The organism is Streptomyces sp. NPDC001450 (genome assembly GCF_053597295.1).
Genome location: NZ_JBSFHY010000022.1, coordinates 112,100 through 160,431, shown reverse-complemented (window position 1 = coordinate 160,431; position 48,332 = coordinate 112,100). Strand labels below are relative to the sequence as shown.

Here is a 48,332-nt window from a genome sequence, read left to right as displayed (position 1 = left end):
GACACCGTGAAGGAGAGTGCGTGAGATGAGACGCGCGTACGCGATCCTGCTCGCCCTGTGCTGTGCGCTCGCCGCGGCCCTGGCGACCGCCGGACTCCTCAGGGCGCCACCGCGACACGAGAAGCCACCTCGACAGGCAGGAAGAGTGCTGTGCAAGTCCCTCTTTACCAAGCCAAGGCAGAGTTCTTCCGTATGCTCGGACACCCGGCGCGAATCAGGGTCCTGGAACTGCTGCAGCACGGCCCGGTCCCGGTGCGGGACTTGCTCGCCGATATCGAAATCGAGCCTTCGAGTCTCTCGCAGCAGCTGGCGGTCCTGCGCCGTGCGGGCATCGTCGTGTCCACACGAGAGGGATCGACCGTCAAGTACGAACTCGCCGGCGGCGATGTAGCCGAACTCCTGCGCTCAGCCCGCCGCATCCTGACTGAGCTTCTGGCCGGGCGGAACCAGCTCCTGGCGGAACTCCAGCAGACCGACATAGCCCCGCTGCAGGCAACAGCGCCAGTCAGAACTTCAGCCAGGTCTGCGCAAGGAGTGGTGTAAAACCGATCAAGGAAGTTGCACATGACGACAGACGCGACAGCGCCGCCCAACGTGCTCGCCGACTCAGTGCGGTCGGGATCGTCGTCCGTGCCCAGGGATCCGGTGATGCCGTCGATGCTCGAACAGTGACCGTCACAGACTTCTTGCCGCTGGTGCCGAGGGTGATGTCCTTGCCACCGTTGATGACCGCGTGCGAGAGGAACTGAAGAGGCCCGCCGAAAGTCTTCTGGCCGGGCCTGTTTGTCTTCGTGTCAGACGCCGCGCCATGCATGGGCGAGGACCCTGGACATCCGGCACTGAGCCCGCTCTGCCCTGTTCGCGCCGCTTCATCCGCACGCTCGCCGTCCTTTCCGTGGTTGCTGCATAACCGGGCCTCCATCGAACTCGCAATCTCTGTTGCAGGGTTGATTCGTGCTGCCCGGAATCGAAATATCCCTCTGCCCGAGCGGGCGCCGTGTCGTCGGTGTTGTGGCGGTCGCGCTTGCCGTGGCCGTGTCGGCCGGCTGTTCGGCGCAGGACGGCGAGCGGAGGCCGGCGGGTCGGCGCACTTCTTCGAAGCCGGCGCAGGCGGGATCCGAGCCGAAGGCCACACCGCAGGCGAGGCCGGAGCCGAAGACCGCCGCGCAGTTCGCCGCTCGCGCCCGGGAGGCCATGGGCGCCGAGAGGGGTGGACGTTCGCCCTGCGGGGCAGTGAGTGCCGTTCCAGGGGGGGACATCACGGTGAGTCAGGAGGTACGGGCTGACGACCGCGGCGTGTTCAGCGGGCGTGTGGCTCTGCCGTCCGGGGTGAAGTGACCTGCGCGACGGCGGGCGAGATGCGTGCCACCGCCCGCACCCGGCTGCCACCGGACTACTGCGAGCGCAGCCTGCGGGGCGTGGACTTCCTGATCGACGGGCTGCGCAAGGGCGGCGCCGACCGGGAGCGGGCGCGCCGCGAAGCAGGCTGACCGGCGCGCACTCCAGCGGTCGGGACGGCGGTTTGCGCGCAGAGTCCGGTTCGCCGCCTCGGTCGTCCCGACGCTCCCCCTCGGCCTCGGGCTCGGCCTCCGCCTCGACGAAGGCCAAGGGCAAGGCCACGGCCAAGGGCAACGCCTCCGCCTCGCCGAGTGCCGTCCCGGGTACGGCCGCCACCGCGCGACGCGCCACCGCCCCGCCCGCCGCCCTCGCCACCCCGAACTTCCCCGTTCCCGCATCCCCGGGTGACGCCACCCAGCTCATCACCGTGAAGGCCCGCCACGCCCGGTCGCGGTGCCGGCATCTTCCTGCGCGTCAACGGGAACGGCGCGACCGCGGGTTGTGTGTCCGTGCCACGCGCCACGATGGACCAGATCATGGGGTGGATACGGCCCGGTGCGCATCCGCGTATCGCCATTGGCCGACGGCGCCGCCGCGGGGGGTGACCGGCGAGGCCGCAGCAGGCTGTGACAAGGAGCCCGCCGCCGACTGTGACAAATCTGTGAGCTCCGGCGCTGATGACCGTGGGGCGTGGGACACGGGCGGCCGTGTCGCACGATGCGGATTCGAGGCGAGCGCGGGCACGGCCCGGGCTCGGTACGGATGAGGACGGTTCTTGGGCCACGGAAGGGAACCCCGCCGCGTACAGGCGTACGACGGGGAATTGGGCGCGGCCGTCGCACGGGCCCAGGACGGTGACGAGAACGCCTTCGCGGTGGCCTACCGGATCGTGCAGCCGGGCCTGCTCGGCTATCTGCGCGGCCTCGTCGGCGAGGACGCGGAGGACGTCGCGTCCGACGCCTGGCTGGAGATATCCCGCGACCTCGGCAGGTTCCGGGGAGACGGCGCCGGGTTCCGCGGCTGGACCGCGACCATCGCCCGGCACCGGGCCTTGGACCACCTGCGCAGGCAGCGGGTACGGCCCCGGGGGACAGCGCTCGAACAGGACGTACTGGAACTGCCGGGGCCGCACAGCACCCACGACCAGGCGCTGGAGTCCATCTCCACCGAGCGCGCCCTGGAACTGGTCCGGTCGCTGCCGCGCGACCAGGCCGAGGCCGTCCTGCTGCGGGTGGTCGTCGGCCTCGACGGCCCCTCCGTCGCGCGCGTCCTCGGCAAGCGCCAGGGCGCGGTCCGTACGGCCGCCTACCGGGGGCTGAAACGGCTCGCCCGCCAGCTGGGCGTCCAGGACCCGGCGGACTCAGGTGTGACGGATGACGGCTCCCGGACGCTGGGGGAGTCGAAATGAACGCTGACGGCCGCCAGCCGTATGGATTCTGCAGAGGCAGTGGGGCGAGGCCCCCGGCAGATCCGGGACGCCGGGCGGGCCGCACTAGGAACAGGATCGGGAACGGACATGGGTGAACGGCACAGCGGCGACGAGCCCGGCCGCCGGCGCGGGCACCCTGGCGGCACCGTCCTGGGGCCGGCGCCGGCCGACCGGGACATCGCCTTCGAGGCGCGGCTCGCCGCGGCGCTCAGCCCGGGCGGACCCCCGGGTGGCATCGACTCCGAGGCGGAGCAGCGCGCCGTGGCCGCGTTCCGCGCCGCCCGTGACTCCGGGGCGCACGCGTTGCGGACCAGGCGCCGGGACGACTGGAGGCCCCGGCAGGCGCGCGGCGCCCGGCTCTCGCTGAAGGCCACGCTCTCGGTGTTCCTCGCGAGCGTCACGCTGGGCGGCGTCGCCTTCGCCGCGATCGACTCCGTCGGATCCGGGAAGGGTGACGACGGGCAGCAGAAGGGGCCCTCGTCGAGCGCCCCGGGACAGTCGACCGCGGAGCCGCCCGCTCCCGGGTCCGCAGGCACTTCGGCGCGCCCCCACCACCCGCCCACCGCGAAGGACACCCTGGCCCACTGCCGCGCCTACGAGCAGGTCAAGGACCACGGCAAGGCCCTGGACGCGACGGCCTGGCACCGGCTCGTCGCGGCCGCGGGCGGCCAGGAGAACGTCGCCGACTACTGCGCCGAGCGGATCGCGCGCGCCGATCGTGCGAACAGCGACAAGGGCGACAAGACACGCAACAGTGGCAATGGGAACAGTAGTTCCGGCAGCGGCAACAGCGGCAACAGCAGCAATGGTGACAACAGCGGCAAGGTGGGCGAAAAGGCCGCTGACTCCGCCATCCCCGGTAGGTCCGGCGCGAAGAAGTAACGTCGTCCTCCACTGCCGGACGTGAGGATTCACTCGTCGACGTGAGGATTCACCCGCCGACGTGCGCATTCACGCGCCGTCGGACGTCAGGTCGACCGCGCCGTGAGACGTCAGGGCAACGGCCGGGGCCGCCACCCCCCACAGGAGAGGCCCCGGCCGTCGCGCTCACGGGCCGCCGTGCGGCCCGTACTTCCTTCAGCGTCGTGAGTGCGTTTTCTGTCACACCTGAGCACGTCACGAGTTAGTTGCATCTTCTACCGACCTGGACGGGAGAGGTTTCACGCCGTAACGTGCCTTTCGCGCCGACCGAAGACAGGCGTAAAGGGAGTGCGGTGCTGGGGGACGACGCGGAGCTGACCACCGCGGTGCGTGCGGCACAGGACGGGGATGAGACCGCGTTCCGTACGGTGTACCGCGCGGTGCACCCGAGGCTGCTCGGATACGTACGCACGCTGGTCGGCGACCCGGACGCCGAGGACGTGACGTCGGAGGCCTGGCTGCAGATAGCCCGGGACCTCGACCGGTTCAGCGGTGACGCGGACCGCTTCCGGGGCTGGGCCGCCCGGATCGCTCGCAACCGCGCCCTGGATCACATACGGATGCGCGGCCGCCGCCCCGCGATAGGCGGCGACGAGACGGAACTGACCGGCCGGGCCGCCGAGTCCGACACGGCCGGCGAGGCCATCGAGGCCCTGGCCACCGACAGCACCCTCTCGCTCATCGCCCGGCTTCCGCAGGACCAGGCCGAGGCGGTCGTGCTGCGCGTGGTCGTCGGCCTGGACGCCAAGTCCGCCGCCGAGACCCTCGGCAAGCGCGCGGGCGCCGTACGCACCGCCGCGCACCGCGGTCTGAAGCGGCTGGCGGAGCTGCTCGGTGACGATCCGGAATCGGCGGGCGCGCTCGACGCGCTCCCTCCCCAGCGAGAACCGCGTGGTCGTGCGGTGACGTCCGCAACTGTGACGCATACGCGTGCGAGGACGCAGAAGGACATGTGATGGCCGACGAGCACAACAAGTGGCTTACCCGTGATATGGCGGAACGTCTGCTGCGTGGTGAGTCGCTGGAAGCCGTCGACGCCTCTTCCTCTGACCAGGCGGAACGGCTCGCGAAGGCGTTGGGCGCACTCTCCGCCGAGGCGGCACCCGCGACCGGTGAACTCGCCGGTGAGCAGGCCGCGTTGGCCGCGTTCCGCAAGGCCCGCGAGGCGGCCGAGGCCGAACGCACCGCCGCCGCGCACGGCGACGGCATCCCCGCCGGGCGCTCCGGCCCGCCCGCGCGCGTCTCCGACGCGGGCCTGGTCCGCATCGGCGCCCCGACCCGTACCGGAATCCGCACCCGCCGACCGCGCTGGGCCCGCCCGGTGCGCCTCGCGCTCGCCGCGGCGGTGGCCGCGGGCATGCTCGGCGGGGTCGCCATGGCCGCAGGCAGCGGAGTGCTGCCGATCCCGTTCCACGACGACCACCCGGATCCCACCTCCTCCGTCTCCGCCGCCCAGAGCCCCGGGCAGCCGCACACCTCACCCACGCCGCAGTCCCCCGAGGGCATCCTCCCGAGCACGGACGCGCCCGACGGCGGCACGAGCGGATCCCTCGACCCGTCCGGCGGGGCCACCCACCAGGGCACGCACCCGGGCGCCACGCCCGGCTCCGGCGACGCCTCCGGGACCCCCGGCACCTGGTGGCAGGTCGCGGGCGCGGCCTGCCGCGACCTGAGGGACGGCAAGGAGCTGGGCTCCGACCGCAGGCGGGTCCTGGAGAGCCTGGCAGGCGGCTCCTCGCGGGTGACCACGTACTGCAAGACCGTCCTGGCGGGCCAGTACAGCTCCGGCGGTACGGGCAAGGGCACCGGCGGTGACGACGAGGGCGGCAAGGGCCGCGGAAGCGGCGACGGCGACAGCAAGGGCGACGGGAACGGCCAGGGCGGTGACGACGACGGTCACCCGGGCCGGGGCCACGGCCACCGCCACGACCGCCGGGGCCGCGCCGCCAGCCCCGCACCCTCGGCCTTCGCACCCCTCGGCCCGGACCGGAAGGCCGCGGGACCGGTGCCCTCGCCGAGCCCGTCCTACACCGCGCTCTGAGCTCTGCCCGCGCCTACCCCGCCTGTGACCTGCGGTTTTGTAAATCGCCAAAATTCTTTCGCGAGGGGTGTGACGTTTCCGGGCCCCGCGACGCAGTACTGAGTGAGCCGACTGGTCATCGGCCGTAGCACTGAGCCGGGGTTCCCCCCGTACCCGCGGCTCGTGCACCTGGCGCGGGCGGGACACGTTCCCCCGGTCCCGCCCGCGCCCCGCTTCCTCACCAGGAGACGACGACCTTGTCGCCGATCCTCACCTGTGCGAACAGCCGCGCGATCGCCGCCTCGTCCCGCACGTTGACGCATCCGTGCGAACCGCCCGCGTACCCGCGTGCCGCGAAGTCGTAGGAGTAGTGCACCGCCTGGCCGCCGCTGAAGAACATCGCGTACGGCATCGGGGAGTGGTACAGGGTCGACACGTGGTGCCGTGACTTCCAGTAGACGTGGAACACACCCTCGCGGGTGGGGGTGTACTGGGTGCCGAAGCGGACGGACACCGTCTCGACCGTGCGCCCGTCGATCATCCAGCGCAGCGTCCGGCTGGTCTTGCTGACGCACAGGACCCGGCCGGTCAGACAGCGCGGGTCGGGCGCGGCGGCCGGCTGCCCGCCCATCAGGTACAGCTCCCACCGCCCCGGCCGGTGCGTCATGGCCAGCAGCCGCTGCCAGGTGACGGTGTCCAGCTCACCGGTCCGCGGCAGCCCGCGCTTGCCCTGGAAGCCCCGGACGGCCTGCTCGGTCAGATCGTCGTACGTCCCCGTCGGCCCGTCGAACAGCCAGGCGACCTGGCGGAGCCGGGCCTGTAGCTCTCGCACGCCCGGGCCGCTGTCCCCGCGCGACCACAGCACCCGGGGCGCGGGCCGGGCGGGCTTGGCGGTGGGTGCCCTCTCGGCCGTCCGGGTGGGTTCTGGGGCGCGGCTGGAGGGCAGCTGGACCCGCACCGGCGGGCGGTGCTTGCCGTCGGCGTCCGGGGGCTGCACGGTGCAGCCGCAGAGCGCGGCGAGGGCGGCGGCCGAGACGAGTAGGACGGCTGGTCTCCCCGGGATCCTCATGCCGGGGATGTTTCCCCGCGTGACCGCCGCCGAACTACGGGGCATGGTGAGGAGGGACAAACCGTACTGCGGAGGCATCCATGGCGCGTGAGTCGGAGTCGGGGCTGCCGATCGAGCCGGTCTACGGGCCGGCGGACCTCACCGGCTGGGACCCGGCGGGGAAGCTGGGCGAACCGGGGTCGTACCCGTACACCCGCGGGGTGTACCCGACCATGTACACCGGCCGCCCCTGGACCATGCGCCAGTACGCCGGCTTCGGCACGGCGGTGGAGTCCAACGCGCGCTACCGGCAGCTGATCGCCCACGGCACCACGGGTCTGTCCGTCGCCTTCGACCTGCCCACCCAGATGGGCCACGACTCCGACGCGCCCCTCGCGCACGGCGAGGTCGGCAAGGTCGGCGTGGCGATCGACTCGATCGAGGACATGCGGGTGCTGTTCGACGGCATCCCGCTGGACAAGGTCTCGACGTCGATGACGATCAACGCCCCGGCGGCCCTGCTGCTCCTGCTCTACCAGCTGGTGGCCGAGGAGCAGGGCGTACCGGCGGACCGCCTGACCGGCACCATCCAGAACGACGTCCTGAAGGAGTACATCGCCCGGGGCACCTACATCTTCCCGCCGAAACCCTCCCTCCGCCTGACCGCCGACATCTTCAAGTACTGCACGGCCGAGATCCCGAAGTGGAACACCATCTCGATCTCCGGCTACCACATGGCCGAGGCGGGAGCGTCCCCCGCGCAGGAGATCGCCTTCACCCTCGCCGACGGCATCGAGTACGTGCGGACGGCGGTCGCGGCCGGTATGGACGTGGACGACTTCGCACCCCGGCTGTCCTTCTTCTTCGTGGCACGTACGACGCTGCTGGAGGAGGTCGCCAAGTTCCGTGCCGCGCGCCGGATCTGGGCCCGGGTGATGAAGGAGGACTTCGGCGCGCGGAACCCGAAGTCCTGGATGCTGCGGTTCCACACCCAGACGGCCGGGGTCCAGCTGACGGCCCAGCAGCCGGAGGTGAACCTGGTGCGGGTGGCGGTGCAGGCCCTCGGGGCCGTGCTGGGCGGCACCCAGTCGCTGCACACCAACTCCTTCGACGAGGCGATCGCCCTGCCGACGGACAAGGCGGCCCGGCTCGCCCTGCGCACCCAGCAGGTTCTGGCGTACGAGACGGACGTGACGGCGACGGTGGACCCGTTCGCGGGCTCCTACGCCGTGGAGAAGCTGACCGACGACGTCGAGGCGGCCGCGCTGGACCTGATGCGGAGGGTCGAGGATCTCGGCGGCGCGGAGGCGGCGATCGAGCGCGGCTTCCAGAAGGCCGAGATCGAGCGGAACGCGTACCGCATCGCCCAGGAGACGGACTCCGGGGAGCGGGTGGTCGTGGGCGTCAACCGCTTCCGGCTGGACGAGGAGGAGCCGTACGAGCCGCTCCGCGTCGACCCCGCCATCGAGGCACGCCAGCGGGAACGCCTGACCAGGCTGCGCTCCGAGCGGGACCAGGGGGCGGTGGACTCGGCGCTGGCCGCGCTGAAGAAGGCGGCGGAGGGGGAGGAGAACGTGCTGTATCCGATGAGGGAGGCGTTGCGGGGGCGGGCGACGGTGGGGGAGGTGTGCAACGCGCTGCGGGAGGTGTGGGGGAGTCATGTGCCGGCGGATGCTTTCTGAACCGTGTCCCCGGTAGATCTCGTGGAGGTGTTCCCGAAAGGAGGGTGCCGTGGCTGTGATGCTGCACGAGTCGTCGCTTTCCGATGCTGCCGACTGGCTCTGGGAGGAGCGAGGACTACGCGGTGCCGGACCTGGTCATTGTCGACGCCGACTCCCGAGACGCCCTCGTCGAGAAAGACTGCTACGCCCCGCACGTCTTCCGTCTGGTCTTGGGGGTGGCCTCCTCCAACTGGACCAACGGCACGGCCACCAAGGTCGATGTCTACACTGACCCGCCCCGAGCCGGAGTGTCGTACCCCCGTGCGACACTCCTCCTCATGTTCGGCGTCATCGACCTCCCCACCTACCTGGCCGGCCTCGTCCTGATCGTCCTGCTGCCCGGCCCCAACTCCCTGTACGTGCTCTCCGTGGCCGCCCGGCGCGGTGTGCGGGCCGGTTACACCGCCGCTGCCGGAGTGTGGTGCGGGGACACCGTGCTGATGACGCTGTCCGCCGCCGGAGTCGCCTCGCTGCTCCAGGGGAACGCCGTGCTGTTCGGGATCGTGAAGTACGCCGGTGCCGGATATCTGACCTGGCTCGCGATCGGGATGCTGCGGGCTGCGTGGGGGATGTGGCGGAGCCGGCGGGAGCAGGCCGTCGAGGAGGCCGCGCCGGTCGCGTCGGCCGAGGAGCGGCCCTTCCGGCGGGCCCTCGTCGTCAGCATCTTCAACCCCAAGGCGATTTTGTTCTTCGTCGCCTTCTTCGTGCAGTTCGTGGACCCGGGGTACGCCTACCCGGCGCTGTCCTTCGTGGTCCTCGGCGCCTTCGCGCAGCTCGCCAGCTTCCTGTATCTCAGCGCCCTGATATTCGGCGGCACCCGCCTGGCCGCCGCCTTCCGCCGCCGCAAGCGTCTGTCCGCGACGGCCACCTCGGCGGCGGGCGCCCTGTTCCTCGGGTTCGCGGTGAAGCTGTCGCTCGCCGGCGCGTGACGCTTCGCCGGGACTTGGCCGACGAGGCGGGGCCGTATGCCGGGTGCGGGTGGGTGGCGGCTGGTCGCGCCCCGCGGTGGAGCCGTACATCGATACAGCCCCGCGCCCCTTGGGTGGTTTCGCCTCACCGGGCGGCTGCGAAGGCTCCCGTCCGCGCCGCGTACTCCGTCAGTCCCTGGGCCGTCCTGCTCGCCCAGCCGACATAGCCGTCCGGACGGACCAGGAACAGGCCGGTCCCGTACCCTCCGGGAGCCGGGCCGCTGACGACCCGGACCTTCTCCGGTACCCCGGACGGCACCTCCGCACCCAGCGTCAGCAGCGTCCAGTGGGGCCCCCTGAACGCGTCGAAGAGGCGTACGCCGTCCACCGTGCCGTCGGGGGCCCGGTCGCCCGCCCGGACTTCGGACGGGGCGGTGCGCAGCTCCTCGGTCAGGGACGACTCCGGGTAGCCCAGCCCGAGCTGCACCGTGGCCTTCCCACGCTGGACCTCCCCGCGGTGCACGCCCGTCGACAGGCCCAGCATGGCCGCGGCGTTGGGGCGCCGTTCCTCCTCGTAGGTGTCGAGGAGGGCCTCGGGAGCCCCCTCGCGCAGCACCGCGCCCAGCTTCCAGCCCAGGTTGTACGCGTCCTGGACGCTGGTGTTCAGGCCCTGCCCGCCGGCCGGTGAGTGGACGTGGGCCGCGTCGCCCGCGAGGAACACCCGGCCCACCCGGAACCGGTCCGCCAGTCCGGTGCGCGGCCGGAACTCCGAGGCCCAGTGCAGCTCGGTGACGTCCTCGGCGTCGAGGTGCGTGTACGCGGCGACCAGCCCCCGGATGCCGTCGAGGGACAGGTCGATCTCCGTGCCCTCGGCGAGCTTCCCGGCCAGCTGGAAGACGTCCGTGCCGGCCAGCGGGCACAGCGCCACGCCGGTGCCGTCGGCCCCGGGGAAGGTGTGCCAGTACTCCCGGTCGAGCCCCTTCACCCGCACGTCCGCCACCAGGAACGGGCTCGGGTCGACCGTCTCCCCGGCCATGCCCACGCCCACCGCGCGCCGTACCGCCGAGCGCCCGCCGTCGGCCGCGACGACATACCGCGCACGGACGGCCGTACCGTCGGCGAACCGCACGCTCACGCCCTGCGCGTCCTGCTCCAGACCCGTCACCTCGCGCCCGAAGGCCACCTCGCCGCCCAGTTCCACCAGCCGCGCGTACAGGACCTCCTGGGTCCGCCACTGCGCGACCATCAGCGGCTCGGTGTACGGCGCACCCTCGTCCGCCTCCACCGGCTCGAACATCGGCTGCTCGCCGAGCCGCTCGCCGTCCTTCCAGATCATCCGCGCCGGGTAGGGGCCGCCGGCCGCGCGGATCGCGTCCAGCACGCCGAGGTCCTCGAAGACCTCCTGGGTGCGCGGCTGGATCCCCTTGCCGCGCGAGCCGGGGAAGAGCCCCTCCGCGCGCTCCACGACCAGCGCGTCCACGCCGCGCCGGGCGAGGTCGATGCCGAGGGTGAGGCCGGTCGGGCCGGCCCCCACGATCAGAACATCCATCACAATTCTCCTTAACGATGTTAAGTGCTGCCGCCCATGAGAGTGCCCTTAACGCTGTTAAGCTGTCAAGCGTGAGTACGGAACGACGCGCGCCCCTGGACCGCCGGCGGGTCGCGGACACGGCGCTGCGGCTGCTGAACGAGGTCGGCCTCGACGGGCTGACCCTGCGTGCCATCGCCAAGGAGCTGGACGTCAAGGCCCCGGCGCTGTACTGGCACTTCAAGGACAAGCAGGCGCTGCTCGACGAGATGGCGACGGAGATGTACCGGCGGATGGTCGCCGGCCTGGCGCTCGATCCCGCCGACAGTTGGCAGGAGCGGCTGCTCGGGACCAGCCGCGGGCTGCGCGCCGCCCTGCTCGGCTACCGCGACGGCGCCAAGGTCTTCAGCGGCTCACGCTTCACGGGGACGGACCACGCCCGGGAGATGGAGGCGCACCTGCGCGTCCTGACGGACGCCGGCTTCACCCTGGCGCAGGCGGTCAACGCGGCGCGGACCGCGAGCATGTTCACCATCGGGTTCGTCACCGAGGAACAGGGCGTGCAGCCCCTCCCGGGCGAGCGCCGGGAGGGGTACGACATCGAGGAACGCGCCCGGCGCATGGCCGACTTCCCGCTCGCGGCCGAGGCCGGAAAGGTGCTCTTCGACGACTACGACGAGCAGTTCGAGGAAGGGCTGGCGCTGGTGATCGCGGGCATCGAAGCCCGCTACGGGACCGGCTGAGCGAGCGGTCGGCTCCGGGCCGCGCGCGCCTTGCGGATCGCCCGCGTGACGACCGGCGGCAACAGGTCCACGGCGACCCGGCGGACCCGGCTGCCACGCCGGGGCGCGGGCCGGGCGGGCGGCGCCGCGGGAGCGGGTGCCGGTTCCGGTGCCGGCACGGACACAGCGGCCGGTGTCGGCTCCGGCGCCTTCGCCGCCACCGCGTGCTTGGAGGGCGGGAACGCCGGCGCGGCCATCCCCTTGGACTTCAGGCGGACGATCCGGTGCCCCGCGGCCTCCTGGACGCTCAGGTGACAGTCGGACCGCTCCCGCGCCATGTCCAGCAGCGCCTCCTGGACCGGCTCGGGATCGCCCCAGGTGCCGTAGAGCTTCTGCGTGCTCAGGCGGATGGGGTGCAGGCCCCGGTTGAGCACGGCCTCCCAGGTGGCTATGGACACACCGGGCGTGTGCTCGGAGCGGAAGTCGTCGAGGACGACGATGCCGTCGGGCTGCAGCAGGTCGCGGGCCGCCCCTATGTCGCCGTGCACGTGCTCGTACAGGTGCGAGGCGTCGATGTGCACGAACCGGCAGGAGCGAGCCTCGACCGCGTCGGGCACCAGGGAGCTGGGCCCCTGGAGCACCCGGGGCAGTTCGTCGTGGAAGGAGCGGTAGTTGTCCTCGAAGACGCGCCGGGTCAGCGCGCCGTAGGACTTGGTCGACTCGGCCCGGTTGGCGTCGTCCGCGGCGTCGCCCTCGAAGAGGTCGCACACGGTGTACTTCTCGCCCGGCTGCTGGTGCCGGCCGATGAAGATCGCGCTCTTGCCCATGTAGACACCGACCTCCAGGAGGTCGCCGTGGGCTCCCCCGGCCTCCTGCCGGTTCAGGAACCAGTCGAAGAGCAGCTGGTCGAGCACCGGGAACCAGCCGGGCACGTCGTCGAGACGGTGGGGCGGTCGGGTCGCTTCCTGGATGGTGGCCATGAGGCGGAGGCACTCCCTCGGTACGGCAGTCTGTGAGATCTCTGCGGGCAGCCTGTGGCGCGGGGGGCGGGGCACTACGGTGCCTGCCCCCAGGGCCGGTTCAAAACCCAAGGCGAGATGAACGGCTGCCCAACTTCCGGCCACGGAGCGCTCGCTTCAGCCGCGGACCGAGCGGCTCCTCCACGAACCGGTGCAGCAGCCACGCCAGCAGCAGCATGCCGAGCACCGTCGCCACCAGCGTCGGCCACGCGGGCAGACCGAGGCCCCGGTGCAGCACCCGGATCACGAACCAGCCCAGGTGCTCGTGGACCAGGTAGAACGGGTACGTCAGCGCGCCGGCCGTGGCCAGCCGGCGCCAGTCGGCCCGGCGGGTCCAGCCCAGCGCCACGGCCGCCACGGCGGCGAAGGCGAGGGTGACGATCAGCAGGATGACGTACGGACTGCGCACGAAGTCGCCGTGCGCGCCCGTGTGCCACAGCCCGCGCGTGGCGTTGCTCTGCCCGAGCAGCCAGGAGACGGCCACGATGCCCCACAGCAGCAGGTCGCCGCCGAAGCGGTGGATCAGGTAGAGGGCGAGACCGCCGACGAAGAACGGGGCGTAGTCCGGCATGACCAGCTGGTCGGTCAGCGCGTTGCCGGACGTGCGGCACACCACCGCCGCCAGCGTCCACACGCAGCAGAACAGCACCACCCGGCGGTAGGTGACCCCGCGCAGGACGACGAGGAGGGCGAACAGCGCGTAGAAGCGCACCTCGACCCAGAGCGTCCAGCACACCCCCAGCACGCGCGGGGCGCCCATGGGCTGTTGCAGCATCGTCAGGTTGACCAGGAACTCGTCCAGGCGGACCGGGTGCACGACGGCCGGCAGGGCGAGGGCCGCACCGGTGACGAGCGCCAGAGCGACCCAGTACGCGGGGTAGAGGCGGGCGACGCGGGAGCGGAAGAAGTCGCCGAGGGTGCGGCCCCAGCTGCTCATGCAGATGACGAAACCGCTGATGACGAAGAAGAACTGGACGCCGAGACAGCCGTAGGCGGCCACCTGGGACAGGGTCGGGAAGAGGCGGGCCGGTGTCTCGTGCCAGGACGCGGAGACCGTGCCGCCGCGTCCGGCGTAGTGGTAGAGGCAGACCATCAGCGCGGCCACGAGCCGCAGGCCGTCCAGGGCGAGCAGGCGGCCCCGGCGCGACGGGGCGGGAGCCGGTGCGGGTGCGGGGGGAGCGGGAGCGGTGGCGAGAGCGGGGGACGAAGCAGCCATGATGCTCGGCGCCTACCCGACGATCCGCTGATCATCTCGGGTTCTTTTGTGAAAGTCCCCGGCACGAGGGAGCCGTTCCACCGTCACCTGGCGGAATCACAGGAATGAAGTGATTGACGGTCTAACCATTCTCTTAACTGGCCGGATTCGTTAACCCGGTGGTCGCTTTGGCTTCCTGGTTTCTCCATCCACCCCCACGCTTTCGCAAACCCACGGCATGCCGCCGTAAACACCGTATTTGCTTGGCAAAACCAGGAGAGCGCGCGAGGCCGTCCAGGCCTACGAGCGCTACCTGGAGCTGACCGACGAGGACGGCTTCGGCGTGGCCGCCCGGATCACGGGCCTGCGCCGCGCCGCCGAACGCGAGCGCGAACTGCTCGCCCTGCTGCAGCGCCAGTGCCCGCGCGCCACCGACTTCGCCCGTGGCCCCGCCACCGACGTCAGTGGATCAGCCTCGGCGAGTTCCGTAACCAGATCGCCGGCAAGTCGATCTGCCTGATCGCCGACTCCGGGCGCGTGGGCGAGAGTTCGATGCGTGCCCGGATCGACGGCTTACCTAGGGCCTGGCCCTGCACACCCTCGGCGACTGGGGCCACCCGGCTCGTCTTCGGCGGGGTCTCCGGCGACTGGAAGCACTCGCTGCGCAACCGCCTGGTGCCCGGCGCCCAGCGACGAGATCCGCGAGACGTACGCAAAGACCCGCCTGGTCATCGGCATGCGCGGGCGCGCCGGGATGATCCCCTTCGGGGTCGGCACGCCCATCATCAGCCTGATCTCGCACCCGAAGACGGCGTACTTCCTCAGCGACATCGAGCGCCCCGAGTGGGATGTCTCCGTCCACGAGAAGAACCTGGGCGCGGTGCTCACCGAGCGGGCGCTGGACATCCTGGACCACCACGGCCGGACCGTCGCCGACGTGCACGACCGGCAGGAGCTGCTGTGGAAGGTCACGCAGGAGAACGCGGCCCGGATCCGCCCGATCCTGGGCCGCTGAGCAGCCGAAAGGGCGGGCCCGTGACAGGCCCGCCCTGGGCGGCCGGCGAGCGGGGGGTGGGGTTCAGCGGCGTACGACCCGGCGCAGGTTGCGTGCCTTGCGCGCCACCCGGCGGACCGTGGCGTTGCGAGGGATGAACGACAGCTGGGCGGGTACCCCGCCGGGCAGCGCCAGCGAGGTCAGACGCTTGCGCTTGAAGTAGCGCAGGGTGTGCGGGTTCAGGTTCCGGGCGAGGTACCGCTCGGTCTCCTCGCGCAGCCTCGGAAGGATCTTCGGCTGCATCGCGAAGCCCACCGCACGCACCAGCGCGCCCAGCGCCTCCACGTCCATGCCCCGGCGCTGCTCGGTGACGGCCTCGCGGTCGCCCAGCTCGGGCAGCAGCGCGTCGACCACGGTGACCGGCACCCGGTTGCTGTTCTCGAACGGCGTCAGCCGCTCCAGCAGCAGATCGGTGCCGACCCGGGCGACCGGCACGCCGTACAGCGCGGAGGCGGTGAGCAGCGCGGTGGAGAAGCAGCCGACGACCAGCGCGGGACGCATCCGCTGGTACACCACCTCGGCGAGGACCGGCGTGTCCAGCACGGTCAGCTCCACCTCGAGCTGCTCCGCCTCCTGCTCCAGGGTGCGGGTGAAGCGGGCCGGGGCGGTGGGGTGCGGCTTGAACACCACCTTCGTGTGCCCGAGGGCGACCGCGCCCTTCAGCATCCGCACATGCAGGTTCTCCTCCTGCTCGGCGGTGAGGATGTCCAGCGCGGAGAGGTACTGCCCGAGCAGCAGCGCGGGCTCCTCGATCTCGGGCAGGTCGTCGCCGAGCGGGGCGAGTTCGGCCAGCACCTTGGTGAAGGCCTGGGTCGGCACGATCTCGCCCGGGACGCCGAACTCGGTGAGCAGCAGCGGCTTCAGGCCCGGCACCAGGTCGAGGTGGAGCACCCGGTCCACGCGGGTGCCGACCAGCGGGTCGATCTTGTTGCGGGTCGGGCCGTAGCTCATCAGACCGTCGGCGTAGACGGTGACCGGGGCGCCGGTGAAGATCTGGGCGAGCGCCAGCGACGGGTTGACCTGGATCGACTCGACGGCCAACTCCACGTCGTCGTCGCCCAGTTGCCACTCGTGGCGCAGATACCGCTCCCAGAGCGGCATGTCGTCCACCCGGGGCGCCCAGCCGCCGGGGTGGAAGGGGAAGATCGTCTCGTTGTACGAGATCACGTCGTCGAAGCGCTCGCGCAGCCGCTCGAAGCCGGGCATCTCGTCCAGGCCGGGCGTGGTCTCGGGCGTCGCGGCGTTGTTGCAGACCAGCAGGATGCGCCGGCCGGCCGGGCCGAAGCAGCCCGAGTCCAGGGCGGCGGCGATGGTCGCCGTGCCGTACAGCGTCGACGCCTGGAAGATCTGGGTGGTCACGCGGCGACCCCCGTCGGAGCGGGACGGCGGCGCAGCCGGCGCAGCCTGGTGGCGCGCTGCAGGTCCATGGAGTCCAGGGCTTCGTCCAGCACGTCCTGCGGCATGCGCCGCAGCGCCCCGGCGCTCAGGGATTTCAGTTTCTTCGCCACCGCGGGCTCGAACCTTTCGATGGATCCCAGGTGATGGGAAATGATGGCGCAATAGGTACGCACGGCCTTCGGCAGGAGCACGTCGGCATCCGGGTCGGCGGCGGTTTCCGCGATCACCTGATCGAACGCGCGAATGAAATCGAGCTGCCGGACATCACCGATCTGGGTGAGTGACGAGGCCACGCCGCGCCGGTAGAACACGCCGAGCATGCTCACCGCGGCGAAGGACTCCGCCTCCCGGTGCAGCTTCCAGATCCACGGCCGGTCCTCGGCCGTGCGCAGCCCGTCGGTGAAGTGCAGCAGCCCCTTGTCCACCAGCCGGCGGTGGTAGACGCCCGCCCAGGCGTATGCGTAGTCCACGGAGGTGGAGCGGTCCGCGGGCAGGATCGCCTCGCGCGGGTTCAGCACCACGTTCCGCCGGCCGACCGGCACCCGGTGCACGGTGCGCGCCCGCGCCGTGCACTGCACGTGATCGGTGCGCACGAAGTCGCAGCCCAGCCCCTCGACGGCGTCGACCAGCTTCGGGAAGTAGCCCGGGGCGAGCCAGTCGTCGCCGTCCAGGAAGGTCAGGTACTCGCCGCGCGCCCGGTCGATGCCGGTGTTGCGGGCGGTCGCCAGCCCTCCGTTCTTCTCGTGCCGGACCAAGACCGCGCCTGGCAGCTCGCGCTCCGCGCGCGCGAGAATCTCTGGTGTCCCGTCGCGGGAACAGTCGTCGACGAGAATGAATTCGAAGTCCTCACGCGCGTTCGCACTGAGGCTCCTCAGGGTGTCGGGCGCGTATTGCTGCACGTTGTAGAACGGCACGATGACGGAGAGCTTGACCACGTGGGGGACGTTAGGACGAAGCCCGTCATTCGTCTTGACCGTCGGCTTGATGCCAGGTGAACGACGCGTGGCGAAGCTGTGAACTGGGCTTTTTTCCGGCCGGATCACGGCCTGATTCGCCATTCGGCGATGTGCTGTTAACCGTTTGTTGCATTCAGGTTGGGCGGAACCTCGGAATGCCTTCCTAGCGTCTTCGACGTGCCAGCCAGTGCAACGAAGTCCCTGCGGGTCGCCGTCCTCGCGGATTCCGACACCCGGTGGAAGTGGGGCGCGCTCACCGCGCAGCGCGTCACCCCCACCGGCGCCGAGATCCGGCTCGACGGCTACCTCCTGCGGGGACGAGCCACCCCCACCGCCCGCCAGCTCGAGGAAGTCGGCGTCCGAGCGGACTCACTCCGCGAGGTGACCGGCGTCGAGTTCCTGCGCGCCATGAGCGAGCAGTCGTACGACGTCCTCGTCCTCGCCCTGGTCGGCGGCGGTGTGCAGGCGATGCTGCACGGGCTGCGAGGCGCCTGGGGCTCGGGGAAGCGTCCCGTCGTCGTCACCGGCTATGTCGGCGTCGTCTACGAGAAGCTCGCCGACGGGCTGCTGCTGCGGCACGGCGCGGACCTCGTCCTCGCCAACTCCCGCCACGACGCGGACCGTTTCCGCGCCGTCTATGAGGGAGTCGGCGCCGACGCCTCCGCGGTGACCGAGGTCGCGCTGCCCTTCCTCGGCGGAGAGCCGTACACCGGTGAACACGAGCCCTACACGGTCGTGTTCGCGGCCCAGCCCTCCGTCCCGGACAGCCGCAAGGACCGTACCTACCTGCTCAACCGGCTGATCGAGCACGCCCGCAGGCACCCCGAGCGCGAGGTGCTGCTGAAGCTGCGCTCCAAGCCGGGTGAACACACCACCCACATCGAGGAGTTGCCGTACCAGAAGCTGGTCCAGGGCAAGGACGTGCCCGCCAACTTCCGTCTGGTGTACGGCCACATGGGCGAGGTGCTCGACCGCACCGACCTGCTGGTCACGGTCAGCTCCACGGCCGCCCTGGAGGCCCTGCACCGCCGCATCCCGACGGTCGTCCTGACCGACCTCGGCGTGCGCGAGGTGCTCGGCAACCACCACTTCACCGGCTCCGGGTGCCTCGCCTCCTGGGACCAGCTCGACGCCGGACACCGCCCGGCGCCGAACGAGGAGTGGGTGGCCCGGCAGGGCGTCGCTGCCGGGGGTAACCCCTCCGGTGGAGGCTCCTACGACTCCCATTTCGCTGCGGCCCGCGAGCGCATCGCGAAGCTGCTGGACCGGCCAGGGGGGCTGCCGCCCCTCACGCCCTACTACACACCCGAGACCGCGCCGGGCTATCTGCCCGGCATCCTCGCCCGCCACCACCTCGGCCCCGACGGCGCCCCGCTGCCCGGCGCACCCGCCGTCGACAAGGAGCCAGGACCCGTCCGCCAGATCGTGCGCCGGGCCGCGCGCGGCGCCTACCGCCACGGCGTGCAGCGCGTGGCCCCCGTGATCCGACGAATGGGAGAGCTGTGAGCGACCGGATCCCACGGCAAGGAGTGGAGCACATGACCGACGCCAACCCCGACGCACCCGCGGTGCGCCGCGTGCTCGCAGTGATCCCGGCGCGCGGCGGCTCCAAGGGCGTCCCCGCCAAGAACCTCGCCTCCGTCGGCGGTGTCCCGCTGGTGGCCCGCGCGGTGCGCGAGTGCCGCGCCGCCCGGCTGGTGACCGACGTGGTCGTCTCCACCGACGACCAGGCCATCGCGGCCGCCGCCCGCCAGGCCGGCGCCGAGGTCGTGCTGCGCCCCGCCGCCATCGCCGGCGACACCGCCACCTCCGAGGCCGCCGTCCTGCACGCCATGGACACCCACGAGGCCCTGCACGGCGCGGCCGTCGACGTCGTCCTGCTCGTGCAGTGCACCAGCCCGTTCATCGTCCGTGAGGACATCGACGGGGTGGCCGGCGCCATCGTCGAGAACGGCGCCGACACGGCCGTGACCGTGGCCCCCTTCCACGGCTTCATCTGGCGGGACGAGGCGGACGCGCCGGTGCCGGTACCGGCGCCGGTCGCCACCGGCTCGGTCGCCGAGGACACCGACTCGGCCTCCGTGGGCGGCGGTTACGGCGTCAACCACGACAAGTCCTTCCGCCCGCGCCGTCAGGACCGCCCCCAGGACCTGCTGGAGACCGGCGCCGCCTACGCGATGGACGCGGCCGGCTTCCGCGAGCACCGGCACCGCTTCTTCGGCCACACCGAGCTGGTCCGCACCGACCCGTCCCGGGTGCTGGAGATCGACGACCCGCACGACCTGGCCCGCGCCCGTGCGCTGGCCCCCCTCTTCGACGCGGACCGGCCCGGCGCCCTTCCCACCTACGACGACATCGACGCCGTAGTCCTCGACTTCGACGGCACCCAGACCGATGACCGGGTGCTGATCGACTCCGACGGACGGGAGTTCGTCTCCGTGCACCGCGGAGACGGACTCGGCATCGCCGCCCTGCGCAGGAGCGGTCTGAAGATGCTGATCCTGTCCACGGAACAGAACCCGGTGGTCGCCGCCCGCGCCCGGAAGCTCAAGCTCCCGGTGCTGCACGGCATCGACCGCAAGGACCTCGCCCTCAAGCAGTGGTGCGAGGAGCAGGGCATCGCGCCGGAGCGCGTGCTCTACGTCGGCAACGACGTCAACGACCTCCCGTGCTTCGCCCTCGTCGGCTGGCCCGTGGCGGTCGCGAGCGCCCACGACGTCGTACGCGGCGCCGCACGCGCGGTCACCGCCATCCCCGGCGGTGACGGCGCGATCCGAGAGATCGCCAGCTGGATCCTCGGCCCCTCTCTCGATTCCCTCCCCAAGTAAGGACATCCCCCGATGAGCACCAACTCCCGTATCCGCACCTTCGGTACGCGCGAGGCCGGCCCGGGCCGCCCCGTCTACATCTGCGGCGAGATCGGCATCAACCACAACGGTGAGCTGGAGAACGCGTTCAAGCTGATCGACGTGGCCGCCGAGGCCGGCTGCGACGCCGTGAAGTTCCAGAAGCGCACGCCGGAGATCTGCACCCCGCGCGACCAGTGGGACATCGAGCGCGACACCCCCTGGGGCCGGATGACCTACATCGACTACCGCCACCGCGTGGAGTTCGGCGAGGACGAGTACCGCCAGATCGACGAGTACTGCAAGGAGAAGGGGATCGACTGGTTCGCCTCCCCGTGGGACACCGAGGCGGTCGCCTTCCTGGAGAAGTTCGACGTGCCCGCCCACAAGGTGGCCTCCGCCTCCCTGACGGACGACGAGCTGCTCCGCGCCCTGCGCTCCACGGGCCGCACGATCATCCTGTCCTCCGGCATGTCGACCCCGAAGCAGATCCGTCACGCGGTCGAGGTCCTGGGCAGCGACAACATCCTGCTCTGCCACGCCACTTCGACGTACCCGGCGAAGGCCGAGGAGCTCAACCTCCGCGTCATCAACACCTTGCAGGACGAGTACCCGAACGTCCCGATCGGCTACTCCGGCCACGAGACGGGCCTGCAGACCACGCTGGCCGCCGTCGCCCTCGGCGCCGCCTTCGTCGAGCGTCACATCACCCTCGACCGCGCCATGTGGGGCTCGGACCAGGCTGCCTCCGTCGAGCCGCAGGGCCTCACGCGCCTCGTCCGTGACATCCGCACCATCGAGGCCTCCCTCGGTGACGGCGTCAAGAAGGTCTACGACTCCGAGCTGGGCCCGATGAAGAAGCTGCGCCGCGTCGCCGGTGTCGTCGCCGAGGCGGAGATCGCGGCGGCGGCGGGCGAGCCGGTCGCGGTCTGAGTGCCCTGATCGCCTTACATGCCCTACGACGGGACGGTCGTACGACGATGAGCCCCCGCGCCGGTCAGGCCGGCCACCCCGCCCACACGCTCGCCTTCGTGGAGAGCCCGGTACAGCTGCTGAACGTACTGGAGTGGGCTCACCTCCACGGCCTGCGCGGCGCTCCCGAGCCGGTCCGGCTGTCCGTGCCCGCACAGGCACGGCGGTCGCCGGACGGTGCCCAGGCGCACGCCGGCGCGGAGCTCACCGTCGTCGTCCTGTCCCCGACCGACCCCATGACCCGGGGCCAGCTGCGCCGCATGGCGGACCTGGCCCGGGACGAGGGGTACCGGGTGCGCTGGGAGGAGGCGCGGGGCGGTACGACCGCGCCCTTCCACACGATCGGCGGCCTGGCGGGTTCCCTCCGCCGGGCCGACCGCATCGTCATGGGAGACCCGTTCTCCCGCTATGTACAACTGCTGCTGACGATCACCCGGGCCCATGACCTGGTCGTCGTCGACGACGGCACGGCGACGATGGAGTTCGTCGCCCAGCTCGCCCGGGGCGAGCGCCTGGTCCGCTGGCACCGCAAGGGCGGCCGCCCCGGAGCCAGGGACCTGCTCTTCGCCCCCGTCTCCTCCTCGGCCCGCCGCCGCCTCACACCGAGCGACCGCCGCCGCGTCGAGGTCTTCTCCTCCATGCCCGTGACGGAGACCCCCGAGGGCGTCACGGTCACCACCAACGACTTCGCCTGGACCCGCGCCCGCTTCGGCCCGCCGCGCATCACCAAGGGCGCCGACATGGTGGGTACGTCGTTGGTCGAGACGGGCGTGGTGGACGGCGACCGTTACCTGGAGGCGGTGCGATCCCTCGCCAGGGCCCACGGCGCGACGCGGTATTTCGCTCACCGCCGCGAGCACACCGACAAGCTGCACCGCCTGGCCACCGAGACGGGCCTGGAGATAGTCCGCCCGGATCTGCCGTTGGAGCTGATCGCCCGCCGTGGTCCGATCGGCCGTACGATCCTCAGCTTCCCCTCGACGGTCGTGCACACCCTTCCGTTGGCGCTGGCGGGCACGGGCGTCCGTGTGGCCGTCTGCGACATCGACCCGAGCTGGCTGACGGAGAACGCCTCACCTCGGGCGCAGGGGTTCCTGTCGGGGGTTACGGGGACGGCGAAGGATGTGCATCGGCTGGCGGCTGTGGGGTTGGCCTAGCTTGATGCTTTCAGGGCCTCGATGAAGGGGGCGAAGGATTCGGCTGGGAAGGTCAGGGTGGCTCGGCTCGGGGCCTTCGTGTCGCGGACGGCGACGTGGCTGGGGGAGTTCGCGATCTCCACGCAGTCGTTGCCGTCGCCCTCGCCGGAGTAGGACGACTTCCGCCAGTTTTCCATGCGGTGCCTCACAGTTCCTCTGTCAGCCGGTGGATGAAGTCACGGGACTGGTCCGGTTCGAGTGATACGGCCTCCACCCTACGGAAGCGCGTTCGATAAGTCTTGAGCTGAGCCTCGGAGTCGATGAGAACTGAGCCATGAGGCGCGTCCCGCACCACTGTGTCCAGCTTGGGCAGGGGGCCGCCCACGTACCTCATTGTGCTGGAGGCCACGGCGAAGCCGTCCAGGTCAAAGGGAATGACGCGCAAGGTGATGTGGTCCGCTTCGGAGAGTTCGAGGAGCCGCGCGAGTTGGGCCCTTGAGGTGGCGCGGTCGCTGACTCTGATCCGAAGTGCAGCCTCATGGATCACCGCCTCGTACGGGATGGTGATCTCCTGGCGTGCCTTTCGATGCTGGATGCGCAACTCAAGCTCATCCCGGGTGAGTTCAGGCAGCCTGGACGAGAAGACGGCACGCGCGTAATCCTCCGTCTGTAACAGGCCCGGCACGTACAGAATCGCCACGTTGCGCTGGAACCGGGCGTGGTGCTCCAGTTCGGACAGGTCCAGGAACGACGTGGGCAGCAGGCCCCGGTACTCCTCCCACCAGCCGCGTGTCCGATCGGTGGCCATCGCCACCAGTGCGTCGATGAACTCCTCGTCCGTGCAGGCGTAGTGCGAGGCAAGGCGACGCAGTCGCTGCTCGCTCACTCCCGCGAACCCGGCTTCGATCTGGCTGATCTGGACCCGATTCGTGCCAAGCAGCGCCGCCGCCTCGATGGCGGTGAGCCCTGCCGCCTCGCGGAGCCTGCGCAGCTCGACCCCCAGTCGCATCTGACGTGCGGTTGGCTCGCGCCTGAGGACCATCAGTTGCTCCTTGGTTCAACGTGTCCGCCAGTGCGGCTCGTTCGGGGGCAGATTACGCGATCGGCTTGCTCTGTCTTACATGAAAGACCTACCGTCAGTGACGCGACGCACACGCAGCGGAAGCGCACCGCTTCGCCGTGCCATGACGGCTGCGGCAATGCCACCGCGCGTGAATTGCGCTTTCACTGAACGGAGTTGAGGCATGCCTGAATCCTGGGACTACACGCTGTACATCCCGAACGACCTCAGAGCGGTCACCATCTGTCGCCGGACCCTGCGCCTGATCCTGACGATGCACGACCTGATCGGGCTGGTGGACATGGCGGAACTCCTGGCGACGGAGCTGGTCTCCAACGCCGTACGGCACACGAAGGGGCCGGCGGCGTTGAGGGTTCGTCGCTCCCCGGAGGGGGTGGTGTGGATCGGGGCGTGGGACACGGACCCCGGGCCGCCGGAGCCTCCGCGGCCGCTGGAGCAGGTTGAGGAGTTGGAGGAGGGGCGGGGGCTGGGCTTGGTCAGGGCGTGCGCGGACTTCTGGGGTTGGCAGCCGTCGGCCAGGTTCGGGAACCGGGGGAAGTTCGTGTGGTGTGAGCTGGGGGCTGCGTGATGGTGGGTTCTTCGCATGAGGCGCTGCACCGGATCTTCCAGAAGGATCCGGCGCTGCTGACCCGGGCGTTACAGAGTGTGTTGGACGTGCCGTTCCCCGAGCCTCGGAAGATCGCCGCGCTGAACGTGGACCTGACGGAGATCGAACCGGTCGAGCGGCGGGTGGACACGCTACTGCGGGCGGAGACGGACGAGGGCACGTATCTCCTGGTGGTGGAGTCGCAGGGGAAGGTGGACAACCGCAAGCGGGGCAGCTGGCCGTGCTACCTGTCCTACCTGTCCTACCTGTACGAGAAGTACCGCTGCGAGCCCGTGCTCATCGTCATCACCCAGAGCAGCGCCACGGCACGCTGGGCCTCGCAGCCCATCCGTTGATGACGGCGATCCAGTACTTCTGGCGACACCCGCTGGCCGAGCAGGTGCGCGAGGAAGGCCGCGAAGAAGGTCGGGCCGAGGCCAAGGCCGAGATGATCCTCCACATCCTGGAATGGCGCGGCCTCTCGGTGACCGACACTGCCCGCGAACGCGTGGAGGCTTGCACTGATCTGGACCAACTCGAGGCCTGGTCCCAGCTGGCCGTGAACGCCACGGACGCGGCGGAGCTGTTCGCCGAGGAGTGAGCGGGGCTGGGGTGGGCCGCCCGCTTCTTGGCCAGTGCCTCCGCGAGCCGAGTCAAGGGCGCTCCCGCGTCGCCTTCGGCGATCGGTCTGCGGCCGACCCTTGACACGGCTCGCTCCAGCACGGGGAAGAAGCGAGCGGGCGGCCGGGGGAAACTGGGCGGCTTGGCTCTGTCGGCCCCTGGGGCCGGCTGCGTTCGTGCCGTTGGCTGAGGGGCGCGGCAGCGCTGTGGCGGCATGCCGGGTGGGATTGGCGGCCTGCGGGTGGTGGATTCGTCCCAGGGAGTGGGGGCGATGGTTGGCTGGGAGGTGGCGAGTGGTGGATTTGGGCGGGGCGGGGTGGGCAAGACTCGCAGGTCAGGCTGGTGGCTCGGGGTGAGGGTGGCGCAGATCCACCAATCACCGCCCTCGTGTGACGGGAGAGGCTGACGGGGTCCCAGGATCAGGCACCACGTTAAGATCCCTGCGCCGCAGACGAGTTGAGTGACACGGGGGATCGATGGACGGCACCGGCATGCCCGAAGGAGCTTTTCAGGCGCTGGCCGAGGATGATCCGCGGGTGATCGCCGGGTATCGGCTGGTCGCCCGGCTCGGGGCGGGTGGGATGGGCAAGGTGTATCTGTCCCACACGCCGGGCGGGCGTCCGGTCGCGATCAAGGTGATCCGGCCGGAGTTCGCGGAGGATCCGGAGTTCCGGCGGCGGTTCGCGCAGGAGGTGCGGGCGGCCGAGCGGGTGCAGGGGCTGTACACGGCGCCGGTGATCGACAGTGACACCGAGGGTCCGCAGCCCTGGCTGGCCACCGCCTACGTCTCCGGGCCCACGCTCGCCGTGGCGGTCGCCGAGCACGGGCCGCTGCCCGCCTCCACCGTCCTGCTGCTCACCGCCGGCGTGGCCGAGGCTCTCCAGGTCGTGCACGGCGCCGGTATCGTGCATCGCGACCTGAAGCCGTCCAACGTGCTGCTGGCCGCGGACGGCCCGCGAGTGATCGACTTCGGCATCGCCCGCGCCGCCGACACCACCGCGCTGACCAGTAGCGGGGTCACGGTCGGCACGCCCGCCTTCATGTCGCCGGAACAGGCGGCGGGGCGGGCCGTGGGTCCGCAGTCCGACGTGTTCGCCCTCGGCCAGGTCGCCGCCTTCGCTGCTTTGGGCAGGTCCGCCCACGGGGACGGACCTTCCCATGCCGTGCTCTACCGGATCGTGCACGAGGAGGCGGACCTCACCGGACTGCCCGCCGAGCTGACCGAACTCGTACGCCGGTGCCTCGCCAAGGACCCCGACACCCGCCCCTCGCTCGCCGAGGTCCTCGCCCTGTGCAGCGCCGCTTCCGGCACCCCGCAGCTGCGCCGGCCCGAGGACTGGCTGCCGGGCGCGGTGACCACCGTCATCGCCGGCCGTTACGACGCGCCTCTGCCCGCGCCTGTGCCACCCCAGCAGCCTCCGACAGGGCCCGGCGGGACATTCGTACCCGCCGCGCCGCGGCACCCCCCGACGGTCGCGTCGGGGGCGCCCGACCCGTACCAGCCGACGGCCGTGTCCCCGTCGGCTCCGGTGCCCCAGCAGCCGCCCATGGCCCGTCAGCAGCCTCCGGCGGTCTCCTCGCACCCCCACTACGCGCCGACCCAGGCCGCCCACCCCGTTCAGCCCCTTCAGCCGGTGAGCCGCCCCGTCCGACGCCCGAAGGCCGGGGTCGTCCTCGGCTGTGTCGCGGGAGCCGTCCTGCTCATAGCCGCAGTCGTCGGCTACCTCGGCAACCTCGGCGGCGGTTCCAGTTCCAGCAACGGTGGCGACGCGAAGTGGGCCGGCACCTCCGGTGCGCAGGCCACGGGAGGTGCGAAGAGCGGGGGGAAGAAGACGGGCTCGCCGTCCGGCGCGGCCTCGGGCAGCGCGCCCGAGCCCACCGTCTACAAGAACATCGACCTGGCCGACGGCTACGCCCTGAAGTTCGCGGACAGACCGCCGGTGCCGCGCCACGACGGCGGTTACCACGACCTCGACCTGGTGTGCGGCAGCGGCACCTGCTCGGTCAGCACCGTCGGCAACGAACTCGCCCTGCTCGACCAGGGCGCCAAGGGCTCGCTGGACGTCTGCAGGCACGAGACGCGGTACATCCGCCAGGGGGACGGGATCTCCGTGAGCCGTCTGTCCAAGGGCAGGCAGTTCTGCGTGACCACACCGGACGGCGTCATCGCCCTCGCGACGTTCCAGGGCCAGTCGCCCAGCACCAGCGCCAGCCGCTACGTCACCCTGGACGTCACGATCTGGCGCGACGCGGTGCCGGCGACGGACGGCTAGGGCTTTCGGGCCAGCAGGAACGCCCTCGGGCGGGTCTCCTCCGCGTCCGGCTCGCGCACCACCGTGGCCACCATTTCCAGGCCCGCCTCCGTGAGCAGCGCCGTGACCTGCTCCGGGGTGCGCCAGTAGTAGTCCAGGTCGATCTGATGGCCGAAGCGCTCCGCCAGATGGAGGTGGCCAGGTTCCGGGCCGGACTGGAAGGCGAGCAGGACCGGGCCGCCGGGGGCCAGGGTGCGGTGGAACTCGGCGAAGGCGGTCGGGAGGTGATCGTCGGGGACGTGGATGGTGGAGTACAGGGCGAGGATGCCGCCCAGAGTGGCTTCGGGGAGGTCCAGGGACGTCATCGAGCCCACGTGGAAGCGGAGTTGGGGGTGTGCCTCGCGGGCCAGGGCCACCATCGCCGGGGAGACGTCCACCCCGAAGGCCGGGACGTCCATCGCATGCAGGCGGGCGGTGACGTAACCGGGGCCGCTGCCGAGGTCGGCCACGGGGGCCGGGCCGTTCGCCGTGACCAGCTCGGCGAAGGCGGTGACCAGCTGCCGGTCCAGGGGATGGAACAGGCCGTCCGGGAAGCGGGACGCGTAGTCCTTGGCGATGGCGTCGTAGGAGGAGCGGGTGGTCTGCAGGAAGCTCACGGTCGAGTCGCTCACGAGCGCGGAGCCTACTGGCCCGGGCTTGGTCCGGTCCGTGGACTTGTAGAGCGGGAGTATGGGTGGGCGTGGTATCCGTGGAAGGAGGAAACAGAGGTTTTACCCACCAGACTCCGCCGCCATGCGTCCGCCGGTCAGATTTTCTTCACCTAACGGGCTGAAGTTTTGTTGATCGAGGCTCAGTTGACCGGTTGGGCGTCCTACCCTTCAGAGGGTGAACCAATTGATGTCCCTAGAGTATGAGGCCGATGTCCCCGGGGATGTTCTCCCCGGCGTGCTCAGCGAGTCCCTGCACGCCGAACTCGTAGCCTTCCGGCGCGACTTGCACATGCATCCGGAGCTGGGCAACCAGGAGTTCCGTACGACCGCCGCGATCAAGGAGCGGCTGGAGCAGGCCGGGCTGCGCCCCCGCGTGCTCGCCACCGGAACCGGGCTCATCTGTGACATCGGGCTTCCAGAGGGACATCAGCTCGCCGAGGGAGAGCGGCCCGCCATCCCGCTGATCGCCCTGCGGGCCGACATCGACGCCCTGCCCATCCCGGACACCAAGACCGACTGCCCGTACCGGTCCACGGTGCCCGACCGCGCCCACGCCTGCGGCCACGACGTGCACACCTCGGTCGTGCTCGGCGCCGGGCTCGTCCTCGCCGACCTGCACGCCAAGGGGCTGCTGTCCCGCCCGGTGCGGCTGCTCTTCCAGCCCGCCGAGGAGGTCATGCCCGGCGGCGCCCTCGGCGCCATCGAGGACAGGGTGCTCGACGGGGTCGGCCGGATCCTCGCCGTGCACTGCGACCCCAAGGTCGACGTCGGCCGGATCGGGCTGCGGCACGGGCCCATCACCAGCGCCTGCGACCGGCTGGAGATCGCCCTGGACGGGCCCGGCGGCCACACCGCCCGTCCCCACCTGACCACCGACCTGGTCACCGCCGCCGCCCGTGTCGCCGTCGACGTGCCCGCGCTGATCGCCCGGCGCGTCGACACCCGCAGCGGCCTCGCCCTGACCTGGGGCCGGATCGAGTCGGGCCACGCCCCGAACGTCATCCCGCAGCACGCCGAGCTGTCCGGCACCGTCCGCTGCCTGGACCTGGATGCCTGGCGCGAGGCGCCCGACATCGTGCACGCGGCCATCGACGAGATCGCCACCCTGCACCGGGCCAAGTCGGAGATCACCTACGTGCGGGGCGTGCCGCCGGTCGTCAACGACCGGGAGTCCACCGAGCTGCTGCGCAAGTCCATGGTCGCCCGGCGTGGCATGCGGTCCGTCGAGAGCACCCAGCAGAGCCTCGGCGGCGAGGACTTCTCCTGGTACCTGGAGCAGGTGCCCGGCGCCCTGGCCCGCCTCGGCGTCCGCACCCCCGGCGACCGCACGTCCCGTGACCTGCACCAGGGCGACTTCGACGCCGACGAGCGCGCCATCACGGTCGGCGTGGAGATGTTCACGGCCGCCGTACTGCTCGACGAGCTGTAGGCCGCCCGGAGGGGGAGGGGCACCCGTTCGGTGCCTCTTCGTCCCCTTGTGTCATGCTGGCGTAACCGGCGGCGCACAGCTGTAACCCGGAGTCGGCACGAATCGATAACGGCCGGGAAAAACCCCGTTCCCCTCCCCTTCTACGCGCGTTACTGTGCGCCGAATCGCCACCACTGGCGGCACATTGGGGACAGCGGCCCGTGACGGCGCCGTGGGGATGAAGGAGTGCTTGCTGTGCGTCTGCTCTCTCGGAAGATCTCCCGGAGAACGAGGTTCTCCCAAGCTGCGGTGACCGTCGCGGTCGTCGCCCTCGCGGCTGCCGGATGCGGCAAGTCCAGCACCGAGTCCACCGATACCTCCACCAAGGACGGCAAGTACTCCGCCAAGGGCATCGGCCTCGCCTACGACATCGGCGGCAAGGGCGACCAGTCCTTCAACGACGCCGCCTACGCCGGCTTCAAGAAGGCCCAGGACGAGTTCAAGATCGGCGGCAAGGACATCGAGCCGCAGGCCGACGAGTCCGACGCCGACAAGGTGCAGCGCCTGGAGACCCTCGCCAAGGCCGGGTACAACCCGATCATCGGCGTCGGCTTCGCCTACGCGCCGGCCGTGAAGCAGGTCGCCGGCAAGTACCCGAAGATCACCTTCGGCATCATCGACGACAACACGATCCAGGCGAAGAACGTCGCCGACATGGTCTTCCACGAGGAGCAGTCCTCGTACCTCGCGGGCGTGGCCGCGGCCAAGGCCACCAAGAAGAACCACATCGGCTTCATCGGCGGCGTCGACATCCCGCTGATCCACAAGTTCGAGGCCGGGTTCGACCAGGGCGCCAAGTCCGTCAACCCGAAGATCAAGATCGAGTCGCAGTACCTGACCCAGACCCCGGCGGAGGGCGGCTTCTCCAGCCCGGACAAGGGTGAGAACGCGGCCAACGGCCAGATCGACGCCGGTGCCGACGTGATCTACCACGCGGCCGGCCTCTCCGGCCAGGGCGTGATCAAGTCCGCCGCCGAGCACAAGGTGTGGGCCATCGGAGTGGACTCCGACCAGTACTCCCAGAGCGCGCTGGCCAAGTACAAGGACTACATCCTCGGCTCGGCCCTGAAGAACGTCGGCGGCGCGGTCTACGACCTGTCCAAGTCCGTGTACGAGGGTAAGCCGCTGTCCGGCGAGGTCCGCGGTGACCTGAAGTCCGGCGGTGTCGGCTTCGCGGACTCCAACCCGAAGTACCAGGCCATGAAGGACGTCGTCGCCGCGGTCGACAAGGCCAAGCAGGACATCGTCGGCGGCAAGATCACGGTCAACACCAAGTGATCTGACCCCCGGCTCCGCGCCCGACCGGGCGCCGTCGTACCCCGTACGCCCCTTGCCTCCCGCAAGGGGCGTACTGCTGTCCGTAACCTTGGCAGTGACGGTGGCCACAGCTAGATAACGGACCGGACATTGGGGGTTTTCCGTCAGGTCTACGCGCGTTACGCTGCGGCGGAACCAGCGCCTGGTTTGGGCGCTTGCACAAAGGAGTCACGTTCCATGCGCCGGGTGTCCCGTATCACGATTGCAGGCGTTGCGACCGCAGCGCTGGCCGTCACCGTCTCTGCCTGTGGCAGCTCGTCCACCTCCTCCTCCAGCGAGGGCAAGTCCAAGGGCATCGGCCTGGCGTACGACGTCGGCGGCAAGGGCGACCAGTCCTTCAACGACGCCGCCTACGCGGGCCTCCAGAAGGCCGAGAAGGACCTCGGCGTCAGCGGCCGGGACGTCGAGCCGCAGGACAACGAGACGGACGCGGACAAGGTGCAGCGCCTGGAGACCCTCGCCAAGGCCGGGTACAACCCGGTCATCGGCGTCGGCTTCGCCTACGCGCCGGCCGTGAAGCAGGTCGCCGGCAAGTACCCGAAGGTCACCTTCGGCATCGTCGACGACAGCACGATCCAGGCGAAGAACGTCGCCGACATGGTCTTCCACGAGGAGCAGTCCTCGTACCTGGCGGGCGTGGCCGCGGCCAAGGCCACCAAGAAGAACCACATCGGCTTCATCGGCGGCGTGGACCTCCCGCTGATCCACAAGTTCGAGGCCGGCTACATCCAGGGCGCCAAGTCGGTCAACCCGAAGATCAAGATCGAGTCGCAGTACCTCACCCAGACTCCGCAGGAGGGCGGCTTCTCCAGCCCGGACAAGGGTGAGAACGCGGCCAACGGTCAGATCGACGCGGGTGCCGACGTGGTCTACGCGGCCGCCGGCCTCTCCGGCCAGGGCGTGATCAAGTCCGCCGCCGAGCACAAGGTGTGGGCCATCGGCGTCGACTCCGACCAGTACAAGCAGGCCGCGCTGGCCAAGTACAAGAACTACATCCTGACCTCGGCCCTGAAGAACGTCGAGGGCGCGGTCTACGACCTCTCCACGTCCGTCATCAAGGACAACAAGCCGCTCTCCGGCGAGATCCGCGGTGACCTGAAGTCGGGTGGCGTGGGCATCGCCCAGTCCAACCCGGCCTTCGCGAAGGACGCCGCCATCCAGGCCGCCATCAAGAAGGCCGAGGAAGGCATCAAGAACGGCAGCATCACGGTGAAGACCTCCTGACGATCTAGGTCAGAAGCCTTGGCCAACAGAACGCTGTAATGGCAGCGTTACGGCCACGGAACGGGGTGCGGAGAGGATGACCTGCCCGCACCCCGTTCGCGCGGCAGAATGCTCGGGACGGATCGGATTTTTGATCGAGACGAAGCTCTCGATCAAGGTCGGTCAGATCCGGGCACTATTTAAAGCAGGGGCGCTACGCGCGTAGAGCGGCCCCTTTCCCGAGGAGAGTGCGCCATCGACGCGTCCAGCAGCCCTCCGCTCACCGCTCCGTCGACAGTCGCGGTCGAGCTCGCGGGCATCACCAAGCGATTCCCGGGTGTCGTGGCCAACCACGACATCCACCTGACGGTCCGCAAGGGCACCGTCCACGCCCTCGTGGGCGAGAACGGCGCCGGCAAGTCGACCCTGATGAAGATCCTCTACGGCATGCAGAAGCCGGACGAGGGCACCATCCAGATCGACGGCGAGCAGGTGAGCTTCTCCAGCCCCGCCGACGCCATCGCCCGCGGCATCGGCATGGTCCACCAGCACTTCATGCTGGCCGACAACCTGACCGTGCTGGAGAACGTGGTGCTCGGCAGCGAGAAGCTGTACGGCATCGGCGGTGGCGCCCGCAAGAAGATCAAGGAGATCTCCGACCGCTACGGCCTGGGCATCCGCCCGGACGTGCTGGTCGAGGACCTCGGTGTGGCCGACCGTCAGCGCGTGGAGATCCTCAAGGTCCTCTTCCGCGGCGCCCGCACCCTGATCCTCGACGAGCCGACCGCCGTGCTGGTCCCGCAGGAGGTCGACGCGCTCTTCGACAACCTGCGCGAGCTGAAGTCCGAGGGCCTGTCCGTCATCTTCATCTCCCACAAGCTGGGCGAGGTACTGTCCGTCGCCGACGACATCACCGTCATCCGGCGCGGTACGACGGTCGGGACCGCGATCCCCTCCCAGACCACCCCGCGCCAGCTGGCCGAGCTGATGGTCGGCAGCGAGCTGCCCACCCCGGAGACCGCCGAGTCCACCGTGACCGACCGGGCGGTGCTGGAGGTCAGGAACCTCACCGTGTACGCCCGCGGCGGCGCATCCCTCGGGGAGCTCGGCGCACAGCCCGAGACCGCCACGACCGGCTCGGCCGGCGCCGCACCGGGTGCCGACATCCTCACCGAGGCCACCAGCCCCAGCGCGGCCAAGCGTGTCCTCGACGACGTCTCCTTCACCATCCACGCCGGCGAGGTCATGGGCATCGCCGGTGTCGAGGGCAACGGCCAGACCGAGCTGATCGACGCGCTGATCGGCACCAAGAACGCCGACTCCGGCTCGATCGTCTTCCTGGACGAGGACATCACCCCCTGGCCCACCCGCAAGCGCCGTGAGTCCGGCGTCGGCTACATCCCCGAGGACCGCCACCGCCAGGGCCTGCTGCTGGAGGCTCCGCTCTGGGAGAACCGCATCCTCGGCCACGTCACCGAGAAGCCCAACGCCAAGGGCTTCTGGCTGAACCCCAAGGGCGCCCAGGACGACACCCGCCGGATCGTCGAGGAGTACGACGTCCGTACCCCCGGCATCGACGTCACCGCGGCCTCCCTGTCCGGCGGCAACCAGCAGAAGCTGATCGTCGGCCGCGAGATGAGCCACGCCCCGAAGTTCCTGATCGCCGCCCACCCCACCCGTGGTGTGGACGTCGGCGCCCAGGCGCAGATCTGGGACCGCATCCGCGAGGCCCGCCGCGAGGGCCTGGCCGTGCTGCTGATCTCCGCCGACCTGGACGAGCTGATCGGCCTGTCGGACACCCTGCGCGTCATCTACGACGGCAGGCTGGTCGCCGACGCCGACCCGGCCACCATCACGCCGGAGGAGCTGGGCTCGGCCATGACGGGTGCCGCGTCCGGTCACCTGGAGCACGAAGAGACCGCCCCCGAGGGCGACGACAACGCCGGTCCGGAGGACGAGGCCCGATGAAGAAGTTCGACAAGGAGCGGGTGCTCGTCGCGGTGGCCGGCCCGGTCATCGCGCTCGTCCTGGCGATCGTGCTGACCTCCGTGGTCCTGCTCGCCTCGGGCAAGAACCCGATCGAGCCGTACACCCTGATGCTCCAGCAGCTGCCGTACTCGGACATCCAGGTGCTGATCATCAACCAGGCGTCGCTGTACTACATCGCCGCCATCGCGGTCGCCCTCGGCTTCCGCATGAACCTGTTCAACATCGGTGTCGACGGCCAGTACCGCCTCGCCGCGGTGATGACCGCCGTCGTCGGCGCGCACGTGGCCCTGCCCAGCTTCCTGCAGATCCCGCTGCTGCTGCTGGTCGCCATGGCCACCGGCTCCTTCTGGGCCGGCATCGCCGGTGTCCTGAAGGTCACCCGGGGCGTCAGCGAGGTCGTCGCGACGATCATGCTGAACGCGATCGCCACCGCCGTCATCGGCTACGTCACCCTCACCGACGTGTGGGGCGTGCAGGTCGGCAACAACTCGACCACCGGCATCATGAAGAAGTCCGGCTGGTTCCCGGGCATCAACCTGGGCTCGGACGTCGGTGAGATCTACGGCCTGGTCTTCCTCGCCGTCCTCCTCGGCATCGGCTACTGGATCGTCCTCAACCGCACCCGCTTCGGCTTCGACCTGCGCGCCACCGGCGCCTCGGAGACCGCCGCCGCGGCCTCCGGCGTCGACGCCAAGCGCATGGTGCTGGTCTCGATGCTGATCTCCGGCGCCATCGCGGGCCTCGCCGGCCTGCCGCTGCTGCTCGGCGAAAGCCACACCTACAGCCTGAGCTTCCCCGTGGGCCTCGGCTTCACCGCCATCGGTATCGCTCTGCTCGGCCGCAACAACCCGGGCGGCATCGCGCTCGCCGCCCTGCTGTGGGCCTTCCTCGACAAGGCCTCGCCCGCCCTCGACTACGCGACCCCCGTGGCGTACGACAAGGAGATCGCGACGATCATGCAGGGCCTGATCGTCTTCGCGGTCGTCATCTCGTACGCGTTCGTCCAGCAGTGGGCCCTGCGCCGCCAGCAGCACAAGGTCGGCGCCGAGCTGGCCGCGGCCGCCGCCAAGAACACCAACAAGGAGGTGGCTGCCTGATGTCCACCGCGACCATCGCCAAGCCGCAGGCGAAGCAGCCCGGCAAGGGCGGCCGCCGTATGTCCCTCCCGGTACTCCTGCTGGTCATCGCGGGCGTGCTGGTGCTGACCTCGATCGTCCGCATCATCACCGGCGCGGACGGCATCACCTCGGTCGGGCAGATGTCCGCCGCGCTGCAGCTCGCGGTCCCGATCGGCCTCGCGGGCCTCGGCGGCCTGTGGGCCGAGCGCGCGGGCGTCGTCAACATCGGCCTCGAGGGCATGATGATCCTCGGCACCTGGTTCGGCGCCTGGGCCGGCTACCAGTGGGGCCCGTGGGTGGGTGTCGTCTTCGGCATCGTCGGCGGCGCGCTCGGCGCCGTCCTGCACGCCATCGCCACGGTCACGTTCAACGTGAACCACATCGTCTCCGGTGTGGCGCTGAACATCCTGGCCCTCGGCACCACCCGCTACCTGTCGAAGTTCACCTTCGCCAACGCCCCGCAGGGCTCCACCAAGCAGTCCCCGCCGATCGACTCCCTGGGCGAGTTCAGCATCCCGGGCCTGTCGGACTGGCTGAACACGCTCAACGGGAAGCACTGGTTCCTGGTCTCCGACATCGCCGGCCTGCTCGGCGGTCTGGTCACCGACCTGTCGCCGCTGACCGTGATCGCGGTCGCCCTGGTCCCGGCGACCTGGTGGGTGCTGTGGCGGACCTCCTTCGGTCTGCGCCTGCGCTCCTGCGGCGAGAACCCGGTGGCGGCCGAGTCCCTCGGCGTCAACGTGTACAAGTACAAGTACATCGCCGTGATCATCTCCGGTGGCTTCGCCGGCCTCGGCGGCGCGTTCCTGTCCATCGTCGCCTCGAACGTGTACCTCGACGGCCAGACGGCCGGCCGCGGCTACATCGGTCTCGCCGCGATGATCTTCGGCAACTGGATGCCGGGCGGCCTCGCCCTCGGCGCGGGCCTGTTCGGCTACACCGACAGCCTCAACCTGCGCGGCGGCACGGTGAACGTCCACGCGCTGATCCTGCTGCTGGCGATCCTCCTGGTGTTCGGCGCCGCCTACCTGGCGTGGAAGAAGAAGTACGTCCCCGCCGTCATCACGGTCGTCATCGCGGCCCTGATGTTCGTCTGGTACGCCTCCACCAACGAGGTTCCGCGCCAGCTGGTGACGGCGACCCCGTACATCGTCACGCTGCTCGTCCTCTCGCTGTCCGCGCAGAAGCTGCGCATGCCGAAGGCGGACGGCCTGCCGTACCGGAAGGGACAGGGCAAGTGACCGGTCCGGCCGCCGACTTCGACTGGGAGGCGCTGCGCGCCCAGGCGCGGGAGGCCATGTCCCACGCCTACGCCCCCTACTCGGGGTACCGGGTCGGCGTCGCGGCACTGGTCGACGACGGGCGCACGGTCAGCGGCTGCAACGTCGAGAACGCCTCCTACGGGATCAGCCTGTGCGCCGAGTGCGGCCTGGTCTCGCAGCTGCAGCGCACCGGGGGCGGCCGCCTCACGCACTTCACCTGCGTGGACGGCACGGGCGGGCTGCTCGTCCCGTGCGGCCGCTGCCGCCAGCTGCTCTACGAGTTCGGCGGCCCCGGCCTGCTCGTGGACACCCCCGCGGGCATCCTCCCGCTCTCCGAGATGCTGCCCCAGGCCTTCGGCCCGGACCATCTCTCCAAGTAACTCCCGTACGGCCCCCCTGTCCTGCGCAGGGGGGCCGTGCACTTCGCACCTCCGGAAGGAAAGCCATGGCCATGGACGCCATCTCCGTCATCCGCACCAAGCGGGACCGCGGTGAGCTGACCGACGAGCAGATCGACTGGGTCATCGACGCGTACACCCGCGGCGAGGTCGCCGACGAACAGATGTCGTCGCTCGCCATGGCGATCCTGCTCAACGGCATGAACCGGCGTGAGATCGCCCGCTGGACCGCGGCCATGATCGCCTCCGGAGAGCGCATGGACTTCTCCTCGCTGTCCCGCCCGACCGCGGACAAGCACTCCACGGGCGGCGTCGGCGACAAGATCACCCTCCCGCTGGCGCCCCTGGTGGCGGCCTGCGGCGCGGCCGTCCCCCAGCTCTCGGGGCGCGGCCTCGGCCACACCGGCGGCACCCTGGACAAGCTGGAGTCGATCCCGGGCTGGCGCGCGCTGCTCTCCAACGAGGAGATGCTGCACGTCCTGGACACCACGGGCGCGGTGATCTGCGCTGCGGGCGACGGCCTCGCCCCCGCCGACAAGAAGCTGTACGCCCTGCGCGACGTCACCGGCACGGTCGAGGCGATCCCGCTGATCGCCTCCTCGATCATGTCGAAGAAGATCGCCGAGGGCACCGGCTCCCTGGTCCTGGACGTGAAGGTCGGCTCGGGCGCCTTCATGAAGACGATCGAGGACGCGCGCGAGCTCGCCTCCACGATGGTCGGCCTCGGCACCGACCACGGCGTGAAGACGGTCGCCCTCCTGACCGACATGTCCACCCCCCTCGGCCTCACCGCGGGCAACGCCCTCGAGGTCCGCGAGTCGGTGGAGGTCCTGGCCGGCGGCGGCCCCGCGGACGTCGTGGAGCTGACGATCGCGCTCGCCCGCGAGATGCTCGACGCCGCCGGCGTGAAGGACGCGGACCCCGCGAAGGCCCTGGCCGACGGCTCGGCGATGGACGTCTGGCGCCGGATGATCGCGGCCCAGGGTGGCGACCCGGACGCGGTGCTGCCCACGTCCCGCGAGCAGCACGTCATCAAGGCCCCCTCCTCCGGCGTCCTCACCCGCCTGGACGCCTACGACATCGGTGTCGGCGCCTGGCGCCTCGGCGCGGGCCGCGCCCGCAAGGAGGACCCGGTGCAGGCGGCGGCGGGCATCGAGATGCACGCCAAGCCCGGCGACACGGTCACCGAGGGCCAGCCCCTGCTGACCCTGCACACCGACACCCCGGAGCGCTTCGAGTACGCGCTGCAGGCGGTGGAGGGTTCGTACGACATCGCGGCGCCGGGCACGGGTTTCACGGCGTCGCCCGTTGTGCTGGAACGAATCGCCTGACCAGGGGATTCATCTTTCGGGTGAACGGGATCGGTGGACCTCCGCCGGTCCCGTTCGGCATGCTGGGATCGGTGACGCACCGATTGGAGACCGCCATGAGCGCACTCACCGTCGACCACATCACGGCCAGCGGCCATGAGTGGGACGGGCTTGTCCGGATCTGGAAGGAAACGGACGCACCCGAGGGCTGCAGGGTGGAGATCATCGAGGGGATCGTCACCGTGGCACCACCGCCGTCCAGGGCCCACAACAAGATCGCCAGCAAGGTGATTCTCGGCCTGGCCGACGTCATTCCAGAGGGTTGGGGCCTCTTCCCGACGCTGGGTACGGCTGTCCCGTCCCGTGACAGCATCTACATCCCGGACCTCGCGGTGGGACCCGAGGAGGTGCTGGACGAGGAGGGAGACGACGAGTACATCCCCGCCGGCGCGGCTGAGCTCATCGTGGAGATCACTTCCAAGTCGAACGCGCGGACTGACCGGATCACGAAGGCGGCCGGCTACGCCAAGGCTGCTGTGCCCCTCTACCTCCTCATCGACAGCTGGGCCCCCGGCGGTCCCACGTTCACGCTCTACGGCGAACCGAAGGGCGACGTCTACCGCGTCTTGCAGGCAGGGAAGTTCGGCGACCCGATCAAGTTGCCGGAGCCCTTCAACTGCACGCTCGACACGAGCGCTTTTCCTGTCGGCTGATCCTCAGCCCAACACCGCCGCCACCCCCACCAACACCGGCACCGACACCACCGTCGACAACAGGACCGACTCCCGGGCCAGGCCCTCGGCCACCCGATAGCGGCTCGCGTACGTGAACAGGTTCTGCGCGGCCGGCAGCGCCGACGTCACCACCACGTCCAGCAGCGGCGCGCCGTGCAGCCCGAAGACCTCCCGCGCCAGCGCCCACGCCACCAGCGGTTGCCCCACCGACTTCAACGCCACCGACAGCAGGACCAGTTGACGGTCCCGCCCCCGGCCAGGGGCCGCGCTGCCGTGCAGGGACATGCCGAATGCCAGGAGTGCCGCCGGGACGGACATGTTGCCGATCAGGGTGAGGGGGTCCATGACCGGGTCGGGGACCCCCCAGCCCGCCGCCGACACCAGGACGCCCGACAGTGAGCCGACCGCTATCGGGTTGCGCAGCGGCGTCAGCAGGCGGCGCCGGAGCGTGCCCTTCTCACCCATCCCCGAGAGGTCCAGGACCGTCAGGGCGATGGGGGTGACCAGGACGACCTGGAAGAGCAGTACCGGTGCCACCAAGGACGCGTCGCCCAGGACGTACGCGGCGATCGGGATGCCGAGGTTGCCCGAGTTGACGTAGCCGGAGCACAGGGCGCCGATCGTGGTGCGGCCCACGCCCCAGCGGCGCAGCGCGCCGATCGCCACGAAGACCCCGGAGACGGCGGCCGTGCTCAGGGCCGTCACCAGGAGTCGGCTGGAGAACAGGACCGACAGGTCGGCCCTGGCCAGGGTCGTGAAGAGGAGCGCCGGGCCCGCCACGGTGAACGCCAGCGCGGTCAGGACGTCGCGGCTCTGGTCGCCGAGCGAACCGCGCCGCCCGAGCACATAACCCACCCCGATGACGACCGCGATCACCGCGAACCCGCTCAGCACCCCCTGCACGGCCCCCACCCTCCGGCGGAGCGGGGCAGCGGGTCAATGTGATCTCCGCCCGGGTGCGGGCCGCCGCGATGAGTTGCGGGAGCCTCGCCGGTCTACCGCACGTGGATGAGAGGACACCTGCCGTGCTCGTGCCGGCCGGCCCCGTCACCAGGGACGAGGTGGCGGGGCTGTGCGACGACGTACGGGCGCTGCTGGAGGTCACCGGGGCCGGGGTCGTCGTCTGTGACGTGGGCGGGCTCGGGCCGCCCGGCCTGGGCGCGGTCGATCTGCTCGCCCGGCTGGAGCTGGCCGCACGGCGGGCCGGAGGGCGGATACGGCTGCGGGACCCGGACCCCTCGCTACACGCCCTCCTCGATCTTGTCGGGCTCCGCTTCCAGGTGGAGGGGGAGGCCGAAGAGCGGGAACCAGCGCTGGGTGTCGAGGAAGAAGTGGAACCCGGTCAGCCGGCCGTCTGAGATCTCCAGGACCTGGATCGACCACGGTGTGAAGCCGCCCGCCTCCGGGTCCGGCTTGTACTGGGCGAAGCCCGGCAGCCCGTTGACCTGCACGGGCAGCAGGCGGGAGCCGGCGCAGGCGGCGCCCAGGGTGGTCATGAAGCCGGTGATGTCGTCGTGGCCGGTCAGCCACAGGTCGAACGGCGGCATCGTCATGATGGCGTCCTCGTGCAGCAACGCCGTGAGCGCCGTCATGTCGTAGCCCTCGAAGGCCTTCACATAGCGCTCCAGGAGCTTTTGCTGCTCCTCGTCGAGCGGGTCGCAGACCGCCGCGTCGGCGCCGGCCTGCTCCCGCTCGGCGAGCGTCGCCCGGGCCCGCTGCAGCGCGCTGTTGACCGAGGCGACGGTGGTGTCCAGCAGTTCGGCGACCTCGCTCGCCTTCCAGGCCAGCACCTCGCGCAGGATCAGCACCGCCCGCTGCTTGGGCGGCAGTTGCTGCAGGGCCGCCATGAACGCCAGCCGGATCGACTCCTTGGCGACGGCCGCCTCCGCCGGGTCCTCGACCGTCGGCAGCACGCGCGCGTCCGGCACCGGCTCCAGCCAGGTGTTGTCCGGGCGGGGGGCGAGGGCGGCCTGGGCGAGGGGCGTCGAGTCGGTGAGGTCCATGGGGCGGGCCCGCTTGTTCCCGGCCGTCAGCATGTCCAGGCACACGTTCGTCGCGATCCGGTACAGCCACGAGCGCAGGGAGGAACGGCCCTCGAACTTGTCGTAGCTCCGCCAGGCCCGCATCAGGGTGTCCTGCACCGCGTCCTCGGCCTCGAAGGAGGAGCCGAGCATGCGGTAGCAGTACCCGGTCAGCTCGGTCCGGTGCTTCTCCAGTGCGACGTCGAGGTCCGCCGTCGCCGTGCTGTCGCCCATCGTCCACCCACCCCTGTGGCCGTTTCTGTTCACGCGCCTTCGCGCTCCAGCACTTCGGAAGCTACCGCAGCCCACTGACAATGGCCCCCCGAGTACGAAAAGGACCAGCTCAGACCAGTTGCTTCACGGACATGAGCAGATGCCGGTGCCCGCCGTCGCCCAGCAGCACCCGCTGCCCCGCCCCCAGCAGCTCCAGCCGCAGCCCGGGCCCCTCGAAGGAGTTCAGCGCGTCCAGCAGATAGGCCGGGTTGAAGGCCACGCTGACCTCCTCGGCCCCGCGCAGCACGGCCGGCACCCGCTGGGCCGCCATGTCGTCCCCGAACCCGGCCCGCACCAGCACGGACCCGCCCTCGCCGGAGAAGTCCAGCCGCACCGGGCCGTTCGCCTCCGCCACGACGGACACCCTCCGCGCGGCCTCCGCCAGCGCCTCGCACTCCACCTCGGCCACCGCCGCCCCCGCCAGCCCGAACAGCGTGCCGTACCCCGGCAGCCGCCCCTCCAGCCGCCGCAGCACCGTCCGCGTCCGCCCGCCCTCGAACCCGACCACGCCCCCGTCGGCCCCCGCGGCCGGATCGAGCCCGATGCGCACGGTCCCGCTCCGGGCCAGCGACCGCGCCGCCTCCAGCAGCCGCCGGGCGGGCAGCAGCACCTCCACGCCCGCCCCGGCCGCGTCCGTCGCGGGCTTCCACTCCAGCCGCCGTACGGCATAGCGGTACCGGTCCGAGGCCGACAGGGTCATCTCCTCGCCTTCCAGGCGTAGTTGGACCCCGGTGAGCACCGGCAGCGTGTCGTCCCGGCCCGCCGCCACGGCCACCTGCCCGACGGCCGTCGCGAACGCGGCCGCGTCGACACCGCCGTACACCTCAGGCACGGCGGGAAGAGCCGGGTACTCCTCGAAGGGAAGCGTCGACAGCCCGAACCGCGTGCCGCCCGCCTCCACCGTGAACCGAGAGCCTTCCAGCGCACAGCTCACCGGGCCCTCCGGCAGCACCCGGCAGATGTCCAGCAGCCTGCGTCCGAGGACCAGCACCCGCCCCTCGGTCACCGTCTCGGCGTCGGCCTCGGCCCGCGCGGCCGTCTCGAAGTCGAACCCCGACACCGTCAGCCGCCCCGCCCCGGCCGTCAGCGACAGCCCGCCCAGCACCGGCACGGGTGTCCGCGCGGGCAGCGCCCGCGCCGACCAGGCCACCGCCTCGGTCAGGTCCGCGCGTGCGATCCGGAACTCCATACGACAATCCCCCCGCTCGGCCGTCCAGTTGACCCGCGGACACTATCCGCGGCCACTGACAACGGGCTGTGGGCAGGGGGAATGCGAGGAGCGAAGATCAGTGCGCCGCCACCGGCTGCCGCCGGGCCGCCACCCGGGCCGCCCGGGAGCCGAGGACCGTGATCGTCACGACCCCGAGGACCGCGAGGACGCCGACGGTGACCGTGCCGGCCCAGCCGCCCGAGTGGAAGGCCATCGCGCCGACCGTGCTGCCGGCGCTGGAGCCGACGTAGTACGCGGACTGGTAGAGGGCCGAGGCCTGGGCGCGGCCGCGGGTGGCCGTCTTGCTGACCGCCGAGGAGGCGACCGCGTGCCCCGCGAAGAAGCCCGCGGTGATCAGGACCAGGCCCAGCAGGACCAGGGGCAGGGAGTCCGCCAGGGAGAGCAGCAGGCCCGCCGCCGTCGTACCGCCGGCCAGGTACAGCGCGCCCCGGCGGCCGAGGCGGCCCACCAGGCGGCCCGCGGTCGACGCCGACACCGTGCCCACCAGGTACACCAGGAAGATCGAGCCGACAATGCCCTGAGGGAGGGAGAAGGGGGCCTCTGTCAGCCGGTACCCGATCACCGTGTACACACCGCCGAACACCGTCATGAACAGCGCGCCGATCGCGTACAGGCGGCGCAGCAGCGGGTCGGAGAGGTGGTCGCGGACGGTGTCGAGCAGGGCGCGGGGGCGCAGCGAGCCGGTCCTGAAGTGCTTCGGCGCCGGCAGCAGCAGCCGGAACGCCACCGCGCAGGCCACCGCGATCGCGCCGATCACACCGACGGCCACCCGCCAGCCCCACTCCTGCGCGACCCAGCCGGTGATCACCCGGCCGCTCATCCCGCCGACGCTGTTGCCCGCCACGAACAGCCCGATCGCCGTGACCAGCGCCTTCGGCCGGACCTCCTCGGCCAGGTACGCCGTCGCCGAGGCCGGCAGACCGGCCAGCGCCGCGCCCTGCACCGCCCGCAGCGCCACCAGTGTGCCGATCGACGGCGCGAACGGCACCAGCAGGCCGACGCCCACCGCGACCGCCAGCGAGGCCGTCATCACCGTACGGCGGCCGAAGCGCTCCGACAGGGCGCTCATCGGCAGCACGAACAGCGCCAGGCCGCCGGTCGCGGCCGCCACCGTCCAGCTCGCCTCGCTCGCCGCGACCCCGTACTCCCCGGAGATCAGCGGCAGCAGGGCCTGCGTGGAGTAGAGGAGGGCGAAGGTCGCGACTCCGGCGAGGAAGAGGGCGAAGCTCATCCGCCGGTAGCCGGGGCCGCCCGGCGCCATGCGGGAGTCGGTCGCGGAGTCGGAGGAACGGACGGGCGAAACGGCGTCCACGCTGGTGGACGCCCCGGTACTGGCGGGAGACATGTCTCGAAGCTACGTACGGATCCGCTCATCCGTCCAATGCATGGATTCGCCATAATCGTTCCCATGGTGCATCAGCAGAGCTCACAGGCGCGACTGTCACCGTCCGGTGACACAGAAGACACGACTGAGATGTCGAGGTTGCTGGCCCCCCGCCTCGCCTACTTCGCCGGCGTCGCCCGCACCGAGCACGTCACCCGCGCCGCCCACGAGATGAACGTCCCCCAGTCGACCCTCTCGCGCGCGATGGCCCGCCTGGAACAGGACCTGGGCGTCGACCTGTTCGCCCGCCACGGACGTACGGTCTCCCTCACCACCGCCGGCCGCACCTTCCTCGCCTCCGTCGAACGCGCCCTCGCCGAGGTCGAGCGCGCCGCCGAGGAGGTCCGCGCCGACGCCGACCCGGCCACCGGCAAGGTCGCCTTCGGCTTCCTGCACACCATGGGCGCCGAGACCGTACCCGGTCTGCTGCACGCCTTCCGCGCCGACCACCCGCGCATCCGCTTCAGCCTCGTCCAGAACTACGGCGAGGCCATGCTGGAGCGGCTGCGCGCGGGAGAGCTGGACCTCTGTCTCACCTCTCCGGTCCCCGACGCGCCCGACCTCGTGGCCCGCCGCCTGGACGAACAGAAACTCCGCCTGGTCGTCCCCGCCGACCACCGCCTGGCCGCCCGCCGCCGCATCCGCCTGGCCGAGGCGTCGGACGAAACCTTCGTCACCCTGGAACCCGGCTACGGGCTGCGCCGCATCACCGACGACCTGTGCAGGCAGGCGGGCTTCCGCCCGCGAGTCGCCTTCGAGGGCGAGGAGGCCGAAACCCTGAGGGGCCTGGTGGCAGCGGGTCTGGGTGTCGCCCTCCTGCCCCCACCGACCGTCCCGAGACCGGGCGTCGTGGAACTGACGGTGACAGCCCCCAAGGCGGCCCGCGAGATCGGCGTCGCCTGGCTGGCCGACCGCCCGGACACCCCACCGGTGGCCGCCTTCAAGAAGTTCCTGCTTTCCAGAAGAGGGAACCTGCTGCCCGCCTAGGGACGCGGGGCCGGTTGGACATGCCTACCGTCTCAACGACTTACCGAACCCCGCGGCCAAGGGCATCCGAAGCCCGATAGGCGGCGGAGCGGCCAGCGCATCCTCCACCGGCCGCGACACCGAACACCCGAACAACGCCCCCATCACGAAGTCCGCAGCGAGACTCAGCACTTCATCCCGATGCTGATGCAGCCCATGGCCGTCGGAGTGCACTTCGAACCGGCACACGTCCCGGTTCACCTTCTTCGCCCGAGCCGCCAGACGGAACGAGAGCTCGGGATCGGTGCGTTCGTCGTTCGTGCCGTGCACGACCAGCACCCGCCGCCCCACCAGCTGCTTCACCGGCTCGGCGGCCGCGGCCACGTCCTCCTCCGGCAGCCAGGGCGCGAGCGCGACGACCGAGTTCACCGCCTCGTGCCCGCCCGCCCGCAGCGCCGCCCGTCCGCCCATGTCGAGTCCGACCAGACACACGGGAACGTCTCCGTACCGCCGTACGACCTCGTCGGCGGCCCACTCCGCGTCCCCCGCGAGATGCGCCTCGCTGCCGTTCCAGCCGCGGTAGCGGTAGTGGACGGTATGGACAGCCAACCCCTCCGCGCGGCCCGCGCGAGCGAACCTGCGGCCGAGGGAGCGGACGAAGGCCGTCGCCTGGAGGGGCGACGGCCTGCGGGCGGAGATCTCCTCGCCCCCGGGGAGCAGCAGCACCGCTCCGCTCACTGACGTCGGCTCCGGGCCGACTGCTTTTCCCAGCCTGGCCGTTCGGACCGGCGTCGCTTGCTGTCCCATGACAGAACAGTGTCAGAAGCGACGGTGTACGAAACCCGTCCGTGCGGTCACTGTTAAATATCGACGGAAAAGTACATGCCGTACAGCGGCTCTCTACGCGCGTAGGCGCTACAGTGCGGCAATGACGAGCCAGACCGCACCGACTGGGACCGTCCCGACGCACGTACCGACGCCGGACCAGATCCGCCGGGCCCCCAAGGTTTTGCTGCACGATCATCTCGACGGCGGGCTCCGCCCCGGAACCGTCGTCGAGCTCGCCCAGGAGACGGGCTACTCCCAGCTCCCCGAGACCGACCCCGACAAGCTCGGCATCTGGTTCCGCGAAGCGGCCGATTCCGGCTCGCTGGAGCGGTACCTGGAGACCTTCTCGCACACCGTCGGCGTGATGCAGACCCGGGAGGCGCTCGTCCGGGTCGCCCGGGAGTGCGCCGAGGACCTCGCCGAGGACGGGGTCGTCTACGCGGAGGTGCGGTACGCCCCCGAGCAGCATCTGGAGGGCGGGCTGAGCCTCGAGGAGGTCGTCGAGGCGGTCAACGAGGGCTTCCGGGAGGGCGAGCGGCTCGCCCGGGAGAACGGCCACCGCATCCGGGTCGGCGCCCTGCTGACCGCCATGCGGCACGCGGCCCGCGCCCTGGAGATCGCCGAACTCGCCAACCGCTACCGGGACCTGGGCGTGGTCGGCTTCGACATCGCCGGCGCCGAGGCCGGCTACCCGCCCACCCGGCACCTGGACGCGTTCGAGTACCTCAAGCGCGAGAACAACCACTTCACCATCCACGCCGGCGAGGCCTTCGGACTGCCGTCCATCTGGCAGGCGCTGCAGTGGTGCGGCGCCGACCGGCTCGGGCACGGGGTGCGGATCATCGACGACATCGAAGTCCGTGAGGACGGCTCGGTGCGGCTCGGGCGGCTGGCCTCCTACGTCCGTGACAAGCGCATCCCGCTGGAGCTGTGCCCCAGCTCCAACCTGCAGACCGGGGCCGCCTCCTCCTACGCCGAGCACCCGATCGGGCTGCTGCGGCGCCTGTACTTCCGGGTGACGGTCAACACCGACAACAGGCTGATGTCGCACACCAGTATGAGCCGGGAATTCGAGCATCTCGTCGAGGCGTTCGGTTATACGCTCGACGACCTCGCATGGTTCTCCGTCAATGCGATGAAATCAGCGTTCATTCCTTTCGATGAACGGCTGGCGATGATCAATGACGTGGTCAAGCCCGGATATGCAGAGCTGAAATCCGAGTGGCTGTTCCAGCAGACCTCCTCCACCAGCGGTTCTTCCGGATCCGAGGGGTAGCGGCGGGGCGAACGTCGGCACGGAATGCGGACGGGCTTTCACAAGTCGTCCGCATTTCGGTGTTTGCGGGCGGTGGTCCGGCGTGTTTACGGTCGTGGACCGCTCGGATCGTTTATCTCCTGTCTCCGCATTCAAGGACGCATTCACCATGAAGCAGTCTGCTGCCAAGACCCTCGGTGTCGCCGCCCTCGGTGCCGCCTTCGCCGCCGTCGGTGCGGGCGCGGCCAACGCGGCCCCGGCCGTCCCCGACGCTGCACAGGCCCTGGACACCGTCACCCGGACGCTGCCGGCCGAGAACGTCGGCAAGGCACTGCCGGGCGCCGGTGAGGCGCTCGCCCAGGGGCAGGGTGCCCTCGGTGGCGGGCTGGCCGCCGCGCAGCCGACCGTCCAGAAGGTCATCGCCGACGGCCCGACCGCGCCGGCCGCCGGCCTGCTCGGCGGACTGCCGCTGCAGGGCCTGCCCACGCACGGCGTGCCGGTGAACGGCATCCCGCTCGGCTGACCTCCGCCGCGCGCACGACGCCGCTGGGGCGCCCCGGAGAAGTCCGGAGCGCCCCAGCGGCGTTCGCGTGCCCGGACTCACCAGGCGGTGGCCTTGGTGCTGTCCTCCGCCGGCAGCAGGATCCACAGGGCTATGTAGAGCAGGAACTGCGGGCCGGGCAGCAGACAGGAGAGCAGGAAGACGACCCGCATCGTCGTCGCGGAGGTGCCGAAGCGCCGGGCCAGCGCGGCGCACACTCCGCCGATCATGCGGCCGTGGGTGGGGCGGGCGAGGCTGGACATCTGCGGCTCCTTCGTGAGCGTCGGGTGAGGCTCTCCGATCGATCGCCTCAACTGTCTTCCACGATACGGAGACGAAGGGGACGAAGCGTCGCTCTACGGGGCGATCCCGACCCTGGGAATCGTCGGGGTCCGCCCCTGAGGGAGGTCCTCCTGGACGGTGACCTGCTCCGCCTCGTGGGGTCCGCGCTCGCCCCGGCGCCGCAGCCAGGCCCGGCCCGCGGGCACCACGGCCAGGTGGGCCAGGATCACGCCCACGGTGTTCAGCAGCAGCGAGTCGACGTCCACGACCCTGCCCGGCACCCCCGTCTGCAGCAGGGCTATGCCCAGCGAGATCAGGGCGCCCGTGGCCGCCGTACGGACCAGGGAGGTGAGCGGGGAGACGTCGAGCCTGCCGGACATCGGCAGCAGCACACCCAGCGGTGCGAGCAGGGCCAGTCCCTCGCCGAGGCGTCTGGCGGCCTCGGGCCAGCCCAGCGCCAGGTCGGCCCGGATACCGGCCAGCGGTCGCAGGTTGGCGGGCATCACCCAGGGGACGTCCAGGGGCCGCAGCATCAGCCAGGCGACGAGCCCGAGGTGCGCGACGAGGAGGACACCCCCTGTCGCACGGATGCGGATCGCGGCACTGCCGCCGATGGAGCCTTGACGCTGCACGCCCCCCTAGACGCACCCCTGTGCACGATCGGTTCCGCATCCGTCACGCGGATGCACATGAGGCGTCCGCCACACCCGCCGGCGCGCGGCTGCTCAGCCCGCCGTGACCTCGCTGGACGGCGGCTCGGTCGTCCCCGGGCGGTTGCGGACGTCGTCGGTGCACTCGTAACGGCGCAGCGGGGCGGTGCCCGGGCCGCCCAGGACGACCGAGCCGTCTCCCTCGGTCGCCGCCGAGTCGGACAGCGTGCACACGAGCTGGGCGAGGGCGTAGGAGGTGAGCTGTTCCGGTGGGGTGCTCAGCCTGAGCGTCTCGTCCGGGTCCTTCCGGCCCGGCCCGGTCACGCTCAGGCCGCCCGGCACGTACGTCGTGTAGCCCGCCGCCTTCTGCCCGGCCGACGGGGACGCGGCGAGCTGGTCCAGCAGGCCCTGCGCCACGATCACCCGGCGCCGCTCGTCCGGGGTGCCCTCCGGGACCCGGACGGTCCGGTCGACGGCGACCAGGGACGAGCCGCACAGCAGGAAGACCTGCACGGCCACCCCGTGCGAGGGCTGTGTCGGCACACCGGGCCCGGACGGCGTGCACGGCACCCGGGAGGGCGCCCCGCCGAAGTCCGTCGGCACCTCGGTGGGCCGGATGCCGCACCCGGTGAGCAGCGCGG

General features: G+C 70.9%; 46 protein-coding genes and 2 pseudogenes (1 of these 48 cut by a window edge). 31 read left to right on the top strand and 17 right to left on the bottom strand.

What is annotated here, in order from left to right; all coding sequences use genetic code 11:
- The first annotated feature begins 150 nt into the window (after positions 1-150).
- The 6 genes from ACWC5O_RS24650 (at position 151) to ACWC5O_RS24625 (ending at position 5,729) form a co-directional block, all read left to right on the top strand.
- Complete coding sequence (locus ACWC5O_RS24650; protein WP_450584025.1) at positions 151-543, top strand: ArsR/SmtB family transcription factor; 393 nt, start codon at positions 151-153, stop codon at positions 541-543.
- Positions 544-1,334: 791 nt separating this feature from the next.
- A complete protein-coding gene (locus ACWC5O_RS24645) occupies positions 1,335-1,490 on the top strand; it encodes a hypothetical protein (protein ID WP_450584023.1) in 156 nt (51 codons plus the stop codon).
- Positions 1,491-2,113: 623 nt separating this feature from the next.
- Positions 2,114-2,746 carry an RNA polymerase sigma factor gene (locus ACWC5O_RS24640; RefSeq protein WP_450584022.1) on the top strand — a complete coding sequence of 211 codons (633 nt, stop codon included), beginning with the start codon at positions 2,114-2,116 and terminating at the stop codon, positions 2,744-2,746.
- Positions 2,747-2,854: 108 nt separating this feature from the next.
- Complete coding sequence (locus ACWC5O_RS24635; RefSeq protein ID WP_450584021.1) at positions 2,855-3,649, top strand: hypothetical protein; 795 nt, start codon at positions 2,855-2,857, stop codon at positions 3,647-3,649.
- 332 nt (positions 3,650-3,981) lie between these two features.
- Positions 3,982-4,644 (top strand): RNA polymerase sigma factor, encoded by a 663-nt coding sequence (locus ACWC5O_RS24630; RefSeq protein WP_389186640.1) that lies wholly within the window; start codon positions 3,982-3,984, stop codon positions 4,642-4,644.
- The gene (locus ACWC5O_RS24625) at positions 4,644-5,729 is read left to right on the top strand and encodes a hypothetical protein (RefSeq protein WP_450584020.1); all 1,086 of its coding nucleotides are present in this window, start codon (positions 4,644-4,646) and stop codon (positions 5,727-5,729) included. Before ACWC5O_RS24630 ends, ACWC5O_RS24625 begins: the two co-directional genes overlap by 1 nt.
- A 217-nt stretch (positions 5,730-5,946) precedes the next feature.
- Here the strand turns inward: ACWC5O_RS24625 and ACWC5O_RS24620 are convergent, their stop codons facing one another.
- Positions 5,947-6,777, bottom strand: a complete 831-nt coding sequence (locus tag ACWC5O_RS24620; protein ID WP_450584018.1) for a L,D-transpeptidase family protein — start codon at positions 6,775-6,777, stop codon at positions 5,947-5,949.
- Between the two features lie 80 nt (positions 6,778-6,857).
- Between ACWC5O_RS24620 and ACWC5O_RS24615 the strand changes: the two genes are divergently transcribed.
- Both ACWC5O_RS24615 and leuE read left to right on the top strand, forming a co-directional pair.
- Complete coding sequence (locus ACWC5O_RS24615) at positions 6,858-8,438, top strand: acyl-CoA mutase large subunit family protein (RefSeq protein WP_450584016.1); 1,581 nt, start codon at positions 6,858-6,860, stop codon at positions 8,436-8,438.
- A 317-nt stretch (positions 8,439-8,755) separates the two neighbouring features.
- Positions 8,756-9,406, top strand: a complete 651-nt coding sequence (gene leuE, locus ACWC5O_RS24610; protein WP_450584174.1) for a leucine efflux protein LeuE — start codon at positions 8,756-8,758, stop codon at positions 9,404-9,406.
- Positions 9,407-9,530: 124 nt separating this feature from the next.
- Here leuE and ACWC5O_RS24605 read toward each other — a convergent pair whose 3' ends face one another.
- A complete protein-coding gene (locus tag ACWC5O_RS24605) occupies positions 9,531-10,934 on the bottom strand; it encodes an FAD-dependent monooxygenase (protein ID WP_450584014.1) in 1,404 nt (467 codons plus the stop codon).
- 71 nt (positions 10,935-11,005) lie between these two features.
- On the opposite strand from ACWC5O_RS24605, the gene ACWC5O_RS24600 reads away from it, so the two are divergent.
- Positions 11,006-11,656: a TetR/AcrR family transcriptional regulator C-terminal domain-containing protein gene (locus ACWC5O_RS24600; RefSeq protein ID WP_450584012.1), complete on the top strand. Its 651-nt coding sequence runs from the start codon at positions 11,006-11,008 to the stop codon at positions 11,654-11,656.
- Here ACWC5O_RS24600 and ACWC5O_RS24595 read toward each other — a convergent pair.
- Positions 11,641-12,615, bottom strand: a complete 975-nt coding sequence (locus ACWC5O_RS24595) for a class I SAM-dependent methyltransferase (protein ID WP_450584010.1) — start codon at positions 12,613-12,615, stop codon at positions 11,641-11,643. The genes ACWC5O_RS24600 and ACWC5O_RS24595 overlap by 16 nt on opposite strands.
- A gap of 100 nt (positions 12,616-12,715) precedes the next feature.
- Positions 12,716-13,870: an acyltransferase family protein gene (locus ACWC5O_RS24590; RefSeq protein WP_450584008.1), complete on the bottom strand. Its 1,155-nt coding sequence runs from the start codon at positions 13,868-13,870 to the stop codon at positions 12,716-12,718.
- 238 nt (positions 13,871-14,108) lie between these two features.
- Between ACWC5O_RS24590 and ACWC5O_RS24585 the strand changes: the two genes are divergently transcribed.
- Positions 14,109-14,369, top strand: a complete 261-nt coding sequence (locus ACWC5O_RS24585) for a hypothetical protein (RefSeq protein WP_450584006.1) — start codon at positions 14,109-14,111, stop codon at positions 14,367-14,369.
- Between the two features lie 168 nt (positions 14,370-14,537).
- Positions 14,538-14,864: pseudogene (locus tag ACWC5O_RS24580) on the top strand (polysaccharide pyruvyl transferase family protein); the annotation flags it as partial.
- A 63-nt stretch (positions 14,865-14,927) separates the two neighbouring features.
- Here ACWC5O_RS24580 and ACWC5O_RS24575 read toward each other — a convergent pair.
- A complete protein-coding gene (locus tag ACWC5O_RS24575; protein WP_450584004.1) occupies positions 14,928-16,262 on the bottom strand; it encodes an alpha-2,8-polysialyltransferase family protein in 1,335 nt (444 codons plus the stop codon).
- The gene (locus tag ACWC5O_RS24570; RefSeq protein ID WP_450584002.1) at positions 16,259-17,236 is read right to left on the bottom strand and encodes a glycosyltransferase family 2 protein; all 978 of its coding nucleotides are present in this window, start codon (positions 17,234-17,236) and stop codon (positions 16,259-16,261) included. The genes ACWC5O_RS24575 and ACWC5O_RS24570 overlap by 4 nt, the downstream gene beginning before the upstream one ends.
- A 198-nt stretch (positions 17,237-17,434) precedes the next feature.
- Here ACWC5O_RS24570 and ACWC5O_RS24565 point away from each other — a divergent pair, with 198 nt between their 5' ends.
- From ACWC5O_RS24565 to ACWC5O_RS24550, 4 genes are read left to right on the top strand one after another with little or no spacing between them, the layout of a single operon-like run.
- Positions 17,435-18,763: a DUF6716 putative glycosyltransferase gene (locus tag ACWC5O_RS24565; RefSeq protein WP_450584000.1), complete on the top strand. Its 1,329-nt coding sequence runs from the start codon at positions 17,435-17,437 to the stop codon at positions 18,761-18,763.
- A 32-nt stretch (positions 18,764-18,795) separates the two neighbouring features.
- Positions 18,796-20,085 carry a cytidylyltransferase domain-containing protein gene (locus tag ACWC5O_RS24560; RefSeq protein WP_450583999.1) on the top strand — a complete coding sequence of 430 codons (1,290 nt, stop codon included), beginning with the start codon at positions 18,796-18,798 and terminating at the stop codon, positions 20,083-20,085.
- A 12-nt stretch (positions 20,086-20,097) separates the two neighbouring features.
- Positions 20,098-21,036 (top strand): N-acetylneuraminate synthase family protein, encoded by a 939-nt coding sequence (locus tag ACWC5O_RS24555; protein WP_450583998.1) that lies wholly within the window; start codon positions 20,098-20,100, stop codon positions 21,034-21,036.
- A gap of 47 nt (positions 21,037-21,083) precedes the next feature.
- The gene (locus ACWC5O_RS24550) at positions 21,084-22,232 is read left to right on the top strand and encodes a hypothetical protein (protein WP_450583996.1); all 1,149 of its coding nucleotides are present in this window, start codon (positions 21,084-21,086) and stop codon (positions 22,230-22,232) included.
- Here the strand turns inward: ACWC5O_RS24550 and ACWC5O_RS24545 are convergent.
- On the bottom strand, positions 22,229-22,408 hold the full coding sequence (locus tag ACWC5O_RS24545; protein WP_450583995.1) for a DUF397 domain-containing protein: 180 nt from the start codon (positions 22,406-22,408) through the stop codon (positions 22,229-22,231). The genes ACWC5O_RS24550 and ACWC5O_RS24545 overlap by 4 nt on opposite strands.
- Before the next feature lie 8 nt (positions 22,409-22,416).
- Positions 22,417-23,253 (bottom strand): helix-turn-helix domain-containing protein, encoded by an 837-nt coding sequence (locus ACWC5O_RS24540; RefSeq protein ID WP_390772720.1) that lies wholly within the window; start codon positions 23,251-23,253, stop codon positions 22,417-22,419.
- A gap of 202 nt (positions 23,254-23,455) precedes the next feature.
- Here ACWC5O_RS24540 and ACWC5O_RS24535 point away from each other — a divergent pair, with 202 nt between their 5' ends.
- The 3 genes and pseudogenes from ACWC5O_RS24535 to ACWC5O_RS24525 all read left to right on the top strand — a co-directional run bounded on the left by ACWC5O_RS24535 (position 23,456) and on the right by ACWC5O_RS24525 (position 26,772).
- Complete coding sequence (locus tag ACWC5O_RS24535) at positions 23,456-23,860, top strand: ATP-binding protein (RefSeq protein WP_390772719.1); 405 nt, start codon at positions 23,456-23,458, stop codon at positions 23,858-23,860.
- Positions 23,860-24,479 (top strand): annotated as a pseudogene (locus ACWC5O_RS24530) (hypothetical protein). The gene ACWC5O_RS24535 and the pseudogene ACWC5O_RS24530 overlap by 1 nt, the downstream one beginning before the upstream one ends.
- Before the next feature lie 511 nt (positions 24,480-24,990).
- Positions 24,991-26,772 carry a protein kinase domain-containing protein gene (locus ACWC5O_RS24525; protein ID WP_450583992.1) on the top strand — a complete coding sequence of 594 codons (1,782 nt, stop codon included), beginning with the start codon at positions 24,991-24,993 and terminating at the stop codon, positions 26,770-26,772.
- On the opposite strand, the gene ACWC5O_RS24520 is transcribed toward ACWC5O_RS24525, so the two are convergent.
- Positions 26,769-27,422, bottom strand: coding sequence for a class I SAM-dependent DNA methyltransferase (locus ACWC5O_RS24520; protein ID WP_450583990.1), 654 nt, complete (start codon positions 27,420-27,422; stop codon positions 26,769-26,771). The genes ACWC5O_RS24525 and ACWC5O_RS24520 overlap by 4 nt on opposite strands.
- Positions 27,423-27,648: 226 nt before the next feature.
- Between ACWC5O_RS24520 and ACWC5O_RS24515 the strand changes: the two genes are divergently transcribed.
- The 9 genes from ACWC5O_RS24515 (at position 27,649) to ACWC5O_RS24475 (ending at position 38,239) form a co-directional block, all read left to right on the top strand.
- Positions 27,649-28,890 carry an amidohydrolase gene (locus tag ACWC5O_RS24515; protein ID WP_386579103.1) on the top strand — a complete coding sequence of 414 codons (1,242 nt, stop codon included), beginning with the start codon at positions 27,649-27,651 and terminating at the stop codon, positions 28,888-28,890.
- 288 nt (positions 28,891-29,178) lie between these two features.
- Positions 29,179-30,207, top strand: coding sequence for a BMP family lipoprotein (locus tag ACWC5O_RS24510; RefSeq protein ID WP_390772716.1), 1,029 nt, complete (start codon positions 29,179-29,181; stop codon positions 30,205-30,207).
- A gap of 216 nt (positions 30,208-30,423) precedes the next feature.
- Positions 30,424-31,470 (top strand): BMP family lipoprotein, encoded by a 1,047-nt coding sequence (locus ACWC5O_RS24505; protein WP_450583988.1) that lies wholly within the window; start codon positions 30,424-30,426, stop codon positions 31,468-31,470.
- 234 nt (positions 31,471-31,704) lie between these two features.
- Positions 31,705-33,417 carry an ABC transporter ATP-binding protein gene (locus tag ACWC5O_RS24500; RefSeq protein ID WP_390772787.1) on the top strand — a complete coding sequence of 571 codons (1,713 nt, stop codon included), beginning with the start codon at positions 31,705-31,707 and terminating at the stop codon, positions 33,415-33,417.
- A complete protein-coding gene (locus ACWC5O_RS24495; protein WP_386579108.1) occupies positions 33,414-34,535 on the top strand; it encodes an ABC transporter permease in 1,122 nt (373 codons plus the stop codon). The genes ACWC5O_RS24500 and ACWC5O_RS24495 overlap by 4 nt, the downstream gene beginning before the upstream one ends.
- The gene (locus ACWC5O_RS24490) at positions 34,535-35,797 is read left to right on the top strand and encodes an ABC transporter permease (RefSeq protein ID WP_450583986.1); all 1,263 of its coding nucleotides are present in this window, start codon (positions 34,535-34,537) and stop codon (positions 35,795-35,797) included. The genes ACWC5O_RS24495 and ACWC5O_RS24490 overlap by 1 nt, the downstream gene beginning before the upstream one ends.
- On the top strand, positions 35,794-36,198 hold the full coding sequence (locus ACWC5O_RS24485; RefSeq protein ID WP_450583984.1) for a cytidine deaminase: 405 nt from the start codon (positions 35,794-35,796) through the stop codon (positions 36,196-36,198). The genes ACWC5O_RS24490 and ACWC5O_RS24485 overlap by 4 nt, the downstream gene beginning before the upstream one ends.
- Positions 36,199-36,269: 71 nt before the next feature.
- On the top strand, positions 36,270-37,547 hold the full coding sequence (locus ACWC5O_RS24480) for a thymidine phosphorylase (RefSeq protein WP_450583982.1): 1,278 nt from the start codon (positions 36,270-36,272) through the stop codon (positions 37,545-37,547).
- Between the two features lie 95 nt (positions 37,548-37,642).
- Positions 37,643-38,239, top strand: a complete 597-nt coding sequence (locus tag ACWC5O_RS24475; RefSeq protein WP_450583980.1) for a Uma2 family endonuclease — start codon at positions 37,643-37,645, stop codon at positions 38,237-38,239.
- A 3-nt stretch (positions 38,240-38,242) separates the two neighbouring features.
- Here the strand turns inward: ACWC5O_RS24475 and ACWC5O_RS24470 are convergent, their stop codons facing one another.
- Positions 38,243-39,163 (bottom strand): AEC family transporter, encoded by a 921-nt coding sequence (locus tag ACWC5O_RS24470; protein WP_450583978.1) that lies wholly within the window; start codon positions 39,161-39,163, stop codon positions 38,243-38,245.
- 68 nt (positions 39,164-39,231) lie between these two features.
- On the opposite strand from ACWC5O_RS24470, the gene ACWC5O_RS24465 reads away from it, so the two are divergent.
- A complete protein-coding gene (locus ACWC5O_RS24465; protein WP_450584172.1) occupies positions 39,232-39,618 on the top strand; it encodes an STAS domain-containing protein in 387 nt (128 codons plus the stop codon).
- On the opposite strand, the gene ACWC5O_RS24460 is transcribed toward ACWC5O_RS24465, so the two are convergent.
- The 3 genes from ACWC5O_RS24460 to ACWC5O_RS24450 form a co-directional block, all read right to left on the bottom strand.
- The gene (locus ACWC5O_RS24460) at positions 39,502-40,515 is read right to left on the bottom strand and encodes a sigma-70 family RNA polymerase sigma factor (RefSeq protein ID WP_450583976.1); all 1,014 of its coding nucleotides are present in this window, start codon (positions 40,513-40,515) and stop codon (positions 39,502-39,504) included. The genes ACWC5O_RS24465 and ACWC5O_RS24460 overlap by 117 nt on opposite strands.
- 109 nt (positions 40,516-40,624) lie before the next feature.
- Positions 40,625-41,743, bottom strand: a complete 1,119-nt coding sequence (dnaN, locus tag ACWC5O_RS24455; RefSeq protein WP_450583975.1) for a DNA polymerase III subunit beta — start codon at positions 41,741-41,743, stop codon at positions 40,625-40,627.
- A 97-nt stretch (positions 41,744-41,840) separates the two neighbouring features.
- Positions 41,841-43,130, bottom strand: coding sequence for an MFS transporter (locus ACWC5O_RS24450; protein WP_450583973.1), 1,290 nt, complete (start codon positions 43,128-43,130; stop codon positions 41,841-41,843).
- 63 nt (positions 43,131-43,193) lie between these two features.
- On the opposite strand from ACWC5O_RS24450, the gene ACWC5O_RS24445 reads away from it, so the two are divergent.
- On the top strand, positions 43,194-44,156 hold the full coding sequence (locus ACWC5O_RS24445; protein ID WP_450583971.1) for a LysR family transcriptional regulator: 963 nt from the start codon (positions 43,194-43,196) through the stop codon (positions 44,154-44,156).
- Between the two features lie 24 nt (positions 44,157-44,180).
- Here the strand turns inward: ACWC5O_RS24445 and ACWC5O_RS24440 are convergent, their stop codons facing one another.
- Positions 44,181-44,942, bottom strand: a complete 762-nt coding sequence (locus ACWC5O_RS24440; RefSeq protein WP_450583969.1) for a dienelactone hydrolase family protein — start codon at positions 44,940-44,942, stop codon at positions 44,181-44,183.
- 121 nt (positions 44,943-45,063) lie between these two features.
- On the opposite strand from ACWC5O_RS24440, the gene ACWC5O_RS24435 reads away from it, so the two are divergent.
- Together ACWC5O_RS24435 and ACWC5O_RS24430 are read left to right on the top strand one after the other, a co-directional pair.
- Positions 45,064-46,239: an adenosine deaminase gene (locus tag ACWC5O_RS24435; protein WP_450583967.1), complete on the top strand. Its 1,176-nt coding sequence runs from the start codon at positions 45,064-45,066 to the stop codon at positions 46,237-46,239.
- 148 nt (positions 46,240-46,387) lie between these two features.
- Positions 46,388-46,741, top strand: a complete 354-nt coding sequence (locus ACWC5O_RS24430; protein ID WP_450583965.1) for an ATP-binding protein — start codon at positions 46,388-46,390, stop codon at positions 46,739-46,741.
- Between the two features lie 77 nt (positions 46,742-46,818).
- On the opposite strand, the gene ACWC5O_RS24425 is transcribed toward ACWC5O_RS24430, so the two are convergent.
- The 3 genes from ACWC5O_RS24425 to ACWC5O_RS24415 form a co-directional block, all read right to left on the bottom strand.
- Positions 46,819-47,022, bottom strand: coding sequence for a PspC domain-containing protein (locus ACWC5O_RS24425; RefSeq protein ID WP_450583964.1), 204 nt, complete (start codon positions 47,020-47,022; stop codon positions 46,819-46,821).
- 93 nt (positions 47,023-47,115) lie between these two features.
- Entirely contained in the window at positions 47,116-47,673 is a 558-nt protein-coding gene (locus ACWC5O_RS24420) for a VanZ family protein (protein ID WP_450583962.1), read from the bottom strand.
- Positions 47,674-47,766: 93 nt separating this feature from the next.
- Positions 47,767-48,332 carry the 3' portion of a hypothetical protein gene (locus ACWC5O_RS24415; protein ID WP_450583960.1) on the bottom strand. It continues 46 nt past the right edge of the window, so 566 of the gene's 612 nt are visible here — the last part of the coding sequence; its start codon lies beyond the right edge, outside the window; it ends in the stop codon at positions 47,767-47,769.

What these genes read in the sequence shown, in the direction of transcription:
- ACWC5O_RS24635 (WP_450584021.1), top strand. Translation starts at nt 2,855, where the DNA reads ATGGGTGAACGGCACAGCGGCGACGAGCCCGGCCGCCGGCGCGGGCAC.
- ACWC5O_RS24625 (WP_450584020.1), top strand. Translation starts at nt 4,644, where the DNA reads ATGGCCGACGAGCACAACAAGTGGCTTACCCGTGATATGGCGGAACGT.
- ACWC5O_RS24620 (WP_450584018.1), bottom strand. Translation starts at nt 6,777, where the DNA reads ATGAGGATCCCGGGGAGACCAGCCGTCCTACTCGTCTCGGCCGCCGCC.
- ACWC5O_RS24615 (WP_450584016.1), top strand. Translation starts at nt 6,858, where the DNA reads ATGGCGCGTGAGTCGGAGTCGGGGCTGCCGATCGAGCCGGTCTACGGG.
- leuE (WP_450584174.1), top strand. Translation starts at nt 8,756, where the DNA reads ATGTTCGGCGTCATCGACCTCCCCACCTACCTGGCCGGCCTCGTCCTG.
- ACWC5O_RS24605 (WP_450584014.1), bottom strand. Translation starts at nt 10,934, where the DNA reads ATGGATGTTCTGATCGTGGGGGCCGGCCCGACCGGCCTCACCCTCGGC.
- ACWC5O_RS24595 (WP_450584010.1), bottom strand. Translation starts at nt 12,615, where the DNA reads ATGGCCACCATCCAGGAAGCGACCCGACCGCCCCACCGTCTCGACGAC.
- ACWC5O_RS24590 (WP_450584008.1), bottom strand. Translation starts at nt 13,870, where the DNA reads ATGGCTGCTTCGTCCCCCGCTCTCGCCACCGCTCCCGCTCCCCCCGCA.
- ACWC5O_RS24560 (WP_450583999.1), top strand. Translation starts at nt 18,796, where the DNA reads ATGACCGACGCCAACCCCGACGCACCCGCGGTGCGCCGCGTGCTCGCA.
- ACWC5O_RS24555 (WP_450583998.1), top strand. Translation starts at nt 20,098, where the DNA reads ATGAGCACCAACTCCCGTATCCGCACCTTCGGTACGCGCGAGGCCGGC.
- ACWC5O_RS24550 (WP_450583996.1), top strand. Translation starts at nt 21,084, where the DNA reads ATGAGCCCCCGCGCCGGTCAGGCCGGCCACCCCGCCCACACGCTCGCC.
- ACWC5O_RS24545 (WP_450583995.1), bottom strand. Translation starts at nt 22,408, where the DNA reads ATGGAAAACTGGCGGAAGTCGTCCTACTCCGGCGAGGGCGACGGCAAC.
- ACWC5O_RS24540 (WP_390772720.1), bottom strand. Translation starts at nt 23,253, where the DNA reads ATGGTCCTCAGGCGCGAGCCAACCGCACGTCAGATGCGACTGGGGGTC.
- ACWC5O_RS24535 (WP_390772719.1), top strand. Translation starts at nt 23,456, where the DNA reads ATGCCTGAATCCTGGGACTACACGCTGTACATCCCGAACGACCTCAGA.
- ACWC5O_RS24525 (WP_450583992.1), top strand. Translation starts at nt 24,991, where the DNA reads ATGCCCGAAGGAGCTTTTCAGGCGCTGGCCGAGGATGATCCGCGGGTG.
- ACWC5O_RS24515 (WP_386579103.1), top strand. Translation starts at nt 27,649, where the DNA reads ATGTCCCTAGAGTATGAGGCCGATGTCCCCGGGGATGTTCTCCCCGGC.
- ACWC5O_RS24505 (WP_450583988.1), top strand. Translation starts at nt 30,424, where the DNA reads ATGCGCCGGGTGTCCCGTATCACGATTGCAGGCGTTGCGACCGCAGCG.
- ACWC5O_RS24495 (WP_386579108.1), top strand. Translation starts at nt 33,414, where the DNA reads ATGAAGAAGTTCGACAAGGAGCGGGTGCTCGTCGCGGTGGCCGGCCCG.
- ACWC5O_RS24490 (WP_450583986.1), top strand. Translation starts at nt 34,535, where the DNA reads ATGTCCACCGCGACCATCGCCAAGCCGCAGGCGAAGCAGCCCGGCAAG.
- ACWC5O_RS24480 (WP_450583982.1), top strand. Translation starts at nt 36,270, where the DNA reads ATGGACGCCATCTCCGTCATCCGCACCAAGCGGGACCGCGGTGAGCTG.
- ACWC5O_RS24475 (WP_450583980.1), top strand. Translation starts at nt 37,643, where the DNA reads ATGAGCGCACTCACCGTCGACCACATCACGGCCAGCGGCCATGAGTGG.
- ACWC5O_RS24465 (WP_450584172.1), top strand. Translation starts at nt 39,232, where the DNA reads ATGAGTTGCGGGAGCCTCGCCGGTCTACCGCACGTGGATGAGAGGACA.
- ACWC5O_RS24460 (WP_450583976.1), bottom strand. Translation starts at nt 40,515, where the DNA reads ATGGGCGACAGCACGGCGACGGCGGACCTCGACGTCGCACTGGAGAAG.
- dnaN (WP_450583975.1), bottom strand. Translation starts at nt 41,743, where the DNA reads ATGGAGTTCCGGATCGCACGCGCGGACCTGACCGAGGCGGTGGCCTGG.
- ACWC5O_RS24450 (WP_450583973.1), bottom strand. Translation starts at nt 43,130, where the DNA reads ATGTCTCCCGCCAGTACCGGGGCGTCCACCAGCGTGGACGCCGTTTCG.
- ACWC5O_RS24445 (WP_450583971.1), top strand. Translation starts at nt 43,194, where the DNA reads ATGGTGCATCAGCAGAGCTCACAGGCGCGACTGTCACCGTCCGGTGAC.
- ACWC5O_RS24440 (WP_450583969.1), bottom strand. Translation starts at nt 44,942, where the DNA reads ATGGGACAGCAAGCGACGCCGGTCCGAACGGCCAGGCTGGGAAAAGCA.
- ACWC5O_RS24435 (WP_450583967.1), top strand. Translation starts at nt 45,064, where the DNA reads ATGACGAGCCAGACCGCACCGACTGGGACCGTCCCGACGCACGTACCG.
- ACWC5O_RS24430 (WP_450583965.1), top strand. Translation starts at nt 46,388, where the DNA reads ATGAAGCAGTCTGCTGCCAAGACCCTCGGTGTCGCCGCCCTCGGTGCC.
- ACWC5O_RS24425 (WP_450583964.1), bottom strand. Translation starts at nt 47,022, where the DNA reads ATGTCCAGCCTCGCCCGCCCCACCCACGGCCGCATGATCGGCGGAGTG.